Source organism: Geodermatophilus sp. SYSU D00742 (assembly GCF_054049935.1).
On the sequence record NZ_JBJGYJ010000008.1, the window covers coordinates 112,466 to 157,526 of the forward strand.

General features: G+C 76.2%; 44 protein-coding genes (1 of these 44 only partly in view). 23 read left to right on the forward strand and 21 right to left on the reverse strand.

Features of this window, described 5'->3' with window-relative positions; translation table 11 throughout:
- Together ACI78V_RS08105 and fabG are read left to right on the forward strand one after the other, a co-directional pair.
- Positions 1 to 788 carry the 3' portion of an acetyl-CoA C-acetyltransferase gene (locus tag ACI78V_RS08105; RefSeq protein ID WP_456850325.1) on the forward strand. Its footprint begins 424 nt before the window's first position, so only the last 788 of its 1,212 coding nucleotides appear in the window; its start codon lies beyond the left edge, outside the window; the stop codon is at positions 786 to 788.
- An 80-nt stretch (positions 789 to 868) separates the two neighbouring features.
- Positions 869 to 1,630: a 3-oxoacyl-ACP reductase FabG gene (fabG, locus tag ACI78V_RS08110; protein WP_456850326.1), complete on the forward strand. Its 762-nt coding sequence runs from the start codon at positions 869 to 871 to the stop codon at positions 1,628 to 1,630.
- A 35-nt stretch (positions 1,631 to 1,665) separates the two neighbouring features.
- Here fabG and ACI78V_RS08115 read toward each other — a convergent pair whose 3' ends face one another.
- Positions 1,666 to 2,517 carry a DUF1206 domain-containing protein gene (locus tag ACI78V_RS08115; RefSeq protein WP_456850327.1) on the reverse strand — a complete coding sequence of 284 codons (852 nt, stop codon included), beginning with the start codon at positions 2,515 to 2,517 and terminating at the stop codon, positions 1,666 to 1,668.
- Between the two features lie 147 nt (positions 2,518 to 2,664).
- Here ACI78V_RS08115 and ACI78V_RS08120 point away from each other — a divergent pair, with 147 nt between their 5' ends.
- From ACI78V_RS08120 to ACI78V_RS08135, 4 genes are all read left to right on the forward strand, one after another.
- The gene (locus tag ACI78V_RS08120; RefSeq protein WP_456850328.1) at positions 2,665 to 3,288 is read left to right on the forward strand and encodes a hypothetical protein; all 624 of its coding nucleotides are present in this window, start codon (positions 2,665 to 2,667) and stop codon (positions 3,286 to 3,288) included.
- A 148-nt stretch (positions 3,289 to 3,436) separates the two neighbouring features.
- The gene (locus tag ACI78V_RS08125; RefSeq protein WP_456850329.1) at positions 3,437 to 5,056 is read left to right on the forward strand and encodes an SIR2 family protein; all 1,620 of its coding nucleotides are present in this window, start codon (positions 3,437 to 3,439) and stop codon (positions 5,054 to 5,056) included.
- 103 nt (positions 5,057 to 5,159) lie between these two features.
- A complete protein-coding gene (locus ACI78V_RS08130) occupies positions 5,160 to 6,398 on the forward strand; it encodes a cytochrome P450 (RefSeq protein WP_456850330.1) in 1,239 nt (412 codons plus the stop codon).
- A gap of 119 nt (positions 6,399 to 6,517) precedes the next feature.
- The gene (locus tag ACI78V_RS08135; protein WP_456850331.1) at positions 6,518 to 6,733 is read left to right on the forward strand and encodes a hypothetical protein; all 216 of its coding nucleotides are present in this window, start codon (positions 6,518 to 6,520) and stop codon (positions 6,731 to 6,733) included.
- 30 nt (positions 6,734 to 6,763) lie between these two features.
- On the opposite strand, the gene ACI78V_RS08140 is transcribed toward ACI78V_RS08135, so the two are convergent.
- Positions 6,764 to 7,519, reverse strand: a complete 756-nt coding sequence (locus ACI78V_RS08140) for a DeoR/GlpR family DNA-binding transcription regulator (protein ID WP_456850332.1) — start codon at positions 7,517 to 7,519, stop codon at positions 6,764 to 6,766.
- A 48-nt stretch (positions 7,520 to 7,567) separates the two neighbouring features.
- Between ACI78V_RS08140 and ACI78V_RS08145 the strand changes: the two genes are divergently transcribed.
- Positions 7,568 to 8,242, forward strand: coding sequence for an NUDIX domain-containing protein (locus ACI78V_RS08145; RefSeq protein ID WP_456850333.1), 675 nt, complete (start codon positions 7,568 to 7,570; stop codon positions 8,240 to 8,242).
- Between the two features lie 42 nt (positions 8,243 to 8,284).
- Here ACI78V_RS08145 and ACI78V_RS08150 read toward each other — a convergent pair whose 3' ends face one another.
- From ACI78V_RS08150 to ACI78V_RS08160, 3 genes are all read right to left on the reverse strand, one after another.
- Positions 8,285 to 10,597 (reverse strand): HelD family protein, encoded by a 2,313-nt coding sequence (locus tag ACI78V_RS08150; protein WP_456850334.1) that lies wholly within the window; start codon positions 10,595 to 10,597, stop codon positions 8,285 to 8,287.
- A gap of 129 nt (positions 10,598 to 10,726) precedes the next feature.
- Positions 10,727 to 11,731: an alpha/beta hydrolase gene (locus ACI78V_RS08155; RefSeq protein ID WP_456850335.1), complete on the reverse strand. Its 1,005-nt coding sequence runs from the start codon at positions 11,729 to 11,731 to the stop codon at positions 10,727 to 10,729.
- A 70-nt stretch (positions 11,732 to 11,801) separates the two neighbouring features.
- Positions 11,802 to 12,491: an alpha/beta fold hydrolase gene (locus ACI78V_RS08160; RefSeq protein WP_456850336.1), complete on the reverse strand. Its 690-nt coding sequence runs from the start codon at positions 12,489 to 12,491 to the stop codon at positions 11,802 to 11,804.
- A 154-nt stretch (positions 12,492 to 12,645) separates the two neighbouring features.
- Here ACI78V_RS08160 and ACI78V_RS08165 point away from each other — a divergent pair, with 154 nt between their 5' ends.
- The 6 genes from ACI78V_RS08165 (at position 12,646) to ACI78V_RS08190 (ending at position 18,743) form a co-directional block, all read left to right on the forward strand.
- Positions 12,646 to 12,801: a hypothetical protein gene (locus tag ACI78V_RS08165; RefSeq protein ID WP_456850337.1), complete on the forward strand. Its 156-nt coding sequence runs from the start codon at positions 12,646 to 12,648 to the stop codon at positions 12,799 to 12,801.
- Positions 12,802 to 12,932: 131 nt separating this feature from the next.
- The gene (locus ACI78V_RS08170; RefSeq protein WP_456850338.1) at positions 12,933 to 13,730 is read left to right on the forward strand and encodes an alpha/beta fold hydrolase; all 798 of its coding nucleotides are present in this window, start codon (positions 12,933 to 12,935) and stop codon (positions 13,728 to 13,730) included.
- Between the two features lie 9 nt (positions 13,731 to 13,739).
- Positions 13,740 to 16,013, forward strand: a complete 2,274-nt coding sequence (locus ACI78V_RS08175; RefSeq protein WP_456850339.1) for a SpoIIE family protein phosphatase — start codon at positions 13,740 to 13,742, stop codon at positions 16,011 to 16,013.
- A gap of 60 nt (positions 16,014 to 16,073) precedes the next feature.
- The gene (locus tag ACI78V_RS08180) at positions 16,074 to 16,397 is read left to right on the forward strand and encodes a hypothetical protein (RefSeq protein WP_456850340.1); all 324 of its coding nucleotides are present in this window, start codon (positions 16,074 to 16,076) and stop codon (positions 16,395 to 16,397) included.
- Between the two features lie 94 nt (positions 16,398 to 16,491).
- Complete coding sequence (locus ACI78V_RS08185) at positions 16,492 to 17,658, forward strand: acyl-CoA dehydrogenase family protein (protein ID WP_456850341.1); 1,167 nt, start codon at positions 16,492 to 16,494, stop codon at positions 17,656 to 17,658.
- Entirely contained in the window at positions 17,658 to 18,743 is a 1,086-nt protein-coding gene (locus ACI78V_RS08190) for an acyl-CoA dehydrogenase family protein (RefSeq protein ID WP_456850342.1), read from the forward strand. The genes ACI78V_RS08185 and ACI78V_RS08190 overlap by 1 nt, the downstream gene beginning before the upstream one ends.
- Positions 18,744 to 18,855: 112 nt before the next feature.
- Here ACI78V_RS08190 and ACI78V_RS08195 read toward each other — a convergent pair whose 3' ends face one another.
- The 4 genes from ACI78V_RS08195 to aztD all read right to left on the reverse strand — a co-directional run bounded on the left by ACI78V_RS08195 (position 18,856) and on the right by aztD (position 22,779).
- Positions 18,856 to 19,476 (reverse strand): putative quinol monooxygenase, encoded by a 621-nt coding sequence (locus tag ACI78V_RS08195; protein ID WP_456850343.1) that lies wholly within the window; start codon positions 19,474 to 19,476, stop codon positions 18,856 to 18,858.
- A gap of 160 nt (positions 19,477 to 19,636) precedes the next feature.
- On the reverse strand, positions 19,637 to 20,257 hold the full coding sequence (locus tag ACI78V_RS08200; protein ID WP_456850344.1) for an antibiotic biosynthesis monooxygenase: 621 nt from the start codon (positions 20,255 to 20,257) through the stop codon (positions 19,637 to 19,639).
- A gap of 312 nt (positions 20,258 to 20,569) precedes the next feature.
- Positions 20,570 to 21,463 (reverse strand): metal ABC transporter substrate-binding protein, encoded by an 894-nt coding sequence (locus ACI78V_RS08205; RefSeq protein ID WP_456850345.1) that lies wholly within the window; start codon positions 21,461 to 21,463, stop codon positions 20,570 to 20,572.
- Positions 21,460 to 22,779 (reverse strand): zinc metallochaperone AztD, encoded by a 1,320-nt coding sequence (gene aztD, locus ACI78V_RS08210; RefSeq protein ID WP_456850346.1) that lies wholly within the window; start codon positions 22,777 to 22,779, stop codon positions 21,460 to 21,462. Before aztD ends, ACI78V_RS08205 begins: the two co-directional genes overlap by 4 nt.
- 98 nt (positions 22,780 to 22,877) lie before the next feature.
- Between aztD and ACI78V_RS08215 the strand changes: the two genes are divergently transcribed.
- Positions 22,878 to 23,627 (forward strand): alanyl-tRNA editing protein, encoded by a 750-nt coding sequence (locus ACI78V_RS08215; protein ID WP_456850347.1) that lies wholly within the window; start codon positions 22,878 to 22,880, stop codon positions 23,625 to 23,627.
- 2 nt (positions 23,628 to 23,629) lie between these two features.
- Here ACI78V_RS08215 and ACI78V_RS08220 read toward each other — a convergent pair whose 3' ends face one another.
- Positions 23,630 to 24,385, reverse strand: a complete 756-nt coding sequence (locus tag ACI78V_RS08220) for a DUF6308 family protein (protein WP_456850348.1) — start codon at positions 24,383 to 24,385, stop codon at positions 23,630 to 23,632.
- A gap of 136 nt (positions 24,386 to 24,521) precedes the next feature.
- Here ACI78V_RS08220 and ACI78V_RS08225 point away from each other — a divergent pair, with 136 nt between their 5' ends.
- Entirely contained in the window at positions 24,522 to 26,354 is a 1,833-nt protein-coding gene (locus ACI78V_RS08225) for an ExeM/NucH family extracellular endonuclease (RefSeq protein ID WP_456850349.1), read from the forward strand.
- Here the strand turns inward: ACI78V_RS08225 and ACI78V_RS08230 are convergent.
- From ACI78V_RS08230 to ACI78V_RS08245, 4 genes are read right to left on the reverse strand one after another with little or no spacing between them, the layout of a single operon-like run.
- The gene (locus tag ACI78V_RS08230) at positions 26,351 to 27,565 is read right to left on the reverse strand and encodes an alkaline phosphatase (RefSeq protein WP_456850350.1); all 1,215 of its coding nucleotides are present in this window, start codon (positions 27,563 to 27,565) and stop codon (positions 26,351 to 26,353) included. The genes ACI78V_RS08225 and ACI78V_RS08230 overlap by 4 nt on opposite strands.
- A gap of 26 nt (positions 27,566 to 27,591) precedes the next feature.
- The gene (locus tag ACI78V_RS08235; RefSeq protein WP_456850351.1) at positions 27,592 to 28,629 is read right to left on the reverse strand and encodes a glutathione S-transferase family protein; all 1,038 of its coding nucleotides are present in this window, start codon (positions 28,627 to 28,629) and stop codon (positions 27,592 to 27,594) included.
- Between the two features lie 38 nt (positions 28,630 to 28,667).
- Positions 28,668 to 29,087, reverse strand: a complete 420-nt coding sequence (locus ACI78V_RS08240) for a DUF1810 domain-containing protein (RefSeq protein ID WP_456850352.1) — start codon at positions 29,085 to 29,087, stop codon at positions 28,668 to 28,670.
- Entirely contained in the window at positions 29,084 to 31,042 is a 1,959-nt protein-coding gene (locus tag ACI78V_RS08245) for a S9 family peptidase (protein ID WP_456850353.1), read from the reverse strand. Before ACI78V_RS08245 ends, ACI78V_RS08240 begins: the two co-directional genes overlap by 4 nt.
- A 406-nt stretch (positions 31,043 to 31,448) precedes the next feature.
- On the opposite strand from ACI78V_RS08245, the gene ACI78V_RS08250 reads away from it, so the two are divergent.
- Positions 31,449 to 31,925 carry a hypothetical protein gene (locus ACI78V_RS08250; protein WP_456850354.1) on the forward strand — a complete coding sequence of 159 codons (477 nt, stop codon included), beginning with the start codon at positions 31,449 to 31,451 and terminating at the stop codon, positions 31,923 to 31,925.
- Between the two features lie 24 nt (positions 31,926 to 31,949).
- Here the strand turns inward: ACI78V_RS08250 and ACI78V_RS08255 are convergent, their stop codons facing one another.
- The gene (locus ACI78V_RS08255; RefSeq protein ID WP_456850355.1) at positions 31,950 to 33,380 is read right to left on the reverse strand and encodes an amidase; all 1,431 of its coding nucleotides are present in this window, start codon (positions 33,378 to 33,380) and stop codon (positions 31,950 to 31,952) included.
- 141 nt (positions 33,381 to 33,521) lie between these two features.
- Between ACI78V_RS08255 and ACI78V_RS08260 the strand changes: the two genes are divergently transcribed.
- Together ACI78V_RS08260 and ACI78V_RS08265 are read left to right on the forward strand one after the other, a co-directional pair.
- The gene (locus ACI78V_RS08260; RefSeq protein ID WP_456850356.1) at positions 33,522 to 34,496 is read left to right on the forward strand and encodes a helix-turn-helix transcriptional regulator; all 975 of its coding nucleotides are present in this window, start codon (positions 33,522 to 33,524) and stop codon (positions 34,494 to 34,496) included.
- A gap of 101 nt (positions 34,497 to 34,597) precedes the next feature.
- A complete protein-coding gene (locus ACI78V_RS08265) occupies positions 34,598 to 34,978 on the forward strand; it encodes a YybH family protein (protein ID WP_456850357.1) in 381 nt (126 codons plus the stop codon).
- Positions 34,979 to 35,027: 49 nt separating this feature from the next.
- On the opposite strand, the gene ACI78V_RS08270 is transcribed toward ACI78V_RS08265, so the two are convergent.
- Positions 35,028 to 35,930 carry an alpha/beta hydrolase gene (locus ACI78V_RS08270; protein WP_456850358.1) on the reverse strand — a complete coding sequence of 301 codons (903 nt, stop codon included), beginning with the start codon at positions 35,928 to 35,930 and terminating at the stop codon, positions 35,028 to 35,030.
- A 125-nt stretch (positions 35,931 to 36,055) separates the two neighbouring features.
- On the opposite strand from ACI78V_RS08270, the gene ACI78V_RS08275 reads away from it, so the two are divergent.
- Both ACI78V_RS08275 and ACI78V_RS08280 read left to right on the forward strand, forming a co-directional pair.
- On the forward strand, positions 36,056 to 36,955 hold the full coding sequence (locus ACI78V_RS08275) for a helix-turn-helix domain-containing protein (protein ID WP_456850359.1): 900 nt from the start codon (positions 36,056 to 36,058) through the stop codon (positions 36,953 to 36,955).
- Positions 36,956 to 37,104: 149 nt separating this feature from the next.
- Complete coding sequence (locus ACI78V_RS08280) at positions 37,105 to 38,211, forward strand: class II histone deacetylase (protein WP_456850360.1); 1,107 nt, start codon at positions 37,105 to 37,107, stop codon at positions 38,209 to 38,211.
- A gap of 34 nt (positions 38,212 to 38,245) precedes the next feature.
- Here the strand turns inward: ACI78V_RS08280 and ACI78V_RS08285 are convergent, their stop codons facing one another.
- The 3 genes from ACI78V_RS08285 to ACI78V_RS08295 form a co-directional block, all read right to left on the reverse strand.
- Positions 38,246 to 39,226 (reverse strand): helix-turn-helix transcriptional regulator, encoded by a 981-nt coding sequence (locus ACI78V_RS08285; protein WP_456850361.1) that lies wholly within the window; start codon positions 39,224 to 39,226, stop codon positions 38,246 to 38,248.
- Between the two features lie 79 nt (positions 39,227 to 39,305).
- Positions 39,306 to 39,929, reverse strand: coding sequence for a hypothetical protein (locus ACI78V_RS08290; protein WP_456850362.1), 624 nt, complete (start codon positions 39,927 to 39,929; stop codon positions 39,306 to 39,308).
- Between the two features lie 70 nt (positions 39,930 to 39,999).
- Positions 40,000 to 41,076 (reverse strand): transglycosylase domain-containing protein, encoded by a 1,077-nt coding sequence (locus ACI78V_RS08295; RefSeq protein WP_456850363.1) that lies wholly within the window; start codon positions 41,074 to 41,076, stop codon positions 40,000 to 40,002.
- 92 nt (positions 41,077 to 41,168) lie between these two features.
- Here ACI78V_RS08295 and ACI78V_RS08300 point away from each other — a divergent pair, with 92 nt between their 5' ends.
- Complete coding sequence (locus ACI78V_RS08300; protein WP_456850364.1) at positions 41,169 to 41,753, forward strand: TIGR03086 family metal-binding protein; 585 nt, start codon at positions 41,169 to 41,171, stop codon at positions 41,751 to 41,753.
- Positions 41,754 to 41,912: 159 nt separating this feature from the next.
- On the forward strand, positions 41,913 to 42,230 hold the full coding sequence (locus ACI78V_RS08305; RefSeq protein ID WP_456850365.1) for a DUF3303 domain-containing protein: 318 nt from the start codon (positions 41,913 to 41,915) through the stop codon (positions 42,228 to 42,230).
- Between the two features lie 26 nt (positions 42,231 to 42,256).
- Here ACI78V_RS08305 and ACI78V_RS08310 read toward each other — a convergent pair whose 3' ends face one another.
- Together ACI78V_RS08310 and ACI78V_RS08315 are read right to left on the reverse strand one after the other, a co-directional pair.
- Positions 42,257 to 42,709, reverse strand: a complete 453-nt coding sequence (locus ACI78V_RS08310; protein ID WP_456850366.1) for a hypothetical protein — start codon at positions 42,707 to 42,709, stop codon at positions 42,257 to 42,259.
- Positions 42,710 to 42,793: 84 nt separating this feature from the next.
- Positions 42,794 to 43,873: a WD40 repeat domain-containing protein gene (locus ACI78V_RS08315; RefSeq protein ID WP_456850367.1), complete on the reverse strand. Its 1,080-nt coding sequence runs from the start codon at positions 43,871 to 43,873 to the stop codon at positions 42,794 to 42,796.
- A 317-nt stretch (positions 43,874 to 44,190) separates the two neighbouring features.
- On the opposite strand from ACI78V_RS08315, the gene ACI78V_RS08320 reads away from it, so the two are divergent.
- Positions 44,191 to 45,061: DUF4407 domain-containing protein (locus ACI78V_RS08320; protein WP_456850368.1), on the forward strand; the 871-nt coding region annotated here is incomplete at its 3' end.

The following is a 45,061-nucleotide window of genomic DNA, read 5'->3' on the forward strand; positions in this document are numbered from 1 at the left end:
ACGGCCTGGCCCGCGGCCGGGTCACCGCCGGCGGCAGGAACCACCCGGTGCCCGGCGGCATGCTGGAGACCGCGGAGAACCTGCGGCGCGAGTACTCGATCGGCCGCCAGGAGCAGGACGAGTACGCCGTCCGCAGCCACCAGCGCGCCGCCGCCGCCACCGAGGCGGGTCGCTTCGCCGACGAGATCGTGCCGGTGACGATCACGTCGCGGAAGGGCGAGACGGTCGTCGACCGCGACGAGCACATCCGCCCCGACTCCAGCGTGGAGACCCTCGCCAAGCTACGCCCGATCCTGGGCAAGGACGACCCCGAGGCCACCGTCACCGCGGGCAACGCCAGCGGCCAGAACGACGGCGCCGCGGTCTGCGTCGTCACCTCCCCGGAGAAGGCCGCCGAGCTCGGGCTGCGCCCGCTGGCGAAGCTGGTCTCGTGGGGCGTCGGCGGCGTGCCGCCGAAGACCATGGGCATCGGCCCGGTGCCGGCCACCGCCAAGGCCCTGGCCCTGGCCGACGTCAAGCTCGCCGACGTCGACCTGATCGAGCTCAACGAGGCGTTCGCCAGCCAGGTGCTCGCCGTCGCGCGCGAGTGGGGCTTCACCGACGCCGACTGGGAGCGCACCAACGTCAACGGCTCGGGCATCTCCCTGGGCCACCCGGTCGGCGCCACCGGCGGCCGCATCCTCGCCACGCTGCTGCGCGAGATGGAGCGCCGCGACGCCCGGTACGGCCTGGAGACGATGTGCATCGGCGGCGGGCAGGGCCTCGCCGCGCTCTTCGAGCGGGTGTGACGGCCGGTCCCCCTCGCACGTGGGTCGGGGCTCCGGGCAGGATGCGCCCGGAGCCCCGACCACCCCCAGGAGATCCCGGCATGAGTGAGCCCTCGCAGCGCGTCGCGATCGTCACCGGGGCCGCCCGCGGCATCGGCGCCGCCACCGCGCGCCGGCTGGCCGCCGACGGGTTCGCCGTGGCGGTGCTGGACCTGCGGGAGGACGACGCCCGCGGGACCGTCGCCGGGATCGAGTCCGCCGGCGGGCGGGCGCTGGCCGTGGGCGCCGACGTCGGCGACGCCGCTCAGGTGCAGGCCGCCGTCGAGCGGATCGCCACCGGGCTCGGCCCACCGGTGGTGCTGGTGAACAACGCCGGCGTCACCCGGGACAACCTGCTGTTCCGGATGAGCGACGCCGACTGGGACGTCGTCATGCGGGTACACCTGCGCGGCTCGTTCCTCATGACCCGTGCGGTGCAGGGGCACATGGTCGACGCCGGGTGGGGCCGGATCGTCAACCTCTCCAGCACCTCGGCGCTGGGCAACCGGGGGCAGGTCAACTACGCGACGGCCAAGGCCGGCCTGCAGGGCTTCACCAAGACCCTCGCCATCGAGCTCGGCCGGTTCGGCGTCACGGCCAACGCGGTCGCGCCGGGCTTCATCGTGACCGAGATGACCCGGGCGACGGCCGCCCGGATCGGCGAGGAGTGGGAGCCCTACGTGGCCCAGCGGGCCGCCGCGATCCCGGTCCGCCGCGCCGGCCGGCCCGAGGACGTCGCGCACACCGTCTCGTTCCTCGTCAGCGAGGGCGCCGGCTTCGTCTCCGGCCAGGTCGTCTACGTCGCCGGCGGTCCCCGGACCTAGCGCCCCTGCAGGGTCGTCGGGTCCGGGGACCTGTCTCAGGTCCGCTCGGGGTAGCGCGCCCGGACGAAGCAGAACACGCCGAACGCGGCGATGCCGAGCGCGACCAGGGTGAGCAGCACCCGGCCGAACGGGGCGTCGAGGACGGTGCGCAGCGCGCCGTCCAGACCGGAGGCCTTGGCCGGGTCGAAGGTGACCGCCGCGTAGACCAGCAGACCGCCGACCAGGCCCAGCGCGACGCCCTTGCCCGGGAAGCCGACCAGGCCGAGCTTCTCCACCAGGTCCCGCGTCCGGGGCGGGGCCTGGCCGAGGTCGATCTGCTTGAGGAAGCGCTTCGAGACGCCCTTGTAGACGTGGTAGACCCCGACGCCGATCACGACCAGCCCCACGAGCCCGACCAGCCACCGACCGGCCGGCCAGCCGAAGACGCCGGCGGTCTGCTGCTGCTGGGACGAGGACGAGGACTGCCCGCCGCCGGTGGCGAAGCGGATGGCCAGCACGGCGAGGGCGGCGTAGACGACGGCCTTCGCGACCGACTTGACGATCTTCTTGACCGCCTTCTTCCGGGCGTCGCCGGTGGCCGACAGGCCGCCGCGCCAGCGCAGCACCTCCGCGGCCTGCCACACCGCCAGCGCGACGAGCCCGATGGCGAGCACCCACAGCAGCGGCCTGCCCAGGGGCTGCTCGGCCAGCGTGGCCAGTGCTCCGGACTGGTCGGCCGACTCGCCGCTCCCGCCGCCCCAGGCCAGCTGCAGCGCCAGCCAGGCGATCAGCAGGTGGACGACGCCGTACGCGATCAGACCCACCCGGGCCAGGTGTTCCAGGGCGTCGCTGTTGCCCGCCCGGTCGGCCGCGCCCGCGGCCGACCCGATCGTCCCGTGCCCGCTCATGGCCGGCTCCTTCCTCCACGACTCGTGGGGGAGGTCAGCGTGGCACAGCGGAGGCTCCGCCGCTGGTCGGAGCGTCGCGGGGCACCTGCCCGGGGAGTGGCCGGTCGCACGGGGGTGCCCGGGCGGGCGTGAGGGACACTGGCACCCGTGGGAAACGGCGGATCGGTGTTGACAGCGGAGCGGACGACCCCTGAGGCGGCCCGCCGGACGTGGCCGCGGTGGCTGGCCGGTGGTCTCGCGCTGGTGGTCCTCGCGGTCGTCGCGGTGTTCTGGGACGGCGGCGAGCGCCTGCTGCTCGGCGCGATCGGGGTCCTGGCCGCCGGCCGTGGCCTGCTGCTGGCCCGCGCCGGCGGGCGGGCCCGGGGTGGAGCCGCCGCGGTGGCCGTCGCGGGGCTGGCGGCGGTCGTGGTGGCCGTGCTCTCCGCGACCGCGGCCGGCTGGGTGCTGCTGGTCGGCGTGCCGGCCGGGTTGCTCACCGGCGCGCTGGTGCTGCTCGCCCGCGCGGGCGCCGTCCGCCGCAACGCCCAGGCCGCGCTGGTGTGGGGCGTGCTGGTCACCGGCCTGCTGGTGGTCACCGGTGTCGCCACCACCTGGAGCCGCGCCGCGGAGGGCGCCGCGGTGGTGGCCGCGCTCGGCGTCGGCCTGCTGGGCGTGTCCCTCCTGGTCGGCGCCATGAACCTCCGGACCCTCGCGGCGACGCCCCCGGCCCCGGTGCGGCCGGCCGGGTGCGCCGGCTGTGCCTGCGGCGCCGGCGGCTGCGGCTCGGCCTGACCGGCTCGGCCTGACCGGCTCGGCGCGAGGCGGCTGCCCCTGAGCCGCTCGGCCGGAGCGGCTCCGCCCGGACGGCTCGGCCCCACGCCGGTCGAACGTCCCGGCTCCGTTCCGGTTACCGGCGCGGCGGAGGGGCAACCCCGGGTGCGTGGGTGGACACGTCTTCGTCGTCGGGGCGGATCTGCGCCGGCTGGTCTGTGACGACGTCCTCGTGCCGACCGACCGCTCCCTGCGGGTGACCAGCGGCTGGCGCGAGCTCCTCCCGACCGGCCTGGTGCTCAGCGAGGACGATGCCGGTCTCTGCCTGGACCTGCGGTGGGACGGCGAGGAGCGGGTGCGGACGGTGCCCGCGGACGGCGCGCGCCGGCTGTGGCTGGTGGACACCGTCGACCGCGGTGACCGGGACCCCGACCGGGCACTGCCCTGGTTGCTCGACGGTGCCCGGGAGGCCCTGGCCGCCGTCGCCCGGCGGGAGCCGTCCGCGCCGGTGCTCGGCCGGGCCCGCCGGCTGGTGGCGCTGCCGGCGCTGGGCACCGGCTGGGGCGGGGCCGCCGGCCGGCGCGGCACGCTGCTGCAGCAGCTGCTGCCCGTGCTGCGGGAGGCCGCCGCGGAGCACGGTTTCGACGTGGCGCTCGTGCTGCACGGGCCCAGCGACCTCGCCGCCGCGCAGCGGGTGCGTCGCGGCGAGACGGACAGCTGGGACCTCCCCCAGCACCTGCGGGAGCTCGCGGAGGACCTCGGTGAGCGGGCCCGGCGCGGCCAGCTGGCCGCGTTCGTCGGCGCCGGCGTGAGCGCGGCGGCCGGCCTGCCCACCTGGGAGCAGCTGCTCGACGAGCTGGCCGAGTGCTCGGGGCTGACCGGCGCGCTGCGCGAGGGGCTGACCCGACTGCCCGCCCAGGACGCCGCGGCACTGCTGGCCCGGGAGCTGGGGCGGGAGCGGCTGGAGTCCTTCGTCAAGGAACGGTTCGGCCCCGCCCGGTACGCGCTGGCGCACGCGCTGATCGCCGACCTGCCGGTGCAGGAGTTCGTCACGACCAACTACGACCCCCTCGTCGAGCTCGCCGCCGCCGACATCGGCCGCGACCTCTCGGTCCTCCCGTTCGACGAGGCCGAGCCGGGCCGGCCCTGGCTGCTGAAGCTGCACGGTGACGCCGCGCACCCGGAGAGCATCGTGCTGACCCGTGAGGAGTACCTGCAGTTCGGTGACTCGCGGGCGGCGCTGGCGGGGGTGCTGCACTCGCTGTTGCTCACCCGGCACGTGCTCTTCGTCGGCACCTCGATGCAGGACGACGACCTGATCCGCATCGCCCACCAGGTGCGCAGTGCCGGCCAGGGCCGCGGCACCGCGGCCCGCCGGCGCAGCGGCACGGTGCTCGCGCTCCAGGAGGACCCGGCGCGGGCCCGGCTGTGGGAGCGGGACGTCGAGACCGTCGCCATGTCGCCCGCGGACACACCCGCGGCCGAGGCGGCCCGCCTGCTCGAGGTGCTGCTCGACCTGATCTGCTGCCTGTCGACCCCTCCGACCGGCTACCTGCTCGACCGGGCCTACCGCGGCCTGCTCAACGACGAGGAGCGGGCGCTGGCCGACGCCCTGCGGGCGGTGGAGGCGGCGATGCCCGCGCAGCCGGGCACGGCGGCCACGGGGGAGGTGGCCGCGCTGCTGCGCCGGCTGGGCTCGCCGGTCCGCGGCTCGGGACGCGGGCCGGCCCCGGCGGACGGCGCGACCGACGTCGAGGACGACCGGCTCCAGCAGCAGCGTCCCGGCTGACGCCGTCCGTGCCCGTCCGTGGACGTGCCCTGTGCCGATGCGCGGGTGTGCCCCGGGGAGATGTGCGGTTAGCCCCCCGTCCGGGTTGGGCACGGTCCGGCTCATGCGCCGTCCCCGCCTCGACGACACCGTCCGGCTGCTCGCCCAGGGCTACGCCTGGCTGCCCGACAAGCGGCGGCAGCTGGGCCGGCGCACCGTCCCGACCCGGCTCGGCGGGCTCCCCGCGTTCGGCATCGTGGGTCCCGACGCGGCCCGGTTCCTCTACGACGAGGACCACGTCCGCCGCGCGCACGCCATCCCGGAGCCGGTGCAGGGGACCCTGTTCGGCAAGGGCGCCGTGCACACCCTCGACGGGCACGAGCACCGCGTCCGCAAGGCGATGTTCGTGGCCCTGCTCATGGACGACGACCGCATCCACCCGCTGGTCGAGCGGGCCACCGCCGCGTGGGACGCCGCCGTCCCCGGGTGGGTGGAGCGGGAGCAGATCGTGCTGTTCGAGGAGGCGCGGGTCGTGCTCACCCGGGCGGTCTGCGCCTGGGCCGGTGTCCCGCTGACCGACGACGAGGTCCCCGCGGTCGCCCGTGACCTCACCGCGCTGGTCGACGGCTTCGCCACCGGCGGCCCGCGGCACTGGCGCGCCCGGCGCTCCCGGGGACGGCAGGAGGCCCGCCTGGCCCGGCTGGTGGACGAGGTACGTCGCGGCGAGGCGACGGTGCCCACGGGCTCGGGGGTCGACGTCGTCGCCCGGCACCGGGACGCCGATGGTGAGCAGCTCGACCCGCACACGGCCGCCGTCGAGCTGCTCAACGTCGTCCGGCCGACGGTGGCGATCAGCTGGTTCCTGGCCTTCTCGGGGCACGCGCTGGCCCGGTGGCCGCAGCACCGCGAGCGGCTGGCCTCGGGGGACCGTGCCTTCGCGGAGGCGTGGGCGCACGAGGTGCGGCGGTTCTACCCGTTCGCGCCGTTCATCGGCGGCCGGGCGCCGCACGCGGTCGAGTGGGACGGCGAGCGCATCCCGGCCAACGCGATGGTCCTGCTGGACCTCTACGGGCAGGACCACGACGCCGAGCTGTGGGGCGACCCGTACACGTTCCGGCCCGAGCGGTTCCTCGACCGGGAGATCGGCGCGTACGAGCTCGTGCCGCAGGGTGCCGGCGATCCGCGCACCAACCACCGCTGCCCCGGCGAGCGGATCACCGTGGCCGTGCTGTCGGCGCTGGCCGTCCGCCTGGCCCGCCTCGACGTCGAGGTACCCGAGCAGGACCTCACGATCTCGCTGCGGCGGATCCCCGCCCTGCCCCGCAGCGGCGTGGTCCTGCGGGTGCGGGGGACCTCCGCGTGACCGCAGTCGGCCGGTGGCTCTCCGTCGCGGGCACGCCGAGGGCGGATCCCGGCCCGATCCGTCCGTGGTCTGATCGGGCCGGCCGCGCGGAGGAAGCGCGCCACGGGGGGAGGAACGGCATGGGCAGGTGGCTGGCACCGCTGGCCGGGGTCGTCGGGTTGCTGGTGCTGGTCGTCGGCCTGGTCTGGGCCGAGCTCGACGTCGCCACCACCGGCGGCATGGGGTTGGTCGGGCTCGGCGTGCTCGTGCTCGTCGTCGCCACGTTCGTGGCCTGCGCCCAGGAGGGCCTGACCCACCTGGCCCGGCGCCGCCACCCCACCGTCCGCCGCTCCTGAGCCGGCCCGGCCCACACACCGGAGGGCCGCTCAGGCCTCCAGCAGCTGGACGCCGGCGGCGCGGAGGTCCTGAACGGCGGCTGCGTCCGCGGGTGCGTCGGTGACCACCCCGGTGACCGCGGCGAGCGGGAGGACCAGGAAGGGCGAGGCGGCCCCCACCTTCTCCCGGCTGGCCAGCACGTAGGTGTCGGCGGCACGTCGGGCCAGCGCCCGCTTCATCGCGGCCTCCTCCGCGTCGCCGGTGGTGAGCCCGGCCTCGGCGTGCACGCCGGTGACACCGAGGAGGAAGAGGTCGGCGGTGACCAGCGTGGCGGCCTCGACGGCGGCGGCGCCGCAGGCCACCACCGAGTGCTTGAACAGCCGTCCGCCGATGACCTGCACCTCGACGCGGGGCAGCTCCGCCAGGGCGACCGCGACCGCGGGGCTGTGGGTGACGACGGTGGCCACCAGGTCACGCGGGAGCGCGCGGGTGACCGCGAGCGCCGTCGTGCCGCCGTCCAGCAGCACGGTGCTCCCGGGCCGGACCAGCTCCGCCGCGCGCGCGGCGACCCGCTCCTTGCTCTCGACGGCGACCGCCCGGCGGGCGGCGTGGTCGGCGATCGCGGGGGACACCGGCAGCGCCCCACCGTAGACCCGCTGGCAGAGCCCGGCCGCGGCGAGCTCGCGCAGGTCACGGCGGACGCTGTCCTCCGACACACCGAGCTCGACGGCCAGGTCCTTGGCGACGAGGCGGCCGTCGGTCCGCAGCCGGTCGAGCAGCAGGTCCCGACGGTGGGCAGCGAGCATGCGCGTTCCTCCTTGTTCGTGCATGATTCTGCACTATGGTCGGGCGGTATGACGACCACCGTGCACGTCCCCGGCATCGACGTCCCCGACGCCCGTGGGCGCGTCGGCCTGGACCGGGTGGGGCGGGAGCTCACCGGCAACCCGGACGTCCGGGTCACCGACGTCGAGCTCCTGGCCAGCGCCTGGCACGTGCTGCGCCGGACCACGTTCGAGTACCGGCACGCCGACGGGCGGTGGACCACCGAGCGGCGGGAGACCTACGACCGCGGCAACGGCGCGACGATCCTGCTGCACGACGTCGCGCGCGGCACCGTGCTGCTGTCCCGGCAGTTCCGCTTCCCGGCCTACGTCAACGGCCATCCCGACGGGCTGCTGGTGGAGACCGCGGCCGGCCTGCTCGACGACGACGACCCCGACACCGCGATCCGTCGGGAGGCCGAGGAGGAGCTCGGCGTGGCGGTCGGGCCGCTCGAGCGCGTCTTCGACGTCTTCATGAGCCCCGGCTCGGTGACCGAGCGGCTGCACTTCTACGCCGCCCCCTACACGGCCGCGGACCGCACCGGTGCCGGGGGCGGGCTGGCCGAGGAGGGCGAGGACATCGAGGTGCTGGAGCTGCCGTTCACCGAGGCGCTGGCCATGGTCGACGACGGGCGGATCGCCGATGCCAAGACGGTCATGCTGCTGCAGTGGGCGGCGTTGCGGGGGCCGTTCGCCCGGGGCTGAGCTGTCCGGGAGGGCAGGGACGGCGGTCCCTCCCCGGACAGGTCAGCCGAGCCGGGCCAGCGCCGCGGGCAGCGCACCGGGGGAGAGGACGCCGAGCCGCTGGGTGGAGCGGGTGAGCGCGACGTAGAGGTCGTTGTGCCCGCGGACCCCCTCGTCGAGCACCCCCTGCGGATCGACGACCAGGACCGCGTCGAACTCCAGGCCCTTGGCCTCGGCCGGGGTGATCACCACCGGGCCGAGTGAGGAGTCGGCGTCCGCACCGGTGGAGACGCCGTCCACCCGACCGGCGAGCGCGGCGGCCACGGCGGCGACGCGGCTCCCGGGCACGACGACCGCGGTCGTGCCCTCGTGCTCCGCCCACCCGGCGACCACGTCGGCGACCCGGCCGGCCAGCGCCTCCTCGCCGGTCACCTCGGCCCACGGGGCCTCGGTGCCGGGCCGCACCGACCGCGGCGCGGTCGCGCCGGTGCCACCGGCGGCGAGCACGTCGGCGGCGACGGCCATGATCTCGGCCGGCGTGCGGTAGTTGACGGTGAGCTCCTCCAGGCGCCACGCGTCGCCGACGTGCGGCTCGAGGGTCTGCGCCCAGGCCGACGCGCCGGCCAGCGTGCCGGTCTGCGCGAGGTCGCCGACGGCGGTCATCGACCGGGTCGGGCAGCGGCGGACCAGCAGCCGCCACGCCATCGGGGAGAGCTCCTGCGCCTCGTCGACGACGACGTGGCCGAAGGTCCAGGTGCGGTCGGCCGCCGCCCGCTCCGCGGTGGTGCGGGTGTCGACCGCCTGGTGCCGCTCGGCCAGCTCCTCGGCGCCGATGAGGTCACCGGCGCTGAGCACCTCGGCCTCGAGGTGCTCGTCCTCGAGGTCGACCGACCGTGAGCCGTGCAGCACGTCGAGGGTCTCCTGCGCCTCGGCCAGCCGGCGGCGGCGGTCCCGCTCGGCGCGGGCGCGCTGGGCGCTGTCGTCGTAGCCGAGCAGCTCCTCGGCCTCCTCGAGCAGGGGGACGTCGGCCGGCGTCCAGGCGGCTGGGTGGGTGGGAGGAGGACCAGCGCGGTGCAGCAGCGCCCGCGTCGCGTCGTCCCACCCCGGGGTGGCGCGCTCGATGCGGGCCGGGTCGGCGTAGAGGTCGCGCAGCAGCCGCTCGGGGGTGAGCACCGGCCACAGCTCCTCGACCAGCGCCCGGACGGCGTGGTCCTCGGCGACCTCCTTGCGCAGCGCGGCGACGTCCTCCCGGTCGAGCAGGTTCACCCCGCCGCGGACGTCGGCGCCGATCCGCTCCGCGTACCGCTTGGCCAGGGTGTCGACGACGCGGCGGGCGAACTCCGGGCGGGCGAGGTTGTGCAGCCGGTCGGCCTTGCGGGCGCCGTTCTGGGCCCGGCGGACGTCGATCGGGCGCAGCCGCAGCACGAAGCCGTCGATGGTGACCTCGCGCGGGCCGTCGGGCACGACCTGCCGGTCGGTGACGGCCGCCTGCAGCACCTCCACCATCTCCAGCCGGCCCTTGACCGCGGCCACCTCGGGCGCCTCGACGCCGCGGGCGTCCAGGCCGGGGCGCAGCTGGCCCAGCCCGGACAGCAGCACCCCGGTCTCGCCCAGGGAGGGCAGCACGTCGGCGATGTAGCGCAGGAAGGTCGGCGTCGGTCCGACGACGAGCAGGCCGCGGCGGGCCAGCCGCTCGCGGTGGGTGTAGAGCAGGTAGGCCGCGCGGTGCAGGGCGACGGCGGTCTTGCCGGTGCCCGGCCCGCCCTGGACGACGAGGACGCCGCGGTCGTCGGCGCGGATGATGCGGTCCTGCTCGGCCTGGATGGTGCGGACGATGTCGGTCATCCGGCCGGTGCGGGCGGTGTCCAGCGCGGCCATGAGCGCGGCCTCGCCGGTCAGGCCGGAGGTCGCCACCCCGCCGGTGAGGACCTCGTCGTCCAGCCGGACGACGGTGCGCCCGCGGGTGCGGATGTGCCGCCGGCGGGAGACGCCCAGCGGGTGCACCGGGGTGGCGGTGTAGAAGGGCCGGGCGGCGGGCGCCCGCCAGTCGACCAGGGCGGGGTCGCCGTCGGCGTCGTCGGCGGCCAGGCCGATCCGGCCGATGTAGAGCGGGCCGTCGTCGGTGCGGTCGATCCGGCCGACGCACAGGCCGGCCTCGGCGGCGTCGAGGGCGGTGACCCGCTCGGTCTGGAACCGCACCGTGGCGTCGCGCTCCTGCAGGGCCTGGGGGTCGACCGCCGGCCAGGAGATCGCCTGCCGCAACCGGCGCGAGGCCAGGTCGCGGGCCGCGTCGAGCCGGCCGTAGAGCTCCTTCACGTACTGCTGTTCGGTGTCGATGTCGGGATGGGGAACGACCTCGGGCTGCGTCGTCGGCACTGCGCTCTCTCTGTCGGCGTCGTCCTGCGGAGGAACAGGCACGGGACAAGGCAAACGCCCATGGTGCCCCCGCATTCCCACCGGTGGGGGCAGGCGCCCGGCGCCCGCCCCCACGACGGGGTGGAGCCCTCAGCCCGCCAGCAGCCGGCGCAGCCAGCGGGTGCGGGCGGCCCGCGCCTCCCGCGAGATGGCCGCCTCCGGCGCGAAGCCGTCGAAGCCGTGGAAGCCGCCGGGCCACACGTGCAGCTCGGCCTGCCCGCCGGCCTGCCAGATGCGGGTGGCGTAGGCGACGTCCTCGTCGCGGAAGGTCTCCGCCGACCCGACGTCGACGAACGCCGGTGGCAGCCCGGACAGGTCGGTGGCGCGGGCCGGCGCGGCGTAGGGGGAGACGTCCGGGCCGCCGCGCGCCGCGCCCAGCAGCGCCGTCCACCCGGTGTCGTTCGCGGTGCGGTCCCAGACGCCGAGGCCGGCCATCTGGTGGGCGGAGACGGTGTCGTTGCGGTCGTCGAGCATGGGACACACCAGGAGCTGACCGGCCAGTGCCGGGCCGCCGCGGTCGCGGGCCATGAGGGCGAGCGCGGCGGCCAGCCCGCCACCGGCGCTCACGCCCCCGACCACGATCCGCGCCGGGTCGATGCCCAGCTCCCCGGCGTGCTCGGCGGTCCAGACCAGCCCGGCGTAGCAGTCCTCGACCGGGCCGGGGTGCGGCGTCTCCGGGGCCAGCCGGTACTCGACCGAGACGACCGCCATCCCGAGCTCCTCGGCGTGCTCCACCGCGCCGAGGACCCCGGAACGGTTGTCGCCGATGACCATCCCGCCGCCGTGGGTGTAGAAGACCGCCGGCGTCGGGCCGGTCGCTGCGGTCGGCCGGCAGATCAGCAGGGAGATCTCCGGCGCGCCCTCCGGTCCGGGGACGGACCGCTCCTCGACGGTGAACGCGCCGCCGCGGCGCAGGTCGTCGTCGGTCGGCCGCGGCATGAGCTCGGCCTGCCGGAGGGCCGGGACCACCTCCGCGGTGAGCGGGGTGGAGAACGCGTCCGCGAACTGCTCCAGGGCGATCGCGCACTCCGGGTCGAACGGGGGCGGCGGGCCGATCCCGGCGGCGGGACGGGCGGACGGCGACGTCGGTGTCACGGGACCTCCTGCGCTGGCGGACGGCGGCCGGGAGGCGACCGCCGTGCGCATCCTGGCGTGGTCGCCGCGGTCAGAGGGCCGCCACGTACGCGACCAGCCGGTCGGCCAGCTCGACCGGGCGGCTGAGCGCGACCAGGTGCCCGCCGGGGACCTCGTCGACCGGCAGCCCCAGCCGCTCGGCGGCGACCCGCCGCTGGAACGCCGGGGGGAAGAAGCGGTCGTCGTGCCCGGCCAGCACGCGGGTGGGGACGTCGGGCCAGCGCTCCAGCGGCCAGGGCTCGGCGAACGGCGTGGCCGACTGGGCGGACGCGGACGGGCCGGTGGCCAGCACCTCGGCCGGGACGTCGTGGGTGAAGGCGGCGTCGAGGTCCCCGGGGTCGTACGGCCGGCCGTCGTCCCGGGCCGCCTGCGCCTGCGCGTCGGCCTGGCCGGTGGCCGCCCACCAGTCCCCGCCGCTCTCGCCCGGCCGCGGCACCATCGCGTTGAGCAGGACCAGCAGGTCGACCGGCACGCGCGTGGCGACCAGCGGGGCGGTGAGCCCGCCCATCGACTGGCCGACGACGACCAGCGGCCGGTCGCGGCAGCCGTCGAGCGCGTCCAGCACCGCCTCGGTGTACCGCTGGAGGCCGGCGGCGTCGTCCCCGACGGGCAGCTCGACCGGCACGGCGGCACAGCCCCGCCGGCGCAGCTCGGGCACGAGCCGGTGCCAGTACCAGGCCTGCCCGCCGGCTCCGGGCACGAGGGCGAAGGTGGCGCGCACACCCTCCCGACCGCCCGCGCGCCCGGATCTCATCGGCGCCCGGACCGCCTGCTGCTGCCGAGGTCACAGCGGGCGACCAGGACGGCAACCCGCAGGTCACCTGCGTGACACGTCTGCTACCTACCGTCGTCCGCGTACACCCGAGGAGGCAGCCATGACGACGCAGACCACTTCCCGCCGGACCCGTCGCGCGACCGGGGCGCGGACCCGCCCGCGCCCGGAGCGCAACGCCTGGACCTGCCCGAACTGCCAGAAGGTCACCCACCCGCCGCGCAAGCGCTGCGCCGACTGCGGCACCTCCCGCTACTGAACCCCGCTCAGGGGGCGGGCGGCGCGCCCCGCAGCCGGACGACGGCGGCGCGGTAGCGTCCCGCGCCCAGCCGCGTGGTCGGCGTGCCGGTGGCCGGGACACGGAGGGGTCCGTGCGGCTACCGTCAGGCGGTGGACGTGATCATGCGCAACCGGGTCCGTGTCAGCGGTCCGGCGGGCGCGCGACCCATGGTCTTCGCCCACGGGTTCGGCTGCGACCAGTCGATGTGGCGCTTCGTGGTTCCGGAGTTCGAGGTCGACCACCGCGTCGTCCTGTTCGACCACGTCGGGTCCGGGCGGTCCGACCTCACCGCCTACGACCCGGCCAAGTACGGGTCGCTGCGCGGGTACGCCGGCGACGTCGTCGAGCTGTGCCGGGAGCTGGAGCTCGACGACGTCGTGTTCGTGGGCCACTCGGTGAGCGCGATGATGGGCGTCCTGGCCGTGCAGCAGGCCCCGGAGCTGTTCGGGGCCCTGGTCATGGTGGGCCCGAACCCCCGGTACGTCGACGACGGCGACTACACCGGTGGTTTCTCGCGCGCCGACATCGCCGGCCTCCTCGAGTCCCTCGACAGCAACCACCTCGGCTGGTCCGAGGCCATGGCGCCGGTGATCATGGGCAACCCGGACCGCCCGGAGCTCGCCGCCGAGCTGACCAACAGCTTCTGCCGCACCGACCCCGACATCGCCCGCCAGTTCGCCCGGGTCACCTTCCTGTCCGACAACCGCGCGGACCTCCCCGGCGTCACCGTGCCGACGCTGGTGCTGCAGTGCAGCGCCGACGCGATCGCCCCCGAGGTGGTCGGCCGCTACGTGCACGAGCACGTGCCCGGCAGCGTGTTCACGCAGCTGGCTGCGACCGGGCACTGCCCGCACCTGTCGGCGCCGGAGGAGACCGCGGCGGCGATCCGGGCCTTCCTCTCCTGCTGAGGCGTGGCCATGGACGAACGCAGCGGCCCGCAGCCGCCCGAGCGCCCGGAGGGGCTGTACCGGCTGCTCGACGAGGACCCCGCCGACCTCTACGAGAGCGCGCCCTGCGGGTACGTCTCGACGCTCCCGGACGGCCGGGTGGTCAAGGTCAACCGCACCTTCTGCGAGTGGACCGGCCGGGCCGCCGGGGAGCTGCTCGGCACCCGGTTCCAGGAGCTGCTGAGCATCGGCGGGCGGGTGTTCTACGAGACCCACCTGGCGCCGCTGCTGCGGCTGCAGGGCGCGGTGCGGGAGGTGGCGCTCGACGTCGTCCGCGGTGACGGGTCGCTGCTGCCGTGCCTGGTGAACGTGGTGGAGGTCCGCGACGACGCCGGCGGGCCGGTGCTGCTGCGGGCCACGGTGTTCGAGGCGACGTCGCGCCGACAGTACGAGCGGGCCCTGCTGGCCGCCCAGCGCGCGGCCGCCGAGTCCGAGGCGCGGTCCCGCACGGTCCAGCAGGTGGTCTCCGACCTCGCCGCGGCCACGACCGCGCGCCAGGTGGCCGACGTGGTGGTCGCCCGGGCGAGGGAGGCCGTCGGCGCCAGCGGGGCGGGGCTGTGGCTGGCCGCCGAGCGGCGCGCGGAGACGCGCCCGGGGACGTCGCTGCCGCCGGTGGAGCTGGTCGCCAGCGACGGCATCCCCGAGGAGCTGCTGTGCGCGATGGGCGCCGCCGCGGCGGGCGGGGCGGAGCTGGTGCGCGGCGGCGGGGTGCACACGGTCCCGCTGGGCGCGGGCATGCGGGCGGTGTGGCCGGAGCTCGCCCGGGCCATGGCCGAGGCCGGCCAGGAGGCGCTGGTCGTCGTCTCGGTCAACGCCGACAGCCGCCACCTCGGGGCGCTGGTGCTGCTGCTCGGCGCGGTGGGCGACAGCGAGCTGGTCGACCTAACCGAGCCCGGGCAGCGGGGGTCCCTGCCGCGGGCCGACGTGGAGCTGCTGGACACGGTCGGCCGGCAGACCGGTCAGGCGCTGGAGCGCGCGCGGCTGTACGAGGAGACGGCGCGGCAGGCGGCGCGCTCGGCCTTCCTGCTCGACGCCGCACGGCTGATGGCCTCCGCCGGCGGGGTGGCCGAGACCGCCGAGCGGCTGGCGGAGCTGGCGGTGCCCCGGCTGGCCGACGTCTGCGTCATCGACCTGGCCACCGAGGCCGGTCTCACCCGGCCCGCGGTGCGCCACGGCGACCCCGCGCGGCAGCAACTGGTCGCCGAGCTGCAGCAGCGGCACCTGCCGCACCCCAGCGGCCCGCACCCGAGCATGCGGGCGATGGTGGAGGGCCGGACGGTGTGGGTCCGGGAGATCACCGACCGGTTCCTGACGGAGATCACCAGCGACGAGCGGCACCTGGAGATCGCCCGGTCGCTGGACCTGCGGGCCATGGTCTGTGTGCCACTGCTGGCGCAGGGGCGCGCGCTCGGCGTGCTCACCCTGGCCGCCGACCGCCGGCGCGGCCCCTTCACCGCCGCCGACGTCGAGGTGGCCGAGCAGCTGGCGCTGCAGGTGTCGCTGGTCGTGGACAAGGCCCAGCGTTTCGAGCTGGAGGCGCGCACGTCCCACACCCTCCAGCGCGGCCTGCTGCCCCCGGCCCCGCCGTCGGTGCCGGGGCTCGCGGTCGCGGTCCGGTACCTGGCGGCCAGCTACGGCGCCGACGTGGGCGGCGACTTCTACGACGTCGTCCTGCTGCCCGGGGACGAGGTGGGGCTGGCCGTGGGCGACGTCGTCGGGCACGACATCACCGCGGCCGCGGTCATGGGGCAGCTGCGCAGCGTCTACCGCGCGCTGCTGGGCGACCGGCCACCGCCGAGCGCGGTCATCGACCGGCTGCAGGCGGGGTGGTCCCTGCTCGGCCTGCAGCGGATGGCGACGGCGCTGTTCGCCTCGCTGGACCCGGCCACCGGCCAGCTGCGCGTCGCCTCGGCCGGGCACCTGCCGCCGCTGCTGGTGTCCGAGGGGCACGCCGAGCTGCTCGACGTCCGGCCCAGCCGGATGCTGGGCGCGCCGCCGGCGCCGGCACCTGCGCCGGAGTGGGCGGGCGTGCTGCCGCCCGGGGCCACGCTCGTGCTCTACACCGACGGGCTCGTGGAGAGCCGCGACGCCGACCTGGACGTCGGCCTCGACGCCCTCCTGGAGGCGGCCGCCCGGGCCGCGACGACCGACCCGGACCGGCTGTGCGACCAACTCGTGGCCGACCTCGCCGCCGGGGCGCGCGCCGACGACGTGGCGCTCCTGGCGATCACGCGGCTGCCCTAGCGCGGGACACCACTCCCGCGCGACCATCGGCACAGGGCACGTGCGGCGCGGGAGGCGGCCATGGAACGTTCGCCGGACCCGGGGGCGCCCAACCCGGTCATCGAGTCGATCGACGGGGCCACCGGGGACATCACGATGTCCGGTGACGCGATGCGCTGGTCGCCGGAGCTGGCCGAGGGGCACGGGCAGACCCCGGCGACGTCGTTCCCCGGCGTGGACGTCGCCGCCGGCTTCGGCGCGCTGATCGGCCTCGACGGCGCCGGCGTGCGGCGGCTGGTGTCCGGCGCGGTGACCTCGCTGGCCACCGTCGCGACGGACGTCGTCTCCGAGCTCCGCCAGCTGACCCGCGGTCCCGACACCGACGACGACGCGACCAGCGACTGACCCGGCGCGCGGAGCGCTCCGGGAGCCGTCGGCGGCGGGGGCCTGTAGAACCGACGTCGGGGAAGGCCACACCGACGTGGGGGGATCGCACCGCATGAGCAGCTCGCTGGCCCTGGCGCCCGCGCCGCCGTCCGAGGCCGCCGAACAGGTGCGCGCGGAGGTGCGGGAGTTCCTCGCCGCCGAGCTGGCCGCCGGCACGTTCACCACGCACGTCGACACCTGGCTGTCCGGCGTCGACCCGGCGTTCTCGCGGAAGCTCGGGCAGCGCGGGTGGCTGGGCATGACGTGGCCGAGGCGCTACGGCGGCCACGAGCGCTCGGCGATGGAGCGGTACGCCGTGACCGAGGAGCTGCTGGCCGCGGGGGCGCCGGTGGCGGCGCACTGGATCGCCGACCGGCAGTCGGGGCCGAACCTGCTGCGGTACGGCACCGAGGCGCAGCGGCAGGAGATCCTGCCGCGGATCGCGGCGGGGGAGTGCTACTTCGTCATCGGGATGAGCGAGCCGGACTCCGGCTCCGACCTCGCCTCCATCCGCACCCGCGCCACCCGCGACGCCGACGGCGACTGGGTGGTCACCGGGGCGAAGGTGTGGACGTCGAACGCGCACGCCTCGCACTACGGGATCGTGCTCGTGCGCACCTCGCCGCCGGGCGAGGGGCCGCGCGGCCGGCACCAGGGCCTCTCCCAGCTGCTGGTCGACCTGTCGCTGCCCGGCATCACGGTCAACCCGATCCGGATCCTCGACGGCGGGCACCACTTCAACGAGGTGGTCTTCGACGACGTCGTCGTCCCCGGCGACATGCTGCTCGGCGAGGAGGGCGCGGGCTGGCACCAGGTGACCGCGGAGCTGGCGTTCGAGCGGTCCGGGCCGGAGCGGTTCCTGTCGACCTACCCGCTGATCGCGGAGTTCGCCCGCCGCGCCTGCGACTCCGGCGACGCCGCGCAGCAGGCCACCCTCGGCCGGCTGTCGGCGCGGTTGCTGGCGCTGCGGCAGCTGTCCCTGCGGATCGCCGCCGCGCTGGACCGGGGGGAGCTGCCGGACATCCCCGCGGCGCTGGTCAAGGACGTGGGGACGACGTTCGAGGCCGACGTCATCGACGAGGTGCGGCGGGTGGTCGCGGTGACGCCGTCCCTGGACTCGCCGGACCCGCTGGGCCGGGCGCTGGCCGAGGCGCAACTGCACGCGCCCGGCTACACGCTCCGGGGTGGGACCAACGAGATCCTGCGCGGGATCGTGGCGCGCGGACTGGGGCTGCGCTGATGTCGGAACAGGACCTGGTGGTCGCGACCGTCCGGGACGTCCTCGCCGCGCACGAGCCGTTCGCACTGACCGCCGAGCGGCCGTGGGACGCCGGGCTGTGGGCCGAGCTGGCCGACGCCGGGCTGACCGGGGTCGGGCTGCCCGAGGAGGCCGGTGGCTCCGGCGGTGAGCTGGCCGACGCGATCGCGGTGGTGCGGACGCTGGCCGCCGGTGCGGCCGCGGTGCCGGTGGCCGAGCAGCTGCTGGTGGCCGGTCCGGCGCTGCTGGCCGCGGACCTGGACCTGCCCTCGCCCGAGGAGCCGCTGACGATCGCCACCGAGGGCGTGGTGCACGCCGAGCCGGTGGACGACGGTGACGGGCCGGGGCGCTGGAGGCTGACCGGGACGGCCACCGACGTCCCGTGGGCGGGGGTGGCGCGGCACGTCGCGGTCCTCGCGGCGGCGCCGGCGGGCATCGAGGGCGGCGTCCTGGCGCTGGTGGACGCCGAGGGGTTGGCGACCAGCGGGTCGCGCAACCTCGCCGGGGAGCCGCGCGGGTCCCTGGTGCTCGGTGGCGCCCCGGCCGGTGGCGCGCTGCTGACCCCGGCGCGGGTCGCCGAGGTGCGGGCGCGGTTCGCGCTGGCCCGGGCGGTGCAGCTGTCGGCGGCGCTGGAGCAGGTGCTCGACCAGACGGTGCGGTACGCCGGTGAGCGGGAGCAGTTCGGCCGGCCGATCGCGCGGTTCCAGGCGGTGCAGATGGAGCTCGCGGAGATGGCGGGGGAGGTGACCGCGGTCACCGCGCTGGTGGACGCCGCCGTCCAGGCGCTGGCCGGTGCCGGCGAGCCCACCGCCCGCGACGTCGTCCTGGCCGCGGCGGCGGCGAAGGTGCGCGCCGGTGCGGCGGTCGAGGTGGTCGCGCGGCTGGCCCACCAGGTGCACGGCGCGATCGGGTTCACCCAGGAGCACCGGCTGCACCACCTCACGCGGCGGTGCTGGTCGTGGCGGGACGAGGCGGGGTCGGAGCTCACCTGGTCCACGGTGCTGGGCGTCGGGCTGCTGGCCGACGGCCCCGACGGGCTGTGGCCGGCGCTCACCCGCGTCGTCTGAAGAGGGACCTCCCTGCCCCCGCCGCTCGCAGGCTCGCGGCGGGCCCCTGCAGGGAGGCCACAGGACTCCAGCGCCGGGGCCGGCCGGCGTGACCCGGCCGGCCCGGCCTCCCTCAGACGGTCTCGGGGACCCGCAGGTGGTGCAGGACCAGCTCGAACTCGGCCACCTCGAGGATCTGGGCGCCCATCGCGGCGGCGAACTCCTCGCGGACGGCGTCCGCGTTCGTGCGCGACCGTTCCAGGGCGGCCCGGTCGGCGTAGGTGACCGCGCCGGCGCCGCGGCCCTCCCGCCGGTCGGTCATCAGGCTGGCGCTGCAGAAGCCGTCCATCTCCTCCAGCCGGGGCAGCAGGCTCATCTTGTAGGCGTCGACGATCCGGTCGACGTTCGACGGGTCGGTGCGGCTCCAGGTCACCCGGGTGCAGGCCCCCTCGGGGGCCTGGTGCGCGCGGTGCAGGACGGCGATCTCCCAGGTCTGCACCTCGGGCCGGCCGCCGAGGATCCGGCTGGTCTCGTCCCGCATCGGTCCCACGCGGTCCATCGTGGCGCGCATCGCCTCCTCGGTCTCCCACGCGGAGGTCACGATGCAGCGGCCGGTGTCGCGGTCGGCGAGCATCGACAGGCCGACGCAGCCCTCCATCTGCTGGACCTTGGGCATCGCCTGGTCCCGCATGTAGGCGGTCGCCTCGTCGATCGCCCCGGGGTTGCCGCGGACGGTGGTCGTTCGGGCGTACATGCCACCACTCCTCTCCGGAGGCGGCGAGACCCCTGCGGCATCGCCGCGCTCCGGAGCCTGCTCGCCTTGCGGGGGTGTGGCAATGGGGGTCTGCGGGGCGGACCCACCGGTGCCCCGGCCGGCGCCCGCTGGTCGTCGCGGGCGCCGGCCGGTGCGCCTCTCAGGCCGTCTCGGGCACCCGCAGGTGGGCGAGGACGAGGTCGAACTCGGCGATGTCGGTGATCGCGATGCCCATGGCGGGTGCGAACTCGTCGCGCAGGCCGCGGGCCATCTCGCGGGTCTCCTCCATGTCGGTCCGGCTGTCGTAGGTGACGGCGGAGGCAGCCACCCCCTCGGCGCGGTGCACCATCAGGCTGACGCTGCAGAACCCCTGCAGTTCCTCGATCCGGGGCATGAGGGACATGCGGAAGGCGTCGATCGTGCGGTCCATGGCGTCGGGTTCGGCGCGGATCCAGGTGACGCGGGTGCAGGCGCCGTGGTGCGCCTCGTGCGCCCGGTGCATGACGGCGACCTCCCACTCCTGCACCTGCGGTTGGCCGCCGAAGATCTCCGCCGCCCTCTCGCGGGACGCCCGTACGCCCTCGGCGCTGGCGTGCATCGCGTCCGCGTCGCGCCAGGAGGTCGTGACGATGGCGCGGCCGGTCTCGCGGTCGGCGAGCATCGACAGGCCGACGCAGCCGTCCATCTGCTGGACCATCGGCATCACCTCGTCGCGGACGTAGGCGATCCCCTCGTCCATGGCCTGGGGGTTGCCGTGGATGGTGGTCGAGCGGGCGTACATGCCACCACTTCCTCTCCAGAGGGACTCTCGATGGAGACGGCGGTGCCCGTGCGGCAGCGCCGCGTCGCTCAGCGTCCTCGCCGGGGCCCGGGCTGGCAACGGTCCCGGACGGCGGCGTGGCCGTTCCCCGGCACCGGGCCGCCGTGCCCGACGGGCCGCCACGCGCCGCACCCCGGCGGCCACGCCGCGGACCCGGCCGCAGCGCGGGGCCGTCGGGTCGTGGGCTCGCCGGCTGGTCGTCGTGTCGGCATGTCGCCTCCTCGACCGGTACACCGGTCGACATGTCGGCTCGTCGACGCCCCCTCTCGCGGGTCACCCCGGCCCGCAGACCAGGCCGCGCTGCAGCGCGGCCAGGTTCTGCCGCATCAACCCGGGGTAGTCCTCGCCGTCGGCGACCCGTTCCACCGGGTGGAGCACGTCGACGGCCGCCCCGAGGTCGCCGGCCAGTGCCCGGCCTCCCGCAGGAGCGGTCGTCGCCTCGAGGAACACCGTCCGCACCCCGGCGTCGCGCACGGTCTCCGCGACCCGGCGCACGCGGGCCGGTGACGGTTCCACCCCGGGGTCGAGCCCGGCGATGCCGACCTGTCGCAGTCCGTACCGGTCGGCCAGGTAGCCGAACGCCTCGTGGGAGGTGACCAGCACGGCGCCCCGGCACGGCGCCAGCGCGTCGGCGTACTCCCGGTCCAGGGCCCGGAGCGTCTCCTCGAGCCGGGTGACGCGCGCCCCGACGTCGTCCGCCGAGGCGGGGTCCAGCGCGACCAGGGCGTCGCCCACATCACGCCCGATCTCGGCGAGCCGCAGCGGGTCCAGCCAGAAGTGCGGATCGCCGTCCAGGTCGGCGACGGTCGCGGCCTCCACCAGTGCGGCCGGCGCCTGCTGGGCGAGCACCTCGTCGACGCCCGGCTGCAGGCCGCCGGACTGGTGCACGACGAGGTCGGCCTGCCCGAGCCGGACGACCTGCCGGGCCGTGGGCTCGAACCCGTGGACGGCCGCGCCCCGGGCGAGGTCGGTCACCTCGACCCGCGCACCGCCGACCTGCTCGGTGACCCACCGCAGCGGGTACGACGTCGTCACGACGTCCACGGTCCCGGCCGCGCCCCGCGCCGCCTCGCCGGTGCAGCCGGGGAGGGCGCCGAGCAGCAGCCCGCCCAGCAGCGCGGCGAGGAGCCGGACGGGCAGGGGTGCGCGGGGGCGGCCGGAGGTCACTGCCCGGCGCCGCTGTCGTCGTGGGCGGCCTCGTCGTGGGCCGCGTCCCCGGACGTCTCGACGTCCCCCGAGACGCCCTTCAGCTCGTTCGGCGTCACGGTCAGCTCCGCGCTCTTCCAGACCTCGCCGCCCTCGACGTCGACGGCGTGGATCCGGTTGCTCGCCGGTTCGGTGACATAGGCGGTGCCGTCGAGGACGAAGACCTGCGGGTGCGGTGCCTGCCAGTCCTCGGCCTCCTCCCACGGGGCGGTGACGGGGATGGAGCGGGTGACGCTGCCGGCGACCGGGTCGATGACGTGCAGCGCGCCGTCGTACCCGAGCACGAGGCCCTCCCCGTGCTCGCCGCGGCCGAAGGAGCGGTACCAGTAGGGCGCGGGGACGTCGACGATGCGCAGCTGGGCCGTCGTGGTGTCGATCAGGGCGACGCGGCTGGAGCGGTCCTCCGGGCTCGTCTCGTAGTCGCCCAGCACGACCGGCGACGCCTCGCTGCCGAACTGGTTGCCGATCCGGCCGTACGCGTCGGGGCTGTCCACCTTGGTGAGCGCGCCGCCGGCGTGGAGCAGGACGCCGTCCTGGCAGCCGATGACGATGGCCTCCCCGGCGGCCACGGTCTCGCCGTGCACCCCCGGGCAGTCGTCGGAGGCGGCGACCTCCCGGCCCTCGGCGTCGAGGACGCGCACGCCGGTGCCGCCGTCCTCGGTGCCGTCGGAGACCAGCATCGTGCCGTCGGCGAGCTCGACGGCGACGCCGTGGTGCGGCGTCGGCGTGGTGTGCTCGCGGACCTCGCGCCCGGGGTCGGTGACCGCCGCGCTGTCGAACGCGGTCACCTCACCGGTGCCGTCGTCGAACAGGACGGTCCGGCCGGCGTGGGCGACGACGTGCCCGGGCCTCTCGGCCGGGAACGTGACGTCGGTGAGGGCCGGGTCGTCGGTGTAGTAGTGCGCGTGGTCGCCGTGCGCCTCGGCCCGGGCGCCGGTGTCCAGCACCCGGAAGCCGCCCGAGGTGGAGACCAGCAGGTGCCGGCCGTCGCCCACCTCGCTCAGCCGGTTGAAGCCCTCGAGCGGCTCGTCGCCCACCACCTCGAGGGTCGTGGCGTCGAGGACCTGGATGCCGCCGTCGTAGGTGATCGCCAGGCGGGGGGCGCTGGCCCCGACCTCGGTCGCGGCGTCCTCGCCCACGGAGCCGTCCCCGGTGGCGGTCGGGGCGGCGGCCGGGCGGGCAGCTCCGGTGGAGGCGCACCCCACCAGGAGGACGAGGGGCAGGACGGCGGCCAGCGCGGGCGCACGTCGGGCGACGGGGTGGGTGAGGCGGTGCACGGGGCCCTCCAGGGGACGGGGAACGGGACGGCGGCACCGTATCAACAACGACAATCATTCTCAGTAAGGCCTGGCGGTCGCCGCGACGAGGCGGCAGCATGCGCGGGGTGACCAGCGCGACCGACCGACACGGCCACACCCACCGGCTCGACCTCGCCGACGCGACCGTCCGCGAGTGGGACGCGACGGTGGTGGCGGCCGACCCGGAGCAGGGCATCGTCCTCGACCGCAGCGCCTTCTACCCGGGTGGCGGCGGCCAGCCACCGGACGAGGGCGTGCTGCTGTGGGGCGGGGTCCGCACCCGCATCGCCGGCACCCGCAGGGGCGACGAGCTCTACCTGGTCCCGGTCGAGGGCGACCCGCTGCCCCCACCGGGGACGGCGGTCCGCGGCGCGCTCGACGACGAGCGTCGCACCCGGCTGATGCGCACCCACTCGGGCCTGCACGTGCTCACCGGCGTGGTCTTCCGCGACTTCGGGGCGCTGGTCACCGGCGGCAACATGGAGCCGCTCACCGCCCGCATGGACTTCGACCTCGCCGAGGTCCCGGCCGACTTCAAGGAGCGGGTCGCCGAGGCGGTCAACGCCGAGATCGCCGCCGACCGGCGCATCGAGGTGAAGACCCTGCCGCGGGAGGAGGCGTTCGCGATCCCCGACATCATCCGGACGGCGACCAGCCTGCTGCCGCCGGACATCGAGGTGGTGCGGATCGTCGACATCGTCGGCCTGGACACCCAGGCCGACGGCGGCACGCACGTCGCGTCGACGGCCATGGTCGGCCGGGTGGAGGTGGTCAAGATGGAGAACAAGGGCCGCGGCTTCCGGCGCCTGCGCATCCGCATCGTCTGAGCTCAGCCCCGGCCGGCCCACTCCTCCGAGGAGCGGCCCAGCGCGACGGCGTGGGTCAGCCGCAGGCTGCCGCTGAGCCAGACCAGCACGTCGTGCAGCCGCAGACGGGCGATCGCCGTCCCGCCGAGCAGGGCGGCGACCGTCGCCTCCAGCCCGGCGAACCCCTCGGCGTTGGCGAGGAGCTCCCGGTGCACCACCGCCGCGACCCCGCTGTCGCCCTCCTCGACGTGCGGCCAGAACTGGCGCAGGGTCGTGCCGTCGAGCAGCGGGAACAGCTCCGGACGCCGGTGGTGCAGCGCGGCCGCGACGTAGGTCGACTCCCGCACCGAGCCCAGCCGCGACAGCGACCGGAGGGCCGCCCCCACGGTGCCGGGCTCGCCGAGCACCGAGAACTCCTCGGCCGGCAGCTCCCAGAACGCCCGGCCCGCGGCCCGCCCCGTCGCGGCGTCGGCCAGGTCGCGGACCTCGTCCAGCGCCCGGCGCACCGCCGCCCAGCCGTCGCGGGGGAGCCGGCCGTGCAGGCACTCGGCGGCCAGGAGGTCGTCCTCGCCGAGCGGGCCGGTGGCGGGCGGCCGGCCGTCGAAGCGGGCGAACCCGAAGGCGGCGACCTGCAGCCAGCGGCCCTGCGGGACGCTCGGTGACCGGAAGCGCAGCGGCCGCCGGCCACGGACGTACCCCAGGACGGCGGCGACGGCGACGTCGGACGGGATCGGCTCCGGCCCCGCGCTCGGCAGGTCGAGGGGGAGGCCGGCAGCCACCGCCCCAGCGTGGCGGATGGTGGCCCCCTCAGCCCCTCGACATGCCCGGCGCCGCACGCCGGCGACCGCCGGGCGGCAGGTCACCGCGAGGCCACCTACCGTGAGGACAGCGTCGTCCCGACGAGAGGAGCGCCCCGTGCTCCCGTCCCCCCGCCGTGCCGTCCTCGGCGCCGCCGTCCTCCTCGCCGCCCTCCCCGCCGCCGCCCGGCCCGCCGCCGCCGCGGTGGCCGACTGCTCGGCTCCCCCCACCCACGAGATCGGCGAGGTCCAGGGCCGCGGGGACACCACCCCGCTGGCCGGCCGGCAGGTCACCGTCTCCGGGGTCGTCGTCGGCGACCTGCCCGGCCTGTCCGGCTTCGTCGTCCAGGACCCGGACGGCGACGGCGACGACGCCACCTCCGACGGCGTCTTCGTGTTCAGCCCGGTCGACGTCGTCCTCGGCGACGTCGTGACGGTGGCCGGGGAGGCGCAGGAGTACCGCGACCAGACGCAGGTCAGCGCGCGCACCGGCGTCGCCGTCTGCGCCGAGGACGCCGCCCTGCCGGCCGCCGCCGTCCTCGACCTGCCCGCCGACGACGCGGCCCGGGAGCGCCTCGAGGGCGTGCTCGTCGAACCGGCCGACGTCCTGACCGTCAGCGAGGTCTTCGGCCTGACGAGTTTCGGGGAGCTGACCCTCGCCGAGGGCGGGGTGCTCGTGCAGCCCACCGAGGTCGCCCGCCCGGGCCCGGCCGCCGAGGCCGTGGCGGCGGAGAACGCCCGCCGGCGCATCGTGCTGGACGACGGGGTCGGTGCCCGGGTGGGCCCGACGACGCGCCCGTACCTGTCACCGGGGACGCCGGTGCGGGTCGGTGACGCGCTGACCCTCACCGAGCCGGTCGTCCTCGGTCAGGGCTTCGGCAGCTACCGGCTGCAGCCCGCCGACGGCACCGCCGAGGGGGTGTTCGCCCCGCAGGACACCCGCCCGGGCAGCCCGGACGACGTCGGCGGCGACGTGCGGATCGGTGCGTTCAACGTGCTCAACTACTTCCTCACCCGCAGCGGCCCCGACGCCCGCGGTGCGCGCACCGACGCCGAGTTCGAGGAGCAGGCCGCCAAGGTGGTCGCGGCCGTCGACGGCCTGGACGCCGACGTGGTCACCCTGCTGGAGGTCGAGGACACCGACTCCACCGGGTCCAGCCCCGGCGACGCCGACCGCGCCCTCGCCGACCTCACCGCGCGGCTGGGCGCGCGCACCGGCGAACCGTGGGCGTACGTGCCGCTGCCGGCCGAGCTGTACGGCGTCGACCGCGACGCCATCCGCAACGCGATCGTGTACCGCGCCGACGTGGTGACGCCGGTCGGCGACCCGGTCGGGCTGGTCGACGAGACGGTGTGGGGCAACGCCCGCGAGCCGGTGGCGCAGGCGTTCGGCCGGGGTGGGGAGACGCTCACCGTCGTCGCCAACCACCTCAAGTCCAAGCGCTCCGGCGACGACGCCACCGGTGACAACGCCGACGCCGGCGACGGCCAGGGTGCGTGGAACGGCGACCGGGTGCGGCAGGCGCGGTCGCTGGCGGCGTTCGTCGAGCGGCTCGGTGCCACCGACCCGGACGTCGTCGTCCTCGGCGACCTCAACGCCTACACGCAGGAGGACCCGGTGCAGGCGCTGCGCGACGCGGGTCTCACCGACCTCGGCGAGCGGTTCGACCCCGGCCGGTACAGCTACGTTTTCGACGGCCGGTCCGGCTCCCTGGACCACGCCCTGGCCACGCCGTCCCTCACCGCGCGGGTGACCGGGCTGACCCACTGGAACGTCAACGCCGTGGAGTCCTCGGCGTACCAGTACGACGGCGACCCCGCCCTGTACGCGCCGGACCCGTACCGCTCCAGCGACCACGACCCGCTGGTCCTCGGCGTCGACCTCGGCGCGGGTGCGGCCGGCGCCGCGGCACCGGGTCCGGCGAGCGGGGCGGCTCGGGGAGGCTGCTAGCCCAGCAGGGCGGCGCGCATGACCTCGTGCAGGTGCGTGTTCGGGTGGGTGCCGGTCAGCTCCTCGCTGCCCGGGCCCTCGGCGGTCACCGGCACCGGCTCGCCGGTGTGGCCCTCGGTGCTCCACCGCAGCCGGAACGCGCCGTCCCCGCCGGCCACCCGGAACGGGCCGTCGTCGCCGCCGCGGGAGGAGCCGCCGCGGGACGAGTCGCCGCCGGCGGACGACGTGGTCTCCTCGTCGACGGTCAGCCCGCCGGTCTCGTGGTCCCCGGTGACGACGAGCAGCGTGTCGGGGTGGGTGGCGACGAAGGCGCGGGCGACCTCGACCGCGTCGTCCAGCGAGCGCATCGCCTCCAGCAGCGACCGGCCGTCGTTGCCGTGGCCCGCGCTGTCGATGCCCTCCTCCTCGACGAAGAGGAAGAAGCCGTCCTCGTCCGCGGAGAGCACCTCCAGCGCGGCGCTGGTCATGGTCGCCAGCGACACCTCCGGCTCGCCGTCGCCGTAGAGCTCCTCGTCGGCGAACAGGCCGAGCAGCCGGTCGCCGTCGGCGTCGGCGAGCCCGTCGGCGTCGGTGACGTACCGGTAGCCGCCGTCCCGCGCCCGGTCGACGAGGTCGGCGTCCTCCCACGTCGCCGCGCCGCCCCCGAGGACGACGGTGGGGCGGGTGTCCTCCACGTACTGGCGGGCGATCTCCTCCTCCTCGTTGCGGTCCTCCACGGTGCTGAAGAACGCGGCGGGGGAGGCGTCGGTGACCTCCGCCGTCGTCACCAGCCCGGTGGCCTTCCCCGCCGCGGCCACCTCGGCGCCGAGCGTGGGCAGGGGGTCGCCGTCGAGGTCGACGCTGATCGCGCCGTTGTAGGTCTTCTGGCCGGTGGCCCACGCCGTGGCGGCCGCGGCCGAGTCGGTGACCCCGGAGTCGGCGGGGTCGGTGGTCTGCTCGCCGGTGACCGGCAGGGAGTCCATGGCCAGCCGGCCGTCGGCGCCCTCCTGGTCCAGCCGGCCGGCCTCGCGCTGGGCGGCGCCCATGCCGTCCCCACTGACCAGGATCACGCTGCGGCCGGGTGTGGCGCTGCCCGTCGGGCCGGCGCCGCCCGTCGGGTCGGCCCCGCTCGTCGGGCCGGCCTGGTCGGGGCCGGCGTCCGGCGCGCCGGCCTGGCAGGCCGGCAGGGCGAGGACGGCCAGGGCCAGGACGGCGGTCGCGCTGCGGCGCATGGGGGGATCGTGCCGGTCCGGGCGGCTCACCGGTGGCCGATGCCGCCCGGTCCGTGGTCGGCCGGGACCTCCTCGCCGTCGGCGACCGGCCCGGGCGGGGTGCCGTCGCCGAACGGGGAGCCGCCGAGCTCCTCGCGGCCGTGCGGGGTCAGCCAGTTCGCCGTGTCCGGGCCCTGGGGGATGACCCGGGTCGGGTTGATGTCGGCGTGGACGACGTAGTAGTGCTCCTTGATCTGCGGGAAGTCGATCGTGTCGCCGAAGCCCGGGGTCTGGAACAGGTCGCGCGCGTAGGCCCACAGCACCGGCATCTCCGACAGCTTCTGCCGGTTGCACTTGAAGTGGCCGTGGTAGACGGGGTCGAAGCGGGCCAGCGTGGTGAACAGCCGGACGTCGGCCTCGGTGACGGTGTCGCCCATCAGGTAGCGCCGGTCGGCCAGCCGCTCCGAGAGCCAGTCCAGCGTGGCGAACAGCCGGTCGTGGGCCTGGTCGTAGGCGGCCTGGTCGCCGGCGAAGCCGCACCGGTACACGCCGTTGTTGACCTCGGTGTAGACCCGCTGCATCACCTCGTCCATCTCGTCGCGCAGGGCCTCGGGGTAGAGGTCGGGGGCGCCGTCGCGGTGGAACGCCGTCCACTCGGTGGAGAGGTCCAGCGTCATCCGGGGGAAGTCGTTGGTGACCACCTGACCGGTCGGGACGTCGACCATCGCCGGCACGGTGATGCCGCGGTCGTAGTCGGGGAAGCGGGCGAGGAAGGCCTCCTGCAGCCGCTCGTAGCCCAGCACCGGGTCGCGGCCGCCGGGGTCGAGGTCGAAGGTCCAGCTGCGCTCGTCGTGGGTGGGCCCGCACATGCCCATCGAGATGACCTTCTCCAGGCCCAGCAGCCGGCGCACGATGACCGCCCGGTTGGCCCACGGGCAGGCGCGCGCCACGACCAGCCGGTAGCGGCCCGGCTCCACCGGCCAGCCGCCGGAGCCGTCGGCGGTGATCCGGTCGGTGATGTAGTCGGAGTCCCGCATGTACTCGCCGCCGGTGACGTAGCCCGACCCGCTGGTGTCCTCACTCACGCACCCCAGCGTGGTCGACCGCGCGCGGACTCGCGCGTTCACAGCCGGGTGAGTGTCGCCTCGTCCCGCTCGCCGCCGAAGAAGCGGTCCAGCACGGCACCGAACACCGCCGCCTCCGGCCCGGCCTGCTCGAACAGCGTCATGGACGAGCGGAGCTTCACCGCGTCGACCGGTCCCAGCACCCGGACGGCGTCGGTGGTGTCCAGGTCCAGCAGCGCCCGGGCGCAGTCGACCAGCCGCGGGCCGAGCACCGGGTGGTCGAGGTAGGCTCGGGCCTCGGGCAGGCCGGAGACCGCGTAGTGCCGGGCGGTGGGGCTGCGGCCGAGCCCGGCGACCTGGGGGAAGACGAACCACATCCAGTGTCCGCGCTTGGCCCCGGCGCGCAGCTCGCGCAGCGCGGCCTCGTACACGCCGTCCTGGGCCTGCACGAACCGGTCGAGGGAGTGCGGGTCGCTCACCCCTCCAGGCTGACCGGCACGCCGTCGTCCGGCGACCCGATCAGCGCCGGCTCGCCGTCCGGTGACCGGCGGCCGTCCAGCGGGGCGGTGCCGTCCAGGGTGGCGGCGAGGAAGCCGAGCATCGTGCGGACCAGCAGCTTGCGGGAGTCCGCGCGCCGGAAGTCGTGGCCCTCGGCCGCCAGCTCCAGGTACTGGACCGGGCGGTCCATCGCCCGCAGCGCCGCGACGATCTGGTGCGCCTCGCCCAGCGGCACGTTCGTGTCGTGCTCGCCGTGGACGACCAGCAGCGGCACGTCGATCCGGTGCGCGGCCGCCAGGGGCGAGATGTCCTCGAGCAGGGGCCGGTCGTGCTCGGGGTGCCCGTACTTGGAGACCGCCGCGGCGGCGATCCAGGGCTCGCTGTCCCGGTAGAAGCTGAGCAGGTCGGACATGCCGCAGATGTCCACGCCGGCGGCGAAGACGCCGGGGGAGAAGGCCAGCGACGCCAGCGTCAGGTAGCCGCCGTAGGAGCGGCCGGTCACCGCGACCCGCTGGGGGTCGGCGATGCCGGCGTCCACCAGGTGCCGCGCGGCGGCGATGACGTCGGCGAACGCGTCGTAGCGGCCGTGCACGTCGTCGGCGTGCACGAACTCGCGGCCGAAGCCGGAGGACCCGCGGATGTTGGGGGCGAACACCGTGATCCCGGCCGCGGCCAGGGCCTGGTGCTCCGCGTGGAACGTGGGCCGCTCCTGGGCCTCGGGGCCGCCGTGCAGCCACAGCGCCGCCGGCCCGGGGGTCTTCAGCCGGCTCGGCGCCCGGTACAGCCAGCCGGTCAGGGGCAGCCCGTCCTGGCCGGAGAAGGTCTCCAGGGTCGGGACGACCAGCCGCCGCCTGGGCAGGGGCGGGGCCGAGGTCACCCGCGTCCAGGCGTGCGTGGTGGTGTCCAGGTGCCACAGCTCCCGCGGGCGGGTGGGGCCCTGGACGCCGAGCACCACGCTGCCGCCGTCGCGGCTGAGCACCGGGTCGGCGGCCACCAGGCCGGGGAGGCCGGTGATGGGGGTGCGCCCGCCGGTGGCGGTGTCCATCAGCTCCAGCTCGCTGCGGCCGGCGACGTTCCACACGAGCAGCAGCAGCCGGCCGGCGTCGTCGGCGTCGATGTCCTCCAGCTCGGCGTCGTCGCGGGCGGCGAGGGTCCGCGGCTCGCCCCGCCAGCCGTTGGGGCCGAACGGCAGCCCGATCAGCTGGCGGCGGGGCAGGCCGACGTCGGAGGCGAGGTAGACGTAGACCGGGCCGGAGTGGTCCTCCGGCGCCGGGCGGATCAGGGCCACGTCGGTGGACCCCGTCGCGCCCTGGGGCAGCACGCTGAGGTCCTGGTCGGTGAGCCGGTCGACGACGACGACGTACTGCTGGCCGCGCTGGCCGTCGCGGATGACGATGAACCGCTCCTCGAGCGAGACGTCGAGGACGTGGATCAGGTCGCCCTCCGCCAGCGGGTCGAGCCGGCCGGTCGCCGGGTCGGCGAGGTAGGCGCGGTTGGGCTGGCCCGCCGTCGCGCCCGGGAGGGTGACGACGAAGCGGTGGCCGCTGCGGGTCCAGGGGCCCAGCTCGGCGTGGGTCTCGGAGTCACCGGCGATGCGGCGGGCGTCGCTGCCGTCGGGGCGGACCACCCAGACCGCCGTCCGGACCCCGCCGTCGGTGGCCACCTCGCAGGTCAGCCAGCCGCTGTCGGCCGCCCACCGGACCGAGACCACCGGGTCGTCGGAGAGGTGGATCCGGCGGGCCGGCGGGGTGGTGCCGTCGAGCACGACGTCCTGGATCCACACCTGGGGGGTGCCGGAGCGGTCGCTGATGAACGCCACGCAGCGGGCGTCCGGGGTCATGTTGGGGCCCCAGCTGCCCCAGGCGTCGACCAGGTGGTCGGCGAGCGTCGCCGCGTCCTCCACCGTCGTCGTGCCCCGGTCCACGTCCGTCGTCACCCTGTCGTGCCCTCCTGCTGGTGGTTCCCCGTGCCGCGCCCACGGTACGACCGGGGCCGGGGACGGATGGTCAGCCATGCGGTGGGCCGCCACGCTGCCGCGGTGACACGGGGACGGCCGGCGCACGCACCCGCACCGGTACCCGGCCCGCCGGCGGTCGCCCGGGCGCTGCAGCCCGGCCAGGGTCGTGGTCCCAGCCGCCGACCGCACCGCCGCGCTGGACGAGCTGCGCGGCACCCGCGACGCGATGACCGGCACCCTGCTGCTGGCTCGGCGTACTCCTTGACGCGGACCGCGTACGCGCCGTCCACCCGCACGGTGCGGCGTGCCGTTCCCGTGGCTCGGGCGTGTCGCGCGACGCACCATGAGCCTGTCTCGTTTCGGAAGTGGGATGGGGTGGGCCCCCGTGCCTGACTGGATCACGGGCGTCGCGGCGATCGCCGCCCTCCTGGTCAGCGCCATCACCGCGCTGACGCAGTACCGACTCGGCCTCGAGCAGAAGGCCCTGGAGGTCAGGCAGACGGACCTCGCCCACCTGGGCCTCTCGGGGGGCGAACAGCGACATCCGGCACCCGGCGTGCCGCCGGCCCTGCAGTGGCGGGAGCAGGTGCTCGCCCTGCACGACCGCGGCCTGAGCCCGGAGGAGATCCGCTGGGTCATGTGCTGCGAGGCCGGCGGCGCGGCCTACGAGGAGCGCTACGGGATCATCGACGAGATCGTCGGCAACGTCCCCCGCGTGCCGCCGCCGGGGATGGTCGAGTCGCGCACCCGGGACGAGTCCCGCCGGCTGCCCCGGCCGGACGGTGCCATGCGCGCCACCGGGCACCGGCCGTTCGAGCCCGGCCCGCTCGGGCAGGAGATCCGGGGCGTCCGCGCCGGCTGAGGTCCGGCCGGGGGCGCGACCCCGCTACGACGCGACGACGGCGGGGCGGCGGTCGGCCCAGGGCAGCGCCTCCTCCAGCAGCGCCGCGATGCCGAGCAGGGTCTCCTCCGCGGCGTACCGGCCGACCACCTGGACGCCGACCGGCCAGCCCTCGGGTGACGGCGTGCCCGGCACCGAGATCGCGGGGGTGCCGGTCACGTTCGACCACGCGGTGAACGGGGCGAACGTGAAGATCCGGTCGTACCAGCCGCGGGCGTCCAGCGACGGGTCGTCGGCGTCCAGGTGGCCGAGCACGGTGTTGGGCGCGGCCGTGGTCGGGGTGAGCCAGACGTCGTAGCCGGTGAGGAACCGGGCGAGGGCGCGCGTGGTGGCGTTGAAGACCCGGTCGACGGCGTACATGTCCAGCGCGGTCAGCGTGGCGCCGTACTCCGCGCAGGCGAGGGTGGTGTGCTCCAGCACCTCGGTGGACAGCTCGACGCCCAGGGCCGCGGCGGCGCCGTACGCGCCGTCGGCGAGGAAGCTGCACCACGCCTTGAGGTTGGCGTCGTCGAAGGCGGCGACGTCGAACTCCGGTGCGGCCTCCTCGACGGTGTGGCCGGCGCGCTCCAGCGCCTCGGTGGCGGCGGCGACCGCCGCGACGCACGCGGGGTCGACCGGCGCCCCGTTGGGCGCCGTGGTGGAGACCGCGACCCGGAGCCGCCCCGCCGGCGGGCGCGCGGCGTCGAGGAACGTCGTCGCCGGGTCGGGCAGGAGGTAGCGGTCGCCGGGCTCGGCCCCGTGGACGGCGTCGAGCAGGGCGGCCGCGTCGCGCACCGTGCGGGTGACCGCGAACTCGATGCCGAGGCCCAGCAGCGGATCGGCGTAGTCGGGGGCGACGGTGGTCCGGCCGCGGCTGGGCTTGAGGCCGACCAGGCCCGAGGCGGCGGCGGGGATGCGGATCGACCCGCCGCCGTCGTTGGCGTGCGCGACCGGCACCGCGCGGGCGGCGACCAGGGCGGCCGACCCGCCGCTGGAGCCGCCGGGGGAGCGGGAGGTGTCCCACGGGTTGCGGGTCGGCCCGTTGGCGACCGACTCGGTGCTCGCGTTGAACCCGAACTCCGGGGTCGCGGTCAGCCCGAGCGCGGCGAGGCCGGCCTCGCGGAACCGGCGCATCAGCGCGGTGTCGTAGGGGTACGGGACGCCGGCGCCGAGCATCCGGCAGCCGGCCCGCTGCGGGATGCCCTCGGCGTGCAGCACGAGGTCCTTGACCGCGAACGGGACGCCGCGGAACGGCCCGGCCGCGTCGGCCTCCAGCGGCCGGTCGAACAGCTCCCCGACCAGCGCGTTCAGCTCGCCGTCCACCGACTCGACGGCCCGCCGCCCCGCGGCCTGCACCTCGGCGGCGGACACCTTGCCCGCGGCGACCAGCTCGGCCAGCCCGGTGGCGTCGTACTCGGTGTACTCGGAGACCTCCACGGCCCGCTCCTCGTCGGTCGGCGGGCCCGGCCGCCCGCGTTGACCGGCGATCCTCCGCACCCCGGGCGGTCCCCGCATCGGTCGAACTACCGACCGGCGGGGCTCTTCCGGTGCCGCGCGGGCCGTGCCACCCTGCCGCGCATGCGGTCTGCCCGGACCCCCGGTCGGCTGTCCGCCGCGCTGGCCGTCCGGGCGGCCGCCGAGGCCGCGGCGGCGGGCGAGCCGCTACCGGGCGCCGAGCGTGCGGAGACCGTGCTGACCGCGCTGCGGTCGCTGTCGACCTGCGCGGCCGCGGTGGAGTACTGGGACCCGGTGCGCGGCCGGCACGAGACGCTGGCCAGCTGCGGCTACGGCGCCGAGGCACTGGCGGCGCTGGAGTCCGTCTTCCACGAGGACCCGCTGTTCCCCGCCGTCCGCGACTCCGGGCGGCCGTTGCGGGTGTGCGACATCCCGCCGGCCGACCGCCGCGGGCCGGTGTTCGACCGCGTCATCCGGCCGGCGGGGTTCACCGACGGCGTGAGCGTGTGCCTGTCGGCCGGGGGCCGGTACGTCGGGGTGCTGCACGCGAGCACGGCCTCCGACGGGGTGGACGACGAGGCCGTCGCGTGGCTGCAGCTGCTCCGGGCGGACCTCACCGGCCTGGTCGACCCGCTGGCCGGGCTGGCCCCGCCCGGGGTCGGCGGCGACGCGGGCGTCCTGGCCTGGACGCCGGACGACGGGCGGGTGCTGGCGCTGACGCCGTCCGCCCGCCCGTCGCTGCTGGCCGACGGCGCGCTCGCCGCGCTGCTGCACCCCGCGGCCTGGCCGTCGCGGCTGGGCCGGCACCTGCTGGTGCTGCGCGGCGGCGCGCTGCTCGACGTCGAGGCGCGCCGGGCCGGGCCGTGGGTGGTGGTGGAGCACGGCCCGGGGGTGCCGCCGGCCGGGTTGTCCCTGCGCGAGCTCGAGGTGCTCAGCGGGCTGGCGGCGGGGGAGACCAACCGGATGGTGGCGCGGTCGCTGGGGGTCACCGAACGGACCGTCGGCACCCACGTGGAGCACCTGCTGACCAAGCTCGGCGCCGGCAACCGGGCCGCCGCGGCCGCGTTCGCCGTCGGCGTGGGGCTGGTACGGCTGTAGGGCCGGGCCCCTGCCGGCCGCCTCGGACCGGGGTCGGAGGTCCCTGTCGGTCGGGGGTGGCCGGCTCGACGCTGGGCCCCTCACCGTCGAGGAGGGACGCCATGAGCCGCAGTGACATCGACGCCCTGAACGCCACCTTCGTCAAGGCCATGGAGGCCGGCGACGCCGCGATGATGGCCTCGGTCTACGCCCCCGACGCGCGGCTGCTGCCACCCGGGTCGCCGGTGGTCGAGGGCTCGGCCGCGATCGAGCAGTTCTGGCGCGGCCTGCTCGAGCAGGGGCCCCTGGGCGGCGCCCTGAAGACGGTGTCGCTGGAGGAGCTGGGGGACGTCGCGGTCGAGGAGGGCCAGTACGAGATGCGTGCGGGCGGGACCGTCGTGGACGTGGGCAAGTACGTCGTCGTCCACCGGCGGCAGCCCGACGGCTCGTGGAAGTGGGCCCGGGACATCTTCAACTCCGACCAGGCGACCGTGGCGTCCTGACCGCCGGCCGGCTCCCGGCGGGTGGGTGCCGCCGGGGCCGGCCGCGTGCTCAGCCCAGGTACTGCTGGAACCAGCGCAGCTGGGCGGGGGCCGACCGCTGGAACGAGTCGCCGACGTAGGCGTCGAAGTGCCCGACCGGCAGCACCAGCAGCTCCTTGGGGTGGCGGGCCCGCTCGTAGTACTCCAGCGTCAGGTCCGCGACGGTCAGGTGGTCCTGCGCGGCCACGACCATCATCAGCGGGGTGGGCGCGATCTGGCCGATGTAGGCGCCCGGCTCGTACTCGGTGAACATCTCCACCGAGCGCAGGGTGACCTCGTTGCGCCAGGTGGTCGCGCGTTCGAGGACCGGGCCGAGGAAGAAGTCGTGGCTGTCCTCGGTGGGCAGCGCGCACGGCTCGTCGGGCTCCTTCTCCCAGGCGACCTGGATCATCGCCGGGTCCTGGCCGGCGTACCGGGCGGCGCGGTCGGCGTCGAACATCTGCCGCAGCCCGGCGAAGGCGTCGGCACGGATCAGCCGGCGGGCGTTGGCCAGCCCACTGACCAGCGGCACCTGCGAGACGACGGCCCGCACCCGCCGGTCCAGGGCGGCCACGACGAGCACGTGCCCGCCGCTGTAGCTGGAGCCCCACACGCCGATCCGGTCGGGGTCGCACCACGGCTGGGTCTGCGCCCAGGTGATCGCCGTCCGGTAGTCGCGGATCTGCTGCCACGGGTCCAGCTCGCCGCGGGGCGTGCCGTCGCTGGCGCCCAGGTTGCGGTTGTCGTAGACCAGCACGCCCAAGCCACCGGCGGCGAAGTGCTCGGCGAAGTCGTCCAGGTACATCTCCTTGGTGGCGGAGAAGCCGTGCGCCATGACGACCAGCGGAGCCCGGCCGTCGGTGCCGTCGGGGGAGTAGTGCCACCCGCGCAGGGTGACGCCGTCCTCGGTCGCGAACTCGATGTCCTCTCGCATGCACCCGACGGTGCTCCGGCCGCGCGGCCGGCGTCGTGACGATGCCTGCAGGACTGCCCGCGATCCCCGCAGGTCTTGCCGCCGGTGGGCCCCGCGGGGTTGGCTGCGCGGCGGGGAGGTCCGCGATGACGCTGGTCGCCGAACGGTGGGACGCCGCCGACGTGCCCGCCGCCGACCGGGACGACGCCTTCCGCGAGGTCGTCAGCGCCACGCACCTGCCGTGGTCGCTGGAGGCCGGTGACGACCCGGTCCCCGGCCCGGCCGGGCTCACCCGCTACCGGTTCGGTGACGTGACGCTGGTCGACTGCCACTGCGGCCCGTGCGCCGGCTCCCGTGGCCGGTCCCAGCTGGCGGCGACGGACGACGACGTCGTCGGGGTGCTGTTCGTGCGGTCGGGGCTGGAGCAGGTGGAGGTCGGCGGCGCGCGGGTGGTGCTCGGCCCCGGGTCGGCGCTGCTGTGGCGGGCCGACGAGCCGGCGCGTTTCCGGGTGCCGGGCCGGCTGCACAAGTGGACGCTGCTGGTGCCGTCGTCCCGGCTGCCCGGTGCCCGCAGCGGCCTGCTGGACCCGGCGGCCGCGGGCGTGCTCACCGCACTCCTCGGGACGACCCTGGCCACGGCCGGGTCGCTGGACGGGCGGCTGGGCCGGGCGGTGGCCGACGCGGCGGTGGGCCTGCTGGCCGGAGCCCTCGCGCCGGCGCCGGACGACGCGGCCTGGGCGAGGGTCACCGCCCACGTCGAGGCGCACCTGCGCGACCCGTCCCTGACCCCGGCGGCGATCGCGGCCGGCGCCTACCTGTCGCAGCGGTCGCTGTACGCGCTGTTCGCCGCCCGCGGGCTGACGCCGGCCGGGTACGTGCGCCGGCGCCGCCTGGAGGGTGCGGCGCGCGAGCTGGCCCGGCGGGGGACGGCCGTGACCGTGGCCGCGGTCGCGCACGGCTGGGGCTTCCGCGACTCGGCCACCTTCGGCCGCGGCTTCCGCGCCGCGTTCGGCCGGACGCCGGACGCAGTGCGGCGGGGACTCTAGGACCGCGGCCGACGTCCTCGACGTCGACGGAGGTGCCGCCGCCCCCGTCCGCCCGGCGGGGGGCATGGGCAGAAGCGCCCATTGAGCCGCCGCGCCGTCCCCGGTTCCCTGCCCGCAGGGGAACAGGCCCCGCTGGGAGGAGGACGGCGATGGCGACCGGCGCACTGTGGGACGAGAAGTACATGTGGTGGGACACCCGCTCGGCGGGCGCGTTCATCCCCGCCGGTGGCTGGATCGAGCCGGACGAGCACGCCGAGAACCCCCGCACCAAGCGCCGGCTGAAGAACCTCCTCGACGCCTCCGGTCTCTCCAAGCAGCTGCAGTGGCTCGACGCCCGACAGGCCACCGTCGAGGAGGTCTGCCGGGTGCACGAGGAGGGGTACGTGCAGCGGATGAAGGAGCTGTCCGACTCCGGCGGCGGCGACGCCGGGGAGCTGGTGCCGTTCGGCCCGGGCGGCTACGAGATCGCGATGCTCGCCGCCGGCGGTGCGATCGTCGCCGCCGAGGCGGTGCACACCCGGGCGGTCGACAACGCGTACGCGCTGATCCGCCCGCCCGGCCACCACGCCGAGCGCGACCGCGGCCGCGGGTTCTGCATGTTCTCCAACGTGGCGATCGCCGCCCGCCACCTGCAGGCGGTGCACGGGGTGCGGCGGATCGCGGTGGTCGACTGGGACGTCCACCACGGCAACGGCACCCAGCAGGCCTTCTACGGCGAGGCCGAGGTGCTGACGATCTCCCTGCACCAGGACTCCTACTACCCGCACGAGAGCGGCGCCGGCGACGAGACCGGCGAGGGGCCGGGCGCCGGCGCGAACATCAACGTCCCGCTGCCTCCGGGCACCGGCGTCGGCGGCTACCTCTACGCCGTCGAGACGATCGTGCTGCCCGCGCTGCGCCGCTTCGCCCCGGAGTTCGTGTTCGTCGCCTCCGGCTTCGACAGCAGCGCGCTGGACCCGCTGGGCCGGCAGATGCTGCACTCCGGTGCCTACCGCGACATGACCCGGATGATCGGCGAGGTCGCGGCCGAGACGGCCGGCGGGCGGCTGCTGATCGTGCACGAGGGCGGCTACTCCGCGGCGTACGTGCCCTTCTGCGGGCTGGCCACCATCGAGCAGCTCAGCGGCGTCCGCACCGAGGTCGAGGACCCGTTCCTGGACTTCCTGTCGGCGATCGGCGGCATGGACCTCCAGCCGCACCAGAAGGACGTCGTGGACGCGCTGCGTCCCCTGGTCGACGGGGTGCCCGCGGCCTGACGGTGGGGTGACCGGCCGCCGTCGGTGCGGCCGGTCACCCGCCGGGCAGCAGCCGCCAGCCCTCGCGGACCGCCCGGGCCGCGGCCGCCGCCCGGCTGGGGGCGCCGCACTTGGCCAGCACGTGCTCGACGTGGTGGGCGGCGGTCCGCTCGCTGATGCCCAGCCGGCGGGCGAGGCCGTGGTTGGACAGCCCCTCGGCGAGCAGGGTGAGCACCTGCAGTTCGCGGGAGGACAGCCCGTGCGGCGGGTCGCCGGGCCGGCCGACGACGAGCGTGCCGCCGGCCACCGCCACCAGCCGCACGCGGTACCACCCGTCGGGGCCGTGCCAGGACCACGCGCCGTCCCCGCCGTTCCCGCCGTCCAGGCGCCGGGCCAGGACGGCGGCCAGCAGGTGCGGGTCGTCCGACAACAGGGGAGCGCGGCCGGGCAGGGTGAGCAGCCGCCCGTCGGGTGAGACCACGGAGGCGGCGGCGTCGTCCGGGGCGAGGGCCGCCGCGAGCACGCTCAGCCGGCGGGTGTGGTCGACAGCGGCCGCGAGCACGGGCGCCGCGTGGTGCAGCGCGGCGACGACGTCCGGGGTCGGCGCCCCCTCGACGGTCGTGCTCACGTGCAGGTCGCCGGTCCAGCGGCCGTCCCGGGTGACCAACCGGGCGGTGGCGCCGCCGCAGAAGCCGGCCGGGAGGAACACGTCGCGGACCGACGGCGTGGAGGTGTAGCCCTCGACGTCCCGCCAGCACCGCGCGCGGCGGCTGGGGTCGGTGGCCAGGAGCCGGTAGCCGACGTCGTCCACCAGGAAGCGCGGACCGCTGAGGTGGGCCAGCACCGGCGCGGGGTAGCCGGTCGCGGCCAGGGGGCTGGACTCCCCGGAGAGCGGGTCGCGGGCGTCGAGCGCGGCGGCGGCGACGTCCGGCCGGCCGGCCAGCTCGTGCAGCACGTCGTCGGCGGCGGCCTCGGGGGCCGCCGCCGACGACGCTGCCGAGGCCAGCTGGAGCGCGAGGGCCAGTGCATCCGGCACGGGCGCCAGCGTGGCGGGTGGGCCGGTCCGGCGGAAGGGGCGAGCTGCGCGGGTCCTGGTCGAGTCTCCCTCGGGGGTGTCAGACGGTCTCGGGCACCCGCAGGTGGGCGAGGGCGAGGTCCATCTCGGCGACGTCGACGATCTGGGCGCCCATGGCGCGGGCGAACTGCTCGCGCAGCGACCGCGCGTGCCGGCGGACCAGCCCGAGGGCCTCGCGGCTCTCGAAGCTGGTGACGCTGACCGTCCGGCCCTGGCGCCGGTCGACCAGCATGCTGACGCTGCAGAAGCCGGGCAGCTCCTGGAGCTTGGGCATCAGGTTGATCCGGTAGGCGTCGAGCAGGTCGTCGACGTGGTTGTTCGGGAGGCGAGCCCAGGTGACCTGCGCGCCGGCGCCGTCCCCGGCCGGGCGGTCCCGGTGCAGGATGGCGATCTCCCACTGGTGCACGTCGGCGGAGTGACCGCCGACGGCCTGCAGGAGGCGCTCCTGGACGGCGCGGTCCTCCTCGGCGGTGGCGCGCATGGCCTGCTCGTCGACCCACGCGGTCGCGGCGATGCAGCGGCCGCCGTCGTGGTCGGCGAGCACGGAGAGGCCGACGCACCCCTCGGCCTGCTGGACGCGCGGCAGCACCTCCTCGCGCAGGTAGGTGACGCCCTTCTCGATGTCGTCCGGGTTGCCCCGGATGCTGGTGGATCGCGCGTACAAGCGGTCGCTCCTCCCGCTGGCGGCTGTGACGGCGCTCACCCTCCCGCGCGCCGATCCGGGCGGCAAGCGGTCAGGCGGTGCCCTCCGCGGCGATCAGGTCGGCGACCTCCTCGGGCCGGGTCGAGCAGTCGTCGTCCGAGGCCGGCTGGTCGGCGGCGAGGCCGGTCACGCCGGCGTCCTCGACCGGCTGGAAGCCCAGCCGCTCGATGTGCCGGGGCACCCGGGTCTGCGCGTTGACCACGTGCGAGCGGGACAGCCAGCCCAGGCCGTCCTCGACGTCGAAGTCGAGGCCGCCGCCGGGGGCGCGCTGGACGTGCCCGGGGGAGGGGAGCAGCCCGACGAGCTGGACGGCCTCGGGCACGGGGAGGTCCTGCGGCGGGGAGTCGAAGTAGTACCAACTGGCCGCGCAGACGCCGTAGACCGTCGGCCCGAACTGGGCGTAGTTGACGTAGAGCTCGAGCATCCGGCGGTCGTCGATCACCAGCGCGAGCTCCGCGGACAGGCCCGCCTCGACCACCTTGCGCCAGGCGCTCAGTTCCTGGTTGAGGAAGAGGTTCTTGGCGACCTGCTGCGGGATGGTGGAGCCCGAGGGGTCCTCCTCGCCGGCCATGTGCGCCCGGGCGCGGGCCATGAGCTCGTCCCAGTCGAAGGCGCCGGAGCGGTAGGGGAGCTGGGCGTCCTCGTGCGCGATGACCGCGGCGAGGAAGTTGCGGGAGACGTGCTCGACCGGCACGGACTGCTGGACCACGTCGCCGGGGTTGGCGGCCATGAACGCGGTGGTCGGGGGGTCGACCCAGCGCAGCGCCAGCATCACCAGCGCCTGGACGACGACGAGGACGGCGAGCACCCGGGTGGTGCGGCGGACCAGCCTGCGGCGGGGCCGGGACGACCGGTGGGGACGCTCCGGTCGGCCGCCCGGTGCCGGGCGGTCGCGGCGCGCCGGGGAGTCGCGGCGCCACGGCCGGCGGGCGGGGCGCTCGGCCTCGGGGTCGGGCGGGTACGGGCCGGGCGCGTAGGGGTCGGCCGACGCGTACGGGTCGAACGCCGCGGCGTCGTCCCAGTGGACGGGCGGGTCGTCATGGTGCCGGGAACGCCCGAGGCGGGGGAAGCGTGCGGTGGGCCGGCGGTCCGGCGGGACGTGGGCCATGGCGCGGTGCTCTCCCTGGTCGACGAACCGTCATGGTACGGCTACCGACGGTGCGGCCGGTGAATCCGGCGGCGCCGCGCGGTCTCCCGTGCATGCAGACGACGCAGCTCGACCTCGGTCCCCAGGCAGAGGTGCTCGAGCGGGTGGTGGCGGGCGTTCGCGACGACCAGCTGGCGGCGCCCACCCCGTGCGCGGACTTCTCGGTGGCCACCCTGCTCGACCACGTCGCCGGCCTCGCCGTGGGGCTGCGGCTGTCGGCCGAGAAGAGACCGGACCCGTCACCGCCGCAGCCCTCCGCCGACCACCTCCCGCCGCAGTGGCGCACGGTCATCCCGGCCGAGCTCGACGCGCTGGTCGCCGCGTGGCGCCGGCCGGAGGCGTGGGAGGGCGAGACCGCGGCGGGCGGCGTGAGCATGCCGGCCGCCGGGATCGGCCTGGTGACCGCCGACGAGGTCCTGGTGCACGGCTGGGACCTCGCGGTCGCGACGGGTCAGGAGTTCGCGGCCGACCCGGCGGCGGTGGAGGCGGCGACGGCGTTCGCGGCCCAGGTGGCCGCCGGGCCGGCGGTGCCGGGGCTGTTCGGCCCGCGGGTGGCCGTGCCCGACGACGCCCCGCCGCTGCACCGGCTGCTGGCCCTCACCGGCCGCGACCCGGACTGGCGCCCGCCCCGTGGCTGACGCTGGGTGACCGTCGGTGGCGGTGGACGAGGACGCGCGGGTGCGGTGCGGAGCCGTCGTCCACCGGGTTCACGTCCGTCCGCGCCCGTGGCACGGTGGCTGCACCGTGACCACGGCAGGGTCGCGCGAGTGGCCCTCCCGGGACGCAGGAGGGACGCGATGGGCCAGATGTACCTGCACCGTTTCGTCTACCGCGACGGCGTGAGCAAGGCGGAGGTCGACGCCGCGTGGGCGGAGGCGTTCCGGGCGTTCGCGAAGTCAGGCAACTGGGGTGGGGTCGAGAGCGGGGTGACCCATCACAAGACGTGGGGCACGAGCTGGGGCGGCTACATCCTCGTCGAGGTGGACGATCCGGAGGCGCTCACCCGCTACCAGACGCACCACCTGCAGAACTACGGGCACGCGGTGCACATCACGCTGGAGCCGGTCTACGACATGGACGCGGCGTTCGCGGACGTGGTGGCCGGCGCCGGCTGAGCCGGCCGCAGGCCGCCGCCGAGCGGTCAGGCCACGGGCTGCGGGGTGGGCGCCGGGGCGGTGGCCCGGCGGCGGCCGAGCCACGTGTCGGCCAGCCGGACGGTGAGCAGGGGCAGCAGCGCGATCGTCCCGAAGACGGCGGCCCCGGCGGCGACCGTCCCCAGCCACTGGGCCGCACCGAACCCGGCGGTGCTGCCGATCTCCGCGCTCGCCACCCCGACGGCCGGTACGCAGAGGAACAGCGCTCCGGCGGCGGGCAGCAGCCACCGCAGGCGGTGCGTGGTGAGGCCCGCGACCAGACCGCCCGGCACCGCCACCGCCGCGTACAGCAGCAGGATGAACGCCGTCCCGCTCCACGAGAACGACGGCGACCCGCCACCGGCGAGGGTCACGAGCGCCATGAGCGCCCGGGACACCGCCCCGAGCACCACCCCGGCGACCAGTGCCGCGAGCACCCCGAGACCCGCCCTGGCGACCACTCCACGTCCTCCCCGCTGTTGCGACGGCGGCGGGACCGTACCGGCCGCGCGCCGCCGAGGGGAGGCGTTCCGGCGCCGCGCCGATCAGCCCACGACGAAGGCGGTGGACTGAGGCCCGTCGTCGTCGAGGCATGCGCCGGTGACGACGAGATCCCCGCTGTCGCCGAGGGGCGCGATCGCGCCGAAGACGCCGGTGCCGGCGCACAGCGTCACGGTGCCGATGCGCTCGCCGCCCACCAGGTCGACGGTGACCAGCTCGGCGGTGAAGGACAGGTCGGCGAGCGGCACGGAGGCGAGCCGGCCGTCCGGTGAGATGGCGAGGTCGAGGGCGGTGTCGCCGGCGCCGTCGAAGTCCACCACCGTGCGCAGCTCGCCGCCGGCCACGGTGACCAGCTGCCCGACGGCGCGGGCCTCGCCGAGGTGGAGGGCGACGACGGCGGTGCCGTCCGCGGTGACCTGCAGTGCGGTCGCGGTGCTACCCCGCTCGGGCACCAGCTCGACCGGCTCGCCGACCGGTCGCACCTCCCGGTCGAGGAGCACGAGCAGGGCGCCGGGGCCACCCGCCGGACGGTCCGCGGTCACGAGAGCGGCCAGGCCGCCGTCCGGCGTCGCGGCGAGGTGGGTGACCGGTCCGGGTGCCGCGCCCGTGCCGGTCACCGCCCCGGTGGCGACGTCCACGGCGGTGATCGTGGTGTCGCGGGCGGCGTAGAGGGTGCGGCCGTCGGGGGACAGGGCGACGGCGGTCGGCGCAGCGCCGAGGTCCCACGGGACGGCAGTGACTTCCGCGGTGCCCGGCGGGACGTGGGTGAGCTCGTCGTCGGCGACGAGCACGGTGCCGTCGGGCGCGACGGCGAGCTGGGCGGTGGAGTCGACGGCCGGGATCGCGCGGACGTCGGTGGTCGCGCCGGCGTCGTCGAGGGCCAACTGGAGCAGCCAGCTCTGCGGGGCGTCGTCCGCACCGAGGAGGGCGACCGGTACCCCGGCGGGGGAGGCGGCGAGGTCGTAGATGACGACGTCGGTGCCGACAGCGGCGTCCAGGTCGACGGTGTCGATGACGTCACTCCGGTCCGGCGCGGGCGAGGGGTCGCCGCGCTGTTCCTCGGTGCACCCGGCAGTGGTCAGCACCAGCGCGAGCAACGCGGCGGTGCGGCGGGCGGCGGGCATGTCGGCTCCGGGGTCGAACGGGCGCTGAGCGTCCGCCGCCGACGGTGGCGCGCGCAAGCCGAACCCACGAACCGGACCGCCCGCGCCGCTGAGCAGGCCCGCCGGGACGCGGTCCGCGGCTGAGGAGGCGCCCGTCAGGCCGTGGGATCGCAACGCCCGCGGCCATCGGCTGACAGCCGGGCGCGAACCCAGGCCTCGGCGATGAGGTCGCGACGCCGGTCACCGGCGAGACCGTTCCGTGATCGCTTCAGCCTGCCGATAGGGCACATGAGGCGGCGGTCAGACCACGAACCCCGTCGCCCGGGGAGTGCGTACGCATGGCACGACAGGGACGGATCGGCGACGGTCTGGCGGCGCTCGGTGGCGCTCGTCCCGACGTCCTGGAGGCGGCGCCCGGTGCGCGGCCCCGGTTCGTCGCGCTGGGTGGCGTCCTGCTCAGCACCGGTGGGCTGGCGGTCGTCTCGGCGGCGTTCGCGGTGCACATGGCGCTGGGCGTGTGGTGGCCGTTCGCGCTGCTGCTCGGCATCGGCTGGGGCGCGGTCGTGGTCAACCTCGACCGGATGCTGCTGGTCGGGATGGCGCACGACTCGTCGCTGAAGCGGAACCTGGCGCTCGCCGTCCCGCGGATCGGGCTGGCGCTGGTGCTCGGCGTCGTCGTCGCGACGCCGCTGACGCTGCAGATCTTCCACAAGGAGATCGACACCGAGATCGTCACGATGCAGGCCGAGGCCGCCGACGCCTACCGGACCGGTCTCGAGGAGGACGCGCGCTTCGCGGGCCTCCCGGCGTTGCAGGAGCGGATCGCCACCCAGGAGGCGATCGTCGCCAGCGGCGGGCTCAGCGACCCCGGCCTGGCCGGCGTGCACGACGAGGTCGCGGCGGCCCAAGCGGCCTACGACTCGGCGCTGGCCACCCAGCGGGAGCTCGAGGCCAAGGCGCAGTGCGAGCTCGACGGCACCTGCGGCACCGGCGACGCCGGGACGGGCACCGCGTACCTGCAGGCCCGGGCCGCGGCCGACGCGCAGGCCGGCGTCGTCGCCTCGACCCGCTCCGAGCTGGATGCGGCCGTGGGGGGGGGGGGGGGGGGGGGGGGGGGGGGGGGCGGGGGGGGGGGCGGGGGGGGGGGGGGGGGCGCGCCGGGGGGGGGGGGGGGGGCGGGGCCCGCGCGCCGGCCGCCGGCGGGCGCTG

Excerpts from the sequence above, each read along its gene's own strand:
- ACI78V_RS08305 (WP_456850365.1), top strand. The coding sequence starts at position 41,913 with ATGGGCCAGATGTACCTGCACCGTTTCGTCTACCGCGACGGCGTGAGC.
- ACI78V_RS08130 (WP_456850330.1), top strand. The coding sequence starts at position 5,160 with ATGCGCCGTCCCCGCCTCGACGACACCGTCCGGCTGCTCGCCCAGGGC.
- ACI78V_RS08315 (WP_456850367.1), bottom strand. The coding sequence starts at position 43,873 with ATGCCCGCCGCCCGCCGCACCGCCGCGTTGCTCGCGCTGGTGCTGACC.
- ACI78V_RS08195 (WP_456850343.1), bottom strand. The coding sequence starts at position 19,476 with ATGTACGCCCGAACGACCACCGTCCGCGGCAACCCCGGGGCGATCGAC.
- ACI78V_RS08230 (WP_456850350.1), bottom strand. The coding sequence starts at position 27,565 with ATGCGCCGCAGCGCGACCGCCGTCCTGGCCCTGGCCGTCCTCGCCCTG.
- ACI78V_RS08300 (WP_456850364.1), top strand. The coding sequence starts at position 41,169 with ATGCAGACGACGCAGCTCGACCTCGGTCCCCAGGCAGAGGTGCTCGAG.
- ACI78V_RS08275 (WP_456850359.1), top strand. The coding sequence starts at position 36,056 with ATGACGCTGGTCGCCGAACGGTGGGACGCCGCCGACGTGCCCGCCGCC.
- ACI78V_RS08115 (WP_456850327.1), bottom strand. The coding sequence starts at position 2,517 with ATGAGCGGGCACGGGACGATCGGGTCGGCCGCGGGCGCGGCCGACCGG.
- ACI78V_RS08190 (WP_456850342.1), top strand. The coding sequence starts at position 17,658 with ATGTCGGAACAGGACCTGGTGGTCGCGACCGTCCGGGACGTCCTCGCC.
- ACI78V_RS08270 (WP_456850358.1), bottom strand. The coding sequence starts at position 35,930 with ATGCGAGAGGACATCGAGTTCGCGACCGAGGACGGCGTCACCCTGCGC.
- ACI78V_RS08215 (WP_456850347.1), top strand. The coding sequence starts at position 22,878 with ATGCGCGGGGTGACCAGCGCGACCGACCGACACGGCCACACCCACCGG.
- fabG (WP_456850326.1), top strand. The coding sequence starts at position 869 with ATGAGTGAGCCCTCGCAGCGCGTCGCGATCGTCACCGGGGCCGCCCGC.
- ACI78V_RS08265 (WP_456850357.1), top strand. The coding sequence starts at position 34,598 with ATGAGCCGCAGTGACATCGACGCCCTGAACGCCACCTTCGTCAAGGCC.
- ACI78V_RS08165 (WP_456850337.1), top strand. The coding sequence starts at position 12,646 with ATGACGACGCAGACCACTTCCCGCCGGACCCGTCGCGCGACCGGGGCG.
- ACI78V_RS08280 (WP_456850360.1), top strand. The coding sequence starts at position 37,105 with ATGGCGACCGGCGCACTGTGGGACGAGAAGTACATGTGGTGGGACACC.
- ACI78V_RS08135 (WP_456850331.1), top strand. The coding sequence starts at position 6,518 with ATGGGCAGGTGGCTGGCACCGCTGGCCGGGGTCGTCGGGTTGCTGGTG.
- ACI78V_RS08260 (WP_456850356.1), top strand. The coding sequence starts at position 33,522 with ATGCGGTCTGCCCGGACCCCCGGTCGGCTGTCCGCCGCGCTGGCCGTC.
- ACI78V_RS08140 (WP_456850332.1), bottom strand. The coding sequence starts at position 7,519 with ATGCTCGCTGCCCACCGTCGGGACCTGCTGCTCGACCGGCTGCGGACC.
- ACI78V_RS08200 (WP_456850344.1), bottom strand. The coding sequence starts at position 20,257 with ATGTACGCCCGCTCGACCACCATCCACGGCAACCCCCAGGCCATGGAC.
- ACI78V_RS08145 (WP_456850333.1), top strand. The coding sequence starts at position 7,568 with ATGACGACCACCGTGCACGTCCCCGGCATCGACGTCCCCGACGCCCGT.
- ACI78V_RS08185 (WP_456850341.1), top strand. The coding sequence starts at position 16,492 with ATGAGCAGCTCGCTGGCCCTGGCGCCCGCGCCGCCGTCCGAGGCCGCC.
- ACI78V_RS08175 (WP_456850339.1), top strand. The coding sequence starts at position 13,740 with ATGGACGAACGCAGCGGCCCGCAGCCGCCCGAGCGCCCGGAGGGGCTG.
- ACI78V_RS08180 (WP_456850340.1), top strand. The coding sequence starts at position 16,074 with ATGGAACGTTCGCCGGACCCGGGGGCGCCCAACCCGGTCATCGAGTCG.
- ACI78V_RS08295 (WP_456850363.1), bottom strand. The coding sequence starts at position 41,076 with ATGGCCCACGTCCCGCCGGACCGCCGGCCCACCGCACGCTTCCCCCGC.